A 54,462-nucleotide genomic window follows, 5' to 3' on the forward strand; every position below is an offset into this window, starting at 1 on the left:
GGCACGGACGTCCCGCTGGACGATCCCCTTCTCCTCCGCCCGCCGATCGGCGAGCTGGCGGAGGTTCGACTTCCAGACGCCGCCCTCGATGAAGTCCGCCGGGATGTCGCGCTGGACGCGCTGGAGCCGCGTGTACTTCGGGATGACGTCCATGACCTCGGCGACGAGGTCCGCGGCCTCCTCGTTCGACAGCGGCTCGAACTCGTCGCGTCGCCAGCGGTCGTACACGCGGGTCCCGCCGACGACGAGCGTCGGGTAGATCTTGAGGTAGTCGGGCCGCCACTCCGGACGCTCGAAGAGCTGTCGGAAGTCCTCGAGACACATCTCCCGCGTCATCCCCGGCTGGCCCGGCATCATGTGGAAGCCGACCTTGAACGCGGCGTCGCGCAGCCGGCGGTTGGCGTTGCGGGAGGCCTCGTTGCCGTGGCCGCGGTGCATCTCGCGGTTGATCCGCTCGTAGGTGGTCTGGACGCCGACCTCGACCTTGGTGCCGCCGAGATCGAGCATCCGGTCTATCTGCTCGGGGTCACACCAGTCGGGCTTCGTCTCGAAGGTCGTCCCGATGTTGCGGATCGCGTTCGTCTCGTTCTCCGCGATCACGTCCTCGAGGTACGCGAACTCGGTCTCCTCGGGATCCGGCGCGAACGACTCGCCCTCCGCGGGCTCGGGCTCCGTCTCCAGGTCGTAGTCGTTCATCGCCTGGAGCGCGCGCTTGACGAACCACTCCTGGTAGTCGTGTGAGCGCGCCGTCATCGTCCCGCCCATCAGGATGAGCTCCACCTTGTCGACCGGGTGGCCGATCTTCCGGAGCTGTTCGAGCCGCAGGGTGACCTGCCCGTACGGGTCGTAGTCGTTCTGCTCGCCGCGGGCGGCGGCGGGCTCGTGGCCGGTGTACGACTGCGCCGAGGAGAACTCCGAGGCCGGCCCGCCGGGACAGTAGAGGCACTTCCCGTGGGGGCACAGCTTCGGCGAGGTCATGATCGCCACGGGCGAGACCCCGGATGCGGTCCGGACCGGCTTACGGCGGACCACCTCGATCACGTCGTCGCGGGCCTCCGCGGGGGCGTGATCGAGGATCTCGGTGTTCTTCGGAACCTTCGGCGAGGCGAACGCCGAGCAGGCGTCGAGCTTCGCGGACTCGAGGTTCTCCCGGTCCACGTCGCCGGCGAGGATCCGGTCGACGAGGTGCTCGCAGGCGTCGACGAACGCCTCGGATTCGGCGTCCGGCACTGCCTCCGACTCGGCGTCGGATCCCGTCTCGGGCTCCGCATCGCTCGGCGCGTCGGCACTCATTACCCGCCATTCGATGGGTTTCGGAGTTAAGGGTGTCGGGCCGTGACGGCGTCGTCGACTCCTCTCGGCGGTCTATTGGTCGAGGAACGGCGGCGTGACGACCTCAGCGCGCTTCTCGTCGCCGCGCACGACGACGCTCACCTCGGTTCCGGGCTCGGCGTGCTCCTCGCGGAGGTAGCCGAGTCCGATCGGCTCGCCGAGGGTGGGGCTCATCGTGCCCGAGGTGAGGTGGCCGATCCGGGTCAGGTCGCCGTCGGTGACCGCGTAGCCGCCTCGGGGCACCCCGCGCTCGAGGAGTTTGACGCCGGTGAACGTCTCCGTCGGCCCGCCGTCGTCGCGCTCCGCGGCCAGCGCGTCACGGCCGACGAACTCCGTATCGAGGTCGACGACGAACCCGATCCCCGCCTCGTAGGGAGTGCGCGGCTCCCCGTCGGGATCGAAGTCCTGACCCGACAGCAGAAAGCCCATCTCCGTCCGGAGGGTGTCTCGCGCGCCGAGCCCGCACGGCTGGACGTCGAACGCCGACCAGACCGTCTCGGCGTCGACCGCGGGGCACATCACCTCGAAGCCGTCCTCGCCGGTGTAGCCGGTACGGGCGACCCAGCTCGCGACGCCGCCGACGGTCGCAAGCGTTGCCTGGAACTTCGACAGGCCGGCGACCGCGTCGGGAGGCGCGGCCGCGTCGTCACCGAGCGCCCCCTCCATCGCGTCGACCGCCTCTGGCCCCTGGATCGCGAACATCGCCCACTCCGCGGTCGTGTTCGCGACCGCCGCGTCGAAGTCGTGGTCGTCGCGATAGTCGATCCAGCGCTCCGTCATCTCCCCGTCGTGGCCCGCGTTGGGGACGAAGAGGTACGCGGGCTCGCCGCTCGTCGCGTCCAGGTCGCCGTCGGTCTCCCCGTCGAGTCCCGCCAGTGACGCGGTCGCGCTCCCGGCCTCGACGCCGTCCGGAAGCCGATACACCACGGTGTCGTCGAGCATGATCCCGTCCTCGTCCGTGACCGCGGCGTACTGGGAGTCGCCCGGACCGAGCGCCGCCACGTCGTTCGTGGTCAGCCGGTTCATCAGCGTCGTCGCGTCCGGGCCCGACACCTCTATCTCGCCCATGTGGGAGACGTCGAACGCGCCGACCGCCTCGCGGACGGCCGCGTGTTCCTCGCGGATCGAGTCGAACTCGACGGGCATCTGCCACCCGCCGAAGTCTGTGAACGACGCGCCGCGCGCCTCGTGAACGCCGTGAAGCGGAGGAGTCCGTTCGCTCATGCCAGCACCTCTCCGGCGCGGACCTAATGTCTTGTCATCGAGGGGGTCTCGCCCCCGATCGCCCGTTCCGTGATCGGCGACACCCTCAAGTCCGATCCGGCCCCCCTACGACACGTGATCCGCCGTCCGAGAGAACGCTTCGGTCCCGCCGCCGCAGTCCTCGCCGTCGCCCTCCTCGTCGTGGCGGTCGGCGGCGCGTGGCCCCCGCTCGTCGCCGTCGAGAGCGGGAGCATGGAGCCCGCCGTCGAGCGTGGCGACCTCGTCGTCGTGACCGCGGTCGACCGGTTCCCGTGGGACGACCCCATCGGGAGCGACGCGGCGGACGCGCCGACGCGACTGGACGGTCCCGGCGACGTCGTCGTCTTCACCTCCCCGGTCGATCCGAGCCGACCGATCCTCCACCGGGTCGCGTTCCGGGTGACCGCCGGGGAGGACTGGACCGACCGGGCCGACCCCGACCTGCTCGACGGGGCCGACTGCGCCGACATCGCGGCCTGTCCGGCCCCCTACGACGGGTACGTGACCTACGGCGACGCCAACGGCGAGTACGACCAGAGCGCCGGGATCGCGCCGGTCGTCCACGAGGAACTCGTCCACGCCAAGGCGCTGTTCTCGGTCCCCTACCTCGGGTTCCTCCAGCTGGGCGTCGACGCGGCGGTCGCCCGGTTCGGGCTCGTTCCGGCCGGGGTCGGGATCCTCACCGCCGTCTCGCTCGTGAGCGGGACCGGCGCGCTCCTCGTCGGCCGGATCCAGGACGCCCGGCGGACCCGCAACGGTCGGGGCGGTCGCCGGGGTCCGCCCAGGTAGCGACGCCGGCTCGTTCCGGTCGATCGACGCCGACCCCTTGGCGGTCGCCTCACTCACCGCCACCAGCGCCGCCGTTCCCGTTTCCCTCCCGACCTCCCTCTTCGTCCGAACCGTTCGATCCGTCGGCGCGTTCGACCGTCTCGGACAGGTCGCCGTCGAGGGTCACCGAGTCGCTGGCGGCGTTGCGGAGGGCGTCCGACCGACCGAACTCGCCGGGCGCGATCGCCAGCGTCCGGATGCCGTACCCGTTGGCCGTCTCGAGGACCGGCTTGAAGTCGGTGTCGCGCGAGGCGATTGCGAGCGTCGCCATCCGCTCTTCGGCGGCGAACCGGGCGGCGTCGACCGCGAGCTTCACGTCCACGTCGCCGCTGGTCACGACGACCTCGAACCCGCGCGCCTCCGCCGCCTGGATCAGTCCGGGCGTGGCGTGCTCGTCGAGGTAGAGCCGGGTCGTCACGAGCCGTCCCTCGGCCGCCGCCGCCTCGCGGACGTCGTCGAGGTCGACGTCGAACTCCTCGCGCAACACGTTCGGCCCGTCGACGAACAGCGCGACGCCGGCTCGCTCCGAGCCGCCACGTTCCGCGTCACCCGGACTGCTGGTCTCCATGGTCACCCTCGGTGGCCGTCAGAAAAAGGCGTGCTGATCCGCGATCGTCCCGATCACCGGGAACCGTACCGCCGCTTCAACAGACCGGTTTCGGGTTGACACCCATCGATTCGAGGCTGTCGGTGTACTCCCCGTAGGCCGCCTCGATCGCGCCGCCGGCCGCCTCGCGGGCGCGCTCCCACGCCGCATCGTCGTCGCCGCACTCGCCCGCGAGCAGGTCGATCGCCCGCTCCAGTTGCGCGTCGAGGTCGTCACCCATCGACCGGAACAGCCCCGCAGTCTGCGGGTCCGCGTTGCCGACGAAGAAGCCCGTCACCTGCGTCTTCGACTTCTCGGCCGCGAGCGTCCGCCCGACGAACCCGCCGAGGCGCTCGACCGTGTCGTCGAGCCCGCGGAGGTACGACTGGATCGCGGGCGTCTCGCCCGGCTCGTGGTCGTCGAGGTCGCCGACGACCGTGTCGTAGTGGGCGCGCTCCTCGCGGGCCGTCTCCGCGAACGCCTCGGCGACGTCGCCGGCCTCGCTCTCCGCCCACGCCTCGTACGTCTCGGCCGCGTGGTGCTCGGCGGTCGCCGCGGCGGCGAGGACGGCTTCGGGCTCCATCTCGCCCGCCGTGTCCGCGAACAGCGACTTCGACGAGCCGAGCCGCGAGAGGGCGGTCTCGTTGTCGTCGCGAACGGCCTCGATGAACGCCTCGGGGGTCATGCGCTTCGGTACCGTCTCCGAGTAGTTGTATGCGACGGTCGGCGTCGAAAAACGAGTTCGCTACGCTCAGTCGCCGACTTCGCCCTGCTCCGCGGGTCGCTCCGCTACGAGGCTTCGCTCGCGTTGCTCACTCAGCCTCGCCCTTCTCACGGGTCGTTTCACTCCCCGTTCGATATTCCGAAGTCAACTCCTTCGCTACGCTCAGTCGTCGACTTCGCCCCGCTCCGCTACGAGGCCTCGATCCTTCGTCACTCGGCCTCGCCCTTCTCTATCGGCGCACCGACCAGATTGCCCCACTCGGTCCAGGAGCCGTCGTAGTTGACCGCGTCCTCGTACCCGAGCAGCTCGTGGAGCGCGAACCACGCGACCGACGAGCGCTCGCCGATCCGGCAGTACGCGACCGTCGTCTCGTCGCCGTCGATGCCGTACTCCGCGTACAGCTCCTTCAGCTCCTCTGCGGTCTTGAACGTCCCGTCCTCGTTCGTGACGACCGACCAGGAGACGTTCTGCGCGCCGGGGATGTGACCGCCGCGCTGGGCGGTCTCGTTGAGTCCGGGCGGGGCGAGCACCTCGCCGCTGAACTCCTCGGGCGACCGAACGTCGACGAGCGGAAGCCCGCGGTCGATCGCGTTCTCGACGTCCTCGCGGTACGCGCGGATGGACTCGCGCGGGCCGGACGCCTCGTACTCGACCGCGGCGTACTCGGGGACCTCGTCGGTCGTCGGGTAGTCGTTCTCGAGCCAGTACTCCCGGCCGCCGTCGAGGAGCTTCACGTCGTCGTGGCCGTAGTACTTGAACTGCCAGTAGGTGTACGCCGCGAACCAGTTCGCGTTGTCGCCGTACAGCACCACCGTCGACTCCTCGGAGATCCCGTGGTCGCCGAGCAGCGCCTCGAAGTCGCCCTTCTCGAGGACGTCGCGCGTGGTCTGGTCCTGGAGGTCGGTCTCCCAGTTGAAGCCGATCGCTCCGGGGGCGTGGCTCTCGTCGTACGCCTCGGTGTCGACGTCGACCTCCACCAGCCGGAGGTCGGGGTCGTCGCTCCCGAACTCGTCGAGTCGCTCTTCGACCCAGTCGGCCGAGACCAGCACGTCGTTCGCGTAATCGGAATCGCTCATTACATCCACACGTACGGGTCGCCCCCGTATATCCCCCACCCTCACGGCACGCTCGGCCGCTCCTCGGCGATCGCGGCAACATCTTCCCGTTGGATTCGAGCGAGGAAGGGATCGCCCGGAAGGGAGGGGTTAAACCGACGGCTCCGAACGACGAGACATGAACGACCGGATCGTCGACGTGGAGTGGCTCGCCGAGCGGCTCGACGCCCCGAACGTCGTCGTGGTCGACGTGCGCGACGCCTGGGAGTACGAGGGGATCGGCCACGTTCACGGCGCGGTCAACGTCCCGTTCGACACGTTCCGCGCCGAGGAACACGGCGCGGCCGAGGCCGGCATGCTCCCCGGCGCGGACGCCTTCGCCGCGATCGCCGAGGCCGCCGGGATCGACCCCGACGACGACGTCGTCGCCTACGACGACACCCACGGCGTCTTCGCGGCGCGCTTCCTCGTCACCGCCGAGCTGTACGGTCACGACCCCGCGAGGCTCCACCTGCTCTCCGGCGACTACTCCGTCTGGAACCGCTCGCAGCCGACGACGACCGACGAGTCGGACGTGACTTCATCGACGTATCCGGCCGCGTTCCGAACCGACGGCCCGCTCATCGACCGCGAGACGATGGCGGCCGCCGTCGACGACCCGCACGCGACGATAGTCGACACTCGCGAGGCGTGGGAGTACGAGGAGGGCCACATCCCCGGCGCGGTCCGGCTCGACTGGCGTGAACTCGTCGACACCGACGCCCGGACGGTCCGGCCCGAGGCGGAGCTACGGGAGCTTCTGGCCTCTCGCGGCATCGACCCCGACGACCGGGTCGTCCTCTACTGTAACACCGCGCGCCGCATCAGCCACACCTACACCGTCCTCCGCGCGCTCGACTATCCCGAGATCGCGTTCTACGAGGGGAGCCTGACCGAGTGGGAACGGGAGGGCGGCCGGCTGGAGACGGGCGAGAGCGACGACTGAACGGAGCGAAGGAGTCGGTCTCGTAGCCGAGCGGCGACGAAGGAGCCGCGAAGCAAGGTACGAGTGACTCACTCGACGGAACCGTTCAGAATTGCGGAACCGAGCGACCGATCGCCGCCCCGGTTCCGGACGGACTTGTTCGGGTGGGTTCGTTTAAGACCCCCGAGCGACAGGTACGACTATGAGCGAACAGCAGCCGCGACCCGACGGGGAGGAACGCTCCCGACGGCGTGCGGACGACGCGGATCGATTCGCGGGCGAGAAAGGGGAGAGCCTCCGGAGCCGGGACGTGACCGAGGGTGCCGACCGGGCCCCACATCGGTCGATGTTCCGCGCGATGGGCTTCGACGACGAGGACCTCTCCTCGCCGATCGTCGGCGTGCCCAACCCCGCGGCGGACATCACGCCCTGTAACGTCCACCTCGACGACGTGGCCGACGCCGCCCTCGACGGGATCGACGACGCCGGCGGGATGCCCATCGAGTTCGGCACCGTCACCATCTCCGACGCCATCTCGATGGGGACCGAGGGGATGAAGGCGAGCCTGATCTCGAGGGAGGTGATCGCCGACTCGGTCGAGCTCGTCTCCTTCGGCGAACGGATGGACGCCCTGGTCACCGTCGCGGGCTGTGACAAGAACCTGCCCGGCATGATGATGGCGGCCATCCGGACGGACCTGCCGAGCGTCTTCCTCTACGGCGGCTCGATCATGCCCGGCGAACACGAGGGACGCGACGTGACGATCGTCCAGGTGTTCGAGGGCGTCGGCGCGTACGCCGAGGGCGACATGAGCGGCGAGGAGCTCGACGAACTCGAGCGGCACGCCTGCCCCGGCGCGGGCTCCTGCGGGGGGATGTTCACCGCCAACACGATGGCGTCGATATCGGAGGCGCTCGGTCTCGCGCCGCTCGGCTCCGCCTCCGCGCCCGCGGAGAACGAGGAGCGCTACGAGGTGGCCGCGGAGGCGGGCGCGCTCGTCATGGACTGTATCGAGAACGACCGCCGTCCGTCCGACATCCTCACGCGGGAGTCCTTCGAGAACGCGATCGCCTTACAGACCGCGATCGGCGGCTCGACGAACGGCGTGTTACACCTGCTCGCGCTCGCCGCGGAGGCCGACGTCGACCTCTCGATCGAGGACTTCGACGAGATATCGAAGCGGACGCCGAAGATCGCGGACCTCCAGCCCGGCGGCTCGCGCGTGATGAACGACCTCCACGAGATCGGCGGCGTCCCGGTCGTGATCCGCCGCCTGCTCGAGGCGGATCTGTTCCACGGCGACCAGCTGACCGTCACCGGCAACACGATCGAAGAGGAGATCGCCGAACTCGAGGCGGACGGCGCTCTCCCCGACGACGACGCGATCGACGCGGACTTCCTCTACTCCGTCGACGACCCGAAGGAGGCGGAGGGCGCGATCAAGATCCTGGACGGGAACCTCGCGCCGGACGGCGCGGTCCTCAAGGTGACCGGCGACGACGCGTTCTACCACGAGGGGCCCGCGCGGATCTTCGAGAACGAGGAGGACGCGATGGAGTACGTCCAGTCCGGTGAGATCGAGTCCGGCGACGTGATCGTCATCCGGAACGAGGGGCCGACGGGCGGTCCCGGCATGCGCGAGATGCTCGGCGTGACCGCCGCCGTCGTCGGCGCGGGCCACGAGGAGGACGTGGCGCTGCTCACCGACGGGCGCTTCTCGGGCGGGACGCGCGGTCCGATGATCGGCCACGTCGCCCCGGAAGCGGCCGTCGGCGGCCCGATCGGCTTCCTCGAGGACGGCGATCACGTCACGGTGGACATCCCGAACCGCGATCTCACGGTCGACCTCTCCGAGGAGGAACTCGAGGAGCGCGCGGCGGGCTGGGAGGCCCCGGAGCCCCCCTACGAGGGCGGCGTGCTGGCGAAGTACGGTCGCGACTTCTCTTCGGCGTCGATCGGTGCGGTGACGAACCCTCGGCTCACGCCCGACGAGTAACGGAGCGCGGTCGACGGAGGTCCGCGGCGCGGCCGACCGTCGATCCGTTCCGTGGCGGGGATTCGGTTCTTCTATCCTTCCAGCTCGACACCGCCGTCGGTCTCCGCGGCGTGAACCGACTCGGCGCGCCAGACGTTGCTCCGACGCCCGGCACGGGAGAGCTCCATCTGGACGACGGAGCCGGCCGGGAGGTCGGCGACGCGCTCGCGAGCGGTCCCGTCGGCGTAGTCGACGATGTGGTACGTCTCGTTGCGTGGATGCGCACGTACTGCGGCGTGATCGTGATCGTTCTGTTCGGAAACGACGGTGAACTTGTTTGACTTCGCCATCTTACACCTACATAATTGGAAACCCTACTTCAAGACTTCGTATAGTTACTCGGGTGATGCGGGAGGAGCTAATAGGAATATAAGGTCGGCGAGGCGACGAGCCCCGATGCGAGTCACTCGGCGCGCTACGCGTTACACTCGGCGAGCCACTCTTGGGCCCACTCGTCTATCTCTGCGAAGACGGGCGCGAGCGATTCGCCCTTCTCGGTGAGGCTGTAGTAGGTCGCGACGGGCGCGTCCTCCTCCATTCGACGGTCGACGAACCCGGACTCCTGGAGGTCGTCGAGCACGCGAGAGAGCGTGCGGGCGTTCGCATCGGTCTCGCGTTTGAGCTCGTTGAACCGTCGCTCGCCGTTCTGTAGCTCGTAGAGGACGACGAGCCGCCACTGCGAGCCGATCTGTTCGATCGAGTCGACGATCGGACAGGGGGTATCGACCGCCGCCTCGTCGATCGCTTCCTCGTCCGTCGGCGCCGTGGCGTCGGCCGTCGGGTCCGACTCCGCGAGATCCTGTGATGACATGGGTGTTACCTACTAACCGTTTTGTCCGGGAATCGATATATAGGTTGCGTTCGTACATGTAGTTACACGATGTTAGCTGAATTCACGACGCTACCGCTCCAGCTCGACGCGCCGTTCGCCGGCGAACTGTTCCTGCTCGGTCGCCTCCTGTTCGGCGGCGTGCTCGCGTTCATGGGACTGAATCACTTCATGAACGTGGACGGGATGGCCGGCTACGCCGAGTTCAAGGGGCTCCCCGCACCGCGCTTCTCGACCGTCGCCTCGGGCGCGCTGCTCGTCCTCGGCGGGCTCGGGGTCGCCGTCGGTGCGTTCCCCGTCCTCTCGGCTGGCGCGCTCGCGGTCTTCCTCCTCGTCTCCGCGGTGACGATGCACGACTTCTGGTCGGTCGACGACCCCGAGGAGCGCCAGAACGAGCTGACGGGCTTCCTCAAGAACCTGTACGGTGCCGGGGCGGCGCTCGCGCTGCTCGCCGTCGGCGGCTCCGCGTGGCCGTACGCGATCGGCATCGGCCTCCTCTAGGTCGCCTCGTCGCACCTCGTCCCGCTTCCGATCGCTCGATCGCCCGAACGGTCGATCGTTCGCGAACCGATCTCTCCAGCCAACGCCTTTCACGGTGGACGTTCACGTCCCGCTATGGGTGACGCGCCACCGACCACCGGCTTACACCACGTAACGAACGTCTGTACGGACATGGACGAGACCGTCGCGTTCTACGAGGACGTCCTCGGCTGGCACACGGTCAAGCGGACGCAGAACTACGACGATCCGGGGACGCCCCACTACTACTTCTCGTCGACGCCCGAGGGCGAACCGGGCACGAACGTCACGTACTTCGAGTATCCCGACTCGCGGGGAAACCCCGGTCCCGGCGCGAGCCACCACTTCGCGTTCGGCGTCGACGACGAGGAGACGCTCCGCGAGTGGCGGTCACACCTCCGCGAGCGGGGGGTCAACGTAAGCGAAGTCAAAGACCGCACCTACTTCAAGAGCATCTACTTCAGCGACCCCGACGGACTCGTCTTCGAGCTAGCGACCGGCGGCCCCGGCTTCACCCGCGACGAGGACGAGCCCGGCTCCGAGGAGATCGACCCGTTCGAGCGGGGGTACTCCCGGTAGACGCGAAATGCCTTATATAATATAAGGACTCGTTATCTCTTTTCACGAAGCGTTAATACTCGGATCCGCGCTACAGCCGCTACCATGACCGACGCCGACCGCGACACGATGAAGGACGTCTCACACACCGCCCCGAACGACACCTCCGCGCGGGCCGTCTGGGAGCGAGGTCGAGTTCCGGTCGAAGAGGAAGAAGAGGAGGAGTGATCACTCGCCGTCGCGACCTCGGCGGCCGTCTCCGTCCCCGTCTGCCGTCTTCTCGCTCGGCTCGAACGGTTCCGCCAGCGACGCTTCGGGCGGCTCCCTCCCGAGCATCGCCCGCAGCGAGGACCACGCCTCGCTGCGGTCCGCTCCCTTCGACAGTTGGACGCCGTCGAACGAGGCGGCCGCGTGTCTCCTCTCCGGACCGAGGTGGTCCATGTGCGCGGCGATCCAGGTGAAGCCGCCGCCGAAAAGGGTCAGGACGGCGAACGAGACCCACGACGCCGCCGGCGAGAGCCCGGCCGCGCCGACCGCGACGCCGGCGACGACGTAGACGAACGCGAGGAAGACGAGAAGCACCGTCACCGTCGCGAGCAGGTCGTTGACCGCGGTGACGCGGGCGTTGTAGTCGATCCACTCGGCGTAGCTGCGGAGCAGTCGCTCGTCGAATCCGGGCGGTCGGTCCTCCGTCCCGTCGACGCCCGACTCCTCGGATCCCGTTCGCCCGCGCTCGGCCGCGATCACCGCGTCCACGTCCGCGATGCTCAACCCGCCGCGGAGGTCGGAGGCCGTGTACGTGACCGCGGCCAGCCCGGTCGAGACGAGCAGGAGGATCCCGCCGGCGAGCGTGAAGGGATTGAGGAACCCGCCGAGGTCGACTTCCGTCTGGACCACGATCGACCCGCCGGTGACGACGATCCCGATGAGCACGAGGTTGGCCTTGAGGATCTCGATCGCCTTGGTGTCGATCTCCCTGAGACGTTCGACCTGGTAGGTGAACGCCGTCCGCAACTCCTCGCGGACCGTCGCGGCGACCGCGGGATCGATCTCCGGGCCGGATCCGCGGTCGGGACCCGGCCCGACACCGGACTCCGGTACGGAGCCCGCCGACGACTCGGGCCCCTCTTCTCCCGCCGATCCCTCGCTCATACGGACCTCGTTATCGAAGCGACGTCGTAAGGCTACCGCCGACCCGGTCTCGGTCCGATGCGGATCCGGCACCGGCCCGACGACGCTCCGTCACCGTCCCGCCCGCATCCGCCGCTCGTCCGCCGTCGGCACAGCAGTTTTCCCCCGTCCTCGTGACTCGCTCGCATGAGCGAGCCGCGTGCCGAGCCGGAGCCGTTCCGCTACGACGCCGAGGTCGACCCTGGCGAGAAGCGCGTCGTCCGCGCGCCCTTCGACGGGCTGATCCTCGGGGCCCTGGAGAACCCGGTCGCCGCCCCCGGTCACCCGCTCTGTCACCTTCTTCGGCTGGATCGGGAGACCCGACGCGAGATCGAACGGCAGATCGACCGCGGCGAGTTCGACGGCTACCGCGCACGGCGACGCCTGGGCGGACGGCTAGACCGAAAACGCCCGGTAGCCGACGACCGCGGCGACCGCGAGACACGCGACGCCGAGCCCGCGGACGATCCAGAGCCACCGATCGGGGACGGACGCGTCCGTTCCGTACTCCCCTCCCCGACGGTGATCGGGGCCGACGAACACGGAGAGCCGGACGGCCGCCCGCGGCGCGGCGATCAGGAGGAGTCCGAACAGGGTACCGATGGCGACCGCGAGGAGTTCACGGATTCCCGTCATCTACGACCGGAGTCGCTCGACGCGTTTCTCCATCGGCGGGTGCGTGGAGACGATCCGCTGGAGCAGCCCGCGGTCGGGACTGGAGATACAGAGCGCGCTCACCTGCCGGTCGACCCCGGCGTCGCCGGAGCCTCGGCCTCCGCGCCCGCGGCCGCCGCGTCCCGTCGAGCCGCGCGTCCGCCGTCCCGTCGACCCTCCCGGCCGGTTCCCCTGGTGGATCTTCTCGAGGGCGCGGGCGAGGGGTTCGCCCGAGCCGACCGCGCGTCTCGCGTCGGCGTCGGCGACGTACTCGCGGTACCGCGAGATGGCGAGCACGAAGATCATCACGATGAACTGGACGACGTTCCCGACGACGATCGCGAGGAAGAAGTCGGCCAGATCGTTCTCGCCGGTGAACAGGACCGCCCACTGCGCCGCGATGGCGACGATCGACGCGATCCCCTGTCCGAGCTGCATCGTCACGACGTCGCGGTTGGCGATGTGGGCGAGCTCGTGGGCGAGCACGCCCTCCAGTTCGTCGTCCGCGAGCAGCCGGACCAGCTCCTCGGAGACCACGACCACGCCCGCGCCCTTCCGGCCGACGGCGAACGCGTTCGGAACTCCCATCCGGGCGATCTTCAGGGTCGGCTTCTCGATCCCCATCTCTCGGGAGTGCGTCTCCACCGTCCGGTGGATCCGGGGGTACTGACTCTCGGGCAGGTCCTCCGCGCCGACGCTCCGGAGCGCCGCCCACTTGCCGACCTTGTACTGGACGCCGACGAGGAGGACGCTGCCGGCGACCGCGAGCGGCAGGATCCCCTCCCCGAACAGCACCATCGCGGCCGCGACGGCGACGAGGTAGAACCCCGCGAGGATCGCGCCGACGACGGCCATCCGTAGCGTGAGTCCGACGTGTCTCACGGGTTATGGACGTGGTCGGCCGGACGCGATCGCGCCCCGACGAGGGCGTCCGATTCCACGGTCGGTACACGTCTCGAGCGCTGGATCGAACACGGGCGGGGGGTGAACGGTCGATCGTTATCAGCCTTCCGGCGGCATGCGTCGTCGCCGTCCGGACTCCGTTCTCGCGGTTCGGACTCCGTTCTCGCGGTTCGGACTCCGTTCTCGCGGTTGATACCCGCGGGCGTGGGTTTAACCCGATCCTCCTCGGAGCCAAGCCCATGATAACCGTCGACGCCCTCGAGAAGACGTACGGCGGGTTCGCGGCGGTCGTCGACAGCACTTTCTCGGTCGCGGAGGGCGAGGTGTTCGGGATCGTCGGCCCGAACGGGGCCGGCAAGACGACGACGCTGAAGGTCCTCGCCGGGCTGATCGAGCCCACCTCGGGCGAGGCGCGCGTCGCAGGCTACGACTCCACGGAGCCGGCGATGCGGCACCACCTCGGCTTCCTCCCCGAGGAGTCGCCGCTGTACGAGGAGATGACGGCGACGTCGTACCTCCGCTTCTTCGCCGACCTCTACGAGGTTCCCCGGTCCGTCGCCGACGAGCGGATCGAGCGCGCGCTCGACCGGCTGGACCTCGACCACCGCGACCGGCGGCTCGGCGACGTCTCGAAGGGCATGAAACGGAAGGTCGCCATCGCGCGGTCGCTGGTCAACGATCCCGACGTGTTGGTGTACGACGAGCCCGCGTCCGGACTCGATCCGGTGACGACGAACTCGGTGCTGGAGTTCACCCGCGAGCTGCGAGCGGCGGGCAAGACCGTCGTGTTCTCGGCGCACAACCTGTATCACGTCGAGTCCGTCTGTGACCGCGTCGTCATCATGAACGAGGGGCGGATCGTCGCCCGCGGCACCGTCGACGGGATCCGCGAGCGACACGGAGAGACGACCTACCACGTGTACACCGACGTACCGCCGGAGGCGGCCGTCGGGGAGGCCGGCGACGCCGAGGAGTTCGGAGACGACGGGACGCTCGGGGACACGGAGGAGATCGGCGACCGGTACCGCACGGTCGTGCCGTCGATGGACGCCGTCGAGCGGGTGCGCGAGGCCGTCTCGGCCGCCGGCGGAGCCGTCGTGGACATCCGCACTCGGGAGCCGAGCCTCGAGGACGTCTTCCTCGATCTCGTTGGGCGACCGATGCCGGGGCGACGGGGCGGCGTCGAAGCCGCCGAGAACGGCACAGCCGGCGGATCCGGTGACGGAGACGCCGACGCATCCGAAGGTCGAGACCGCGATCACGCTGGCGACCGAACCCGCGACGGCGACCGAACCCGCGACGGCGACCGAACCCCCGCCGAGCGGGCGGAGGCGGCGACGAGCGAGGGGGCCGAGTGATCCGGCGGGCGGCCCGGCGGGTCCGGCGAGTCACCCGTTGCTCTCGACGCGTCGGTCGCGTCGCCAGGTGGGAGGCCTCGCGGGCGACGGGCGGGGTCGACCGCCGAACCCTGCTGGCCGCGCTCGCGTTCCTCGCCGTCGCCGGGGGCGTCGTCGGTGCGGGGGTCGCCACCGACGCCGTGGGACTCGACGTGGACCGCGACGTCTATCGCGTGGGGATCGACCCGGCGTCTCCGTACGCTGACGCGGTCGAGGCCGAACCCTCCCTGACCGCCGTGCCGGCCGAGGAGGCGACGCTCGGATCGACGGCCGACCTGATCGTTCGGGACGGCCGCTCCGACGGCGGTCCGACCGGCGTGTTCGTTCGCGCGGTCGACACGCCGAAGGGCGAGGCCGCGGCCGCGTCCTTCCGGGAGGCGGTCGACGCCCACAACGAGCGGCTGATGGCCGCGGAGCCGAACGAGACCGCCGCGTTCCCGGTCACGGTCACGCTCCGGTACGCGGCCCGCGGCTCGGCGCTCGCGGACGGGGAGACGGTCGGCGAGGGCGACGGCGGAGACGCACGGGACGGCGGACTCGCCGCCACCGACGGGGACGAAAGCGGGGACGGAAGCGGGCGCGACGGAAGCGAAACCGATGGGGGCGGAACGGCCGGCGGCGACGATTCCGGAACCGGGGACGGCGGTGACGACGATTCTGGAGACGGGACAGCCGGCGGCGACGATTCCGGAGACGGGGACGGCGGTGACGACGATTCCGGAGACGGGGACGGCGGCGACGACATCGACGACGGTGGAGGCGGCGACGACGACGGTGGAGGCGGCGGCTGGTGGCCCTTCGGCAACGGTGACGGATCCGGCGGCCTCGCCGTCCCCTCGATCGGCGGCGGGGCGTTCGGCGCGAACTCGGCCGGGTCGCCCGGATCGATCACGCCGCCGTTCCCGTTCGCGTCGCTCGTGTTGGCGTTCGCGTTCCTCGTTCCCATGAACTTCCTCGCGCAGGCGTACGGCTCGTCGGTCCTCGCGGAGCGGACGAACCGCCGGGGCGAGCCCCTGCTCGTCACGCCCCTGTCGCCGACGGAGATCGTCGCGGGCAAGACGCTGCCGTACGTCGCGGTCGCGGTCGCCGCGACGGCGCTGATCGCGATCGCCGTCGGCGGCGGGGCGGTCTCCGTGCTCGCGGTGTTCCCGATTGCGGCGACGTTCCTCGCCGCCACCTTCGTCGGCGCGGTGTTCGCGCGGTCGTTCAAGGAGCTCACTTTCGTCACGGTCGCGGTGAGCGTCCTCCTCACCTCCTACGCGTTCGTCCCCGCGATCTTCACGAACGTCACGCCCGTCGCGCTGATCTCGCCGCTCACGCTCGTCGTCTTCGACCTCCAGGGCGAGGCGATCTCGATCGGGGAGTTCCTCTTCGCGACGGGGCCGACCGCGATCGCCGCCGTCCTGCTCTTCGGGCTCGGGCTCGGCGTCTACCGCGAGGAGGACCTCTTCACCCAGAAGCCCGTGGCGCGCAAGTTCCTCGACGCGCTCGTGGTCCGGCTCTCGCCCGTCGGCGAGGGGGTTCGTGAGTCGCCGGCGACCGGGATCGCGGCACGGATCCCGAGGCGGGTCCGCGGGCTCGTCGCGGTCGCGTTCCTCACCGCGTGTACGATCCCGTTCGTCTTCGTCGCGGAGCTGCTCGCGGTCGCGGTGTTGTTCGCGCTGCCCGTCACCGTCTCGATCCCCGTCCTGCTCGTCGTCATCGCGTTCGTCGAGGAGCTCGCGAAGAGCGTCCACCTCTACGCCGGGTTCGAACGCGGCGTCTTCGCCCGGACCGACCGGGTCGCGCTCGCGGTCGGACTCGCCTCCGGGCTCGGCTTCTTCCTCGCCGAGAAGGCGACCGCGGTCGTCCAGGCGGTCGGGCTCACGGAGCTGTACGTCGGCCGGGCCGCCTTCGGCTCCGTTGCGGGCGTCGCGGGGCTCTCGCCGCTCGTGCTCGTCGGGCTCTTCCTCGCGCCGCTCGCGCTCCACGGCGTCACGGCGTCGCTGTCGGCGGTCGGCGCGCGGCGGAACCGAACCACATACGTCCTCGCGCTGGCGGCCGCGACGCTGGTCCACGCCGCGTACAACGTCGGGGTGGTGAGCCTCCATGGGTAGCCGACTCACGGTCGCGAGACGGGAGATCGCCGGGCTGCGTGCGGAGAAGACGATCCTCCTCGCGATCGGCATCCAGCTGTTCATCGCCGCCTTCTCCTCGTTTCTCGTCGTCGGGCTCGTCTCGATGTACGACCCCGGCGCGCTCGACGGCGCGGAGGTCGAGGTGGCGGCCGCCGGCGACGCGGTCGCCGACCTCGAACATGCCGCCGCCGAAGTGCCCGGCGCGTCGGTGACGCGCTACGAGGACCCGGCCGCGGCGCGGGCCGCATTCGACCGCAACGCGGCCGACGCGACCGCGATAGCGACGCGCGACGAGGGGGGCGGCGTGTCGGTCGCGGTGACCGCGCCCGACGCCACCGTCGAGACGACGGTGATCGTCGTCCAGCTCCGGGACCTGTTGCGCACCTACGAGCGGATCGAGCGCGTCGAGCGCGCCGACTCGCTGAGCCGGCCCCCGCTTCCCGTGCCCGATTCGACCGGAACCAGCCCGTACTTCACGTTCACGTACACGGTCCTGATCCCCGTGTTGGTGTTCCTCCCCGTGTTCATCTCGGGGTCGCTCGTCGTCGACTCGATCACCGAGGAGCTGGATCGGGGGACGCTCGAGCTGCTCCGGGTCGCGCCCGTGACGATCGGCGAGATCGTCGACGGGAAGGCGCTCGCGGCGGTCGCGATCGCGCCCGGACAGGCCCTGCTCTGGCTGCTGCTCCTCGAACTCAACGGCACCCCCGTCGCCAACGTCCCGACGATCCTCCTCCTCATGACCGCGCTGACGACGCTCGTCGTCGGGGTCGCCGCGGGGATCGCCGCGGCCGCGCCCGACCGCCGGGCCGCGCAGTTCCTCTACTCGGTCGCCGTGCTCGTCCTCTTCGGCGGCGCGACCGCGGTGGCGGGCGGCCCGACGAACGCGGTCGCACGGCTCGCGATCGACAGCGCCGATCCGGCGACGACGCTCACGGTCGTCGTCTACGTCGCGCTCGCGGCCGTGGCGTATCTCGGCGTCCGGCGACTCATCACCGCGAACGGGATCGGGGAGTGACGGAAGCCGTACATTGAACGCGGTGGCGCGATCCCGGTTCGCGCCCGCCGGGCGCGAACCGGGCGCGAGGGAGTCGGCTCGGCGTTCGTAAACGCCGAGCCCACCCGGCAGGGGGGGCGTGGGGGGGGGGGTTGCGTCAAGTGGGGGGGGGTTGTGTTGGGCGGAGTCGTGTGGGGCAGAACTCCGAGAAGATCTCTTCGGTCACCCTGCCGAGCGCATCGGAGCCTGCGTCCGTTATCGCCGTTCTCACAGCGTCTCGATACGTTCCTCGAGGCGATCCACGACGAGACGACACACGTCCCGGTGGTCGACCGGCCACTGGGCGTCCCGCGCGTCGGTGCGAGTCGTGTCCGGTGGCGGATGGAAGTGGCTCCGCGCGTTGTGGACGTTCGGGTGGCGGTCCCACCGACACGCCCAGACCCCGCCTCGTCGGTCCTCCCGGTAGTGAATGGAGAAGTCGTCGTTGCGATACCAGCGGACCTCGAGGCGAGCCGAGCCGTCGCTCGGATAGTAGTCGTCGGAGAGGTCGATCCGGAGATGGCGGTTTCCGTCCTCGAGGATCTCCGCGGATTCGGTCAGTCGACTTCCGGAAAACCGAGAGCGGATCCGTGACAGCACGGATCGGTCTATCGGCGCGGGGCTCGCGCCGTCGTCTGCCGGCACCATCGTTAGCCGTGTGAGGGGGCCGTCGAGCCGGCGACCTTTCTCCGGGCGCGTTCGTGGAGGCGACGCTCCTCGAGTGCGGTGGTCCACTCGCCGAGATCCGCGTACACGTCGTCGATCCGCCCCGCGTCGAACTCGAGGACGTCGACGTCGGCGGGCGAGTCGGCGCCGTATTCGTCGCGAAACGCCTCGATCCGACCCGTCAACTCCGAGACGCCGGACTGTAGCTCGTCGACGGTACGTTCCCGCGCCAGCGTGTTCACCCGCCGCCACTCGAAGTAGTCGTCGTTGCGTTCGTACCGGACCGGCCGACCCTCGTGGCGGACGACGATGCCGAGGTCGGCATAAAAGGAGAGATGTGTCCGCGCCGACTCCGCCGAACAGTCCGCTCGGTCGGCGATCTCGGCGGCCGCCATCGGCTCTCTCGCGTGTAGTACCGCCCCGTACACGCGCTGTTTCGTGTCCTCGCCCTCGAACGGTCTCTCGAACGGAGGCGGACCGTCGCGACGGGGGTCGTCCATCACACTCGTTCCAACGACGCTCTCACAAATATATCTTTCTGCGGACCAAATATGTCGTTTAGATCCGAGGTCGAGGGCGCCCGAACTCGCCGCCTTCAGGTCACCCGCCGAACGCGCCCAGGCTCGACTGGAGGTCGCGGTCTGGCACCGTCTCGGTGAGTTCGTACCCGACCAGCTCGCGGGCGTCCACCGCGTACGTCGACCCGTTGCGCTCGAGCACCAGCACTCGGCCCTTCCAGCCGCGGACCGTCCCCGCCGCCATCGTCTCCGCGACCGGCCGCTCGTCGAGGGCGAGCCCGTACTCGAAGTCGAACCGCTCGATCGGGTCGAACCGGTCGACCAACGCCGCCCACGCCTCGCCGTCGACTGCCCGCCCGAACCCGTCGAGCTTCGTCGGTACCCGGACGCGGTCGACGAGGTCCGGCCCGCTCGCGAGTTCGGCCTCGACCTCGCGGGCGACCCGGCCGTCGGGGAACGTCCGGACGTGCGCCGCCCGGTCGGCCCCCTGCTCGCGGAGGCGCGTCTTGAGCCGCCACAGCCGGGTGACGCCCACCTTGAACGTGTCCGGCGCGAACGCCGCGAGGTACATCGCGTGTTCCTCGTGGCAGTCCATCTCGTCTTTGAGACACGTCCCGGTACACCGCGCGCACACCCAGACGCTCGAGTGGGCGTCACAGTATGGGGCCGCGTCGGCGTTACAGGGGACGTGGCCGCCGTCGTGGACCGTCCCGGCACACCGGCGCTCGCCGAGCCCGAAGGAGAGGTCGGTTCCGGGGGCCGCCTCGACGAACTCCACGTCGCCGGCGGCGGCGACGTAGAGCCCGCCGGCCGCACTGCTCACGGACCCGTCTCCGCTCCCGGATCCGTCGCCACCCTCGCCGACGCCGCCCGTCTCGTACCCGACGACCTGCACGGTCGAGATAGGCGAGTCGGCGACTAATAACGTTCGCCCGATCGGCGCGAACCGCGGTTCCTCACTCCCTACCGTCTCCATGGACCGCGCGCTCGACGGCCGCCACCAGCCGCTCGCGCGTTCGGTGGCTCGCCTCGGCGTCGGTCCGCACCTCGATCAGGTGGGAGCCGTCCGCGTCGCGGGCGCGGCGATACGCCTCCGCGAGCGCGGCGGTCGGATCCGGGGTCTCCGATTCCGGTCGCGCGTCTGCTCCCGGTCGCGCGTCGATCCGGGCGTACTCGAGGCCGTGGAGGTCCGCGACCGGCTCGAACGCGAGCCCGTGCGGCGTCTTGAACTCGGACGTGAAGGGCGGGTCGAACGACTCGATCGGGAGCGCGTGGAAGATCCCGCCGCCGTCGTTGTTGACGAGTACGACCGTGACGTCGACGTCGCAGCGATCGATCGCGAGCAGGCCGTTCGCGTCGTGATACAGCGCGAGGTCGCCGACGACGAGCGTGAGGTCGTCGGTCGTGGCGGAGCCCGCCCCGAGCGCGCTCGAGACGATCCCGTCGATCCCGGAGACGCCGCGGTTGCCCAGTACCGTGAGATTCGTCGTCGACGGCGGGACGAACCGGTCGAGGTCGCGGACCGGCATCGAGTTGGAGACGAAGAGCGTCGCGGGGTCCGGGACCTCCGCGGCGACCGCGCGGAGCACGTCGCCCTCGTGGAACCCGTCGATCCCATCACCGTCGACCTCGCCGCGGTGGAACTCGCGGGCGACCCGGTCGGCCGCCTCCCACCGCTCGCGCCACGCCGGATCCCCGCCGCCGGCGACGAGCCGCGAGAGGCGGGCGCAGAGGCGGTTCGGCTCGGCGACGACGAGGTCCGTCGCGGCGAACTCGGCCTCGCGCCATCGTCCCGTGGGATCGACCGCGTACTGGTCCGCGCCGGTGCCGGCGAGGTACTTCCGGAGCCGCTTCGAGGTCGGCGACGCGCCGAGCCGGATCACGAGTTCGGGGTCCGTCCAGCCGTCGCCGGCTCCGGCTTCGGCTCCGCCGTCTCTCCGGTCCTCCGCACCGCCCCTCCCATCGCCGCCCCCGTCACCGCCGCCCGCGACCGCCCCGGAGAGGTACGCGTCGTAGTTGCCGATCACCGGTGCGACCCGCGTGTGTCCGCCGAACCGGAGCCCGGAGAGCGGGTCGGCGAGGATCGGGTAGCCGGTGGCGTGTGACAGCGCCGTGACCGCCTCCGGGTCGAGCCCCGGCGGGTCGGCAGGGCCGGCGACGATCAGTCCGCGGTCCGCGGAACACGTCTCGGCGAGCCCCCGGAGCGCCGTCTCCTCCGGCTCCGGTGACCCCGGCGTCACGTCGACGTACGGGCCGTCTCGACCCGTCTCCGCGGCCGGATCGAGGTCGTCGGGAACGTCGCCCTCGACCGGCGTCGGCTCGAGCGGCTTCGCGAACGGGACGTTGAGGTGGACCGGACCGGCGTCCGCGCCTTCCGCGGTCGCCACCGCGCGATCGACCGCCGTCCGGAGCGAACGGAGCGCGCGATCCGTCGCCGCCGGCTCGGGGAGGTCCTTGTAGAGGCGGACCGCGTCGCCGTACAGCTTCTCCTGGTCCGCGGTCTGGTTGGCTCCGGAGTCGCGGAGCTCCGGCGGCCGGTCGGCCGTGAGCGCGAGCAGCGGAACGCGGGCGTTGTCGGCCTCCATCACCGCCGGGTGGTAGTTGGCGGCGGCGGTGCCGGAGGTACAGATCAGCGGCGTCACGCGGCCGGTTCGACGCGCGCGCCCCAAGGCGAAGTAGGCGGCCGAGCGCTCGTCGAGCTGTGAGAACAGGTGGAGCTCCTCGTGGCGCGAGGCGGCGACCGTCAGCGGCGTCGATCGGCTGCCGGGCGAGACGACGACGCTATCCACGCCCATGGCGACGAGTTCGTCGATCATCGCCTGCGCCCACAGCGTGTTCCGGTTCGGTGCGGTCATCATCGGACGTAGGCCGTGCCGGGATAAGTAACCCGGCAGGTCGCGGTCGGTCGAAGCGAACGGGCGGTCCGGCGGTCGGAGGCTCTCCCATCGACCGCGTTCTACAACGCTTATACACGCCCACGGCCTCCGATCGGACATGAGCGACGACGACGCCGTCGAGGTCGGATCGCAGAGGGAACCCGACGCGACCGCCGAGGACGCCGGCGACGCGGCCGAGGAAGCCGACGCGGACGCGACGGCCGCCGCCGGAGACGGGAGCGACGCGGCCGAGCCAACCCTCGCCGACCGCGTCGCCGACCACGACGAGGCGCTCGCCGAGGAGGTGGCCGACCTCGAGTCGGAACTCGAGGAGCGCCGCGAGGAGGTCGACGAGCTGACGAGCAAGCTCGCCCGCGTCCGCGCCGACTTCAGCAACTACAAACAGCGGGCCAAACGCAAGCGCGAGGAGATCCGCGAGCGCGCCTCCGAGTCGCTCGTCGAGCGGATCGCGCCGGTCAGAAACGACCTCAAGCGGGCGCTCGACCAGGAGGACGGCAGCGACATCCGTCCGGGCGTGGAGTCGACCCTCGAGAAGTTCGACGAGGTGCTCGAAGACGAGGGGGTCGAACCGATCGAGCCGGAGCCCGGCGAGGAGGTCGACCCGGCGCGCCACCAGGTCATGCTCCGCGTCGACAGCGACCAGCCCGACGGCACCGTCCACGAGGTGTACGAGCCCGGCTACGAGATGGGCGACCGCGTCATCGCGGAGGCGCAGGTGACGGTCAGCGACGGCGACGAGTGATCCCGCGACCGGAGAGCGGTCGCCGGGTCACCGACCACCGTACCGCTCCGCGAGCCCGTCGAGCGCGCCGTTCGACGCGACGCCGTGCGGGACGGCCAGCGGCGAGACCGACACCTCGCCGTCGACCACGGCCCGCCGGTCGGTGCCGACCGGGTCGGGAACGTCCGCCTCGGTCATCCGTCCCCAGATCGGGTCGTCGAAGGTGACCCCGCCGTTCCCGTCGCGTTCGGCGGTCATGCCGTACCAGTCCGACGGGCGGGTCACCCGCATCGGCGCGGGATCGCCGTCGGCGATCGGCGCGTTCACGTTGAGGTAGTCGACCGCCTCGAAGACGCCGGCGTCGAACGCGTTGTCGAGGAGGTACCGCGTGGCGCGGGCGGCGTGGCCGAACTCTCCCGCCTCCAAGTCCCGCTTCCACCAGTCCTCGCCGCCCGGAACGTACATCGACGTCGCCACCGCGGGAACGCCGAAGAACGCGGCCTCCACCGCGGCCGAGACGGTTCCCGAGCGGCCGAGGACGTACGACCCGAGGTTCGCGCCCTCGTTACAGCCGGCGACGACGCAGTCCGCGTCGGGAACGAGTTCGTCCAACCCCGCGACGACGCAGTCGACGGGCGTCCCCTCGACCGCGTAGCCGAGTTCGTGTTCCGAGACCGTCACGCCGTCCGACAGCGTCCGTCCGGTCGACGAGCGGTCGCCGGTCGGAGCCACGGTCACGACGTCGTACTCGTCCGCGAGGGCGTCACGGAGGGCTCGGAGGCCGACGGCGTCGATGCCGTCGTCGTTCGTCAACAGGATCCGGTCGACGCTCACATCGAACGCTGGTGGGGTTCGAAGAAAAGTCCATCGTCGCGCCGGGGAATTCGCGAGCCGGTCCACCCCGATCCGTTCCGCGACGAACGGAAAAACACAGGTAGCGCCGGGACGACGCGTCGGTATGGGATTCGGCGACACCGCGAAGAAGATCCAGACGCTCGCCGACAGGGCGGAGCGCACGTACCAGAAGATCAACGAACTCCGGACGGAGGTCGAGGAGACGCAGACGACGGTGCTCGACACCTCGGAGCGCGTCCAGGCGCTCGAAAACGAGATGGCCGAACAGCGCGCGGTCCTCGACGCCGTCGCGGCGGAGGTCGGCGTCGACCTCGACGCGGTGAGCACCGAGGCGCACATCGTCGAGGCGGAGGCCGGAAGCGACGGCGAGGACGTCGAGGGCGGAAGCGACGGAACGGAGAGGGACGCCGGCAGCGACGCCGACGAGAACTGAGACGGTCGATACCGAACGACCGTCAGGCGTCCGAGGACGCCGGCCCGTCGTCGGCTCGGGAGACGACCTCCGCGGGCACGCCCGCAACCGTCGTCCGCGGCGGGACGTCCTCGGCCACGAGCGAGTTGGCGGCGACGCGCGCGCCCTCCCCGATCGTGACGCCGGGGAGGACGACCGCGCCCGCGCCGATCATCGCGCGGTCGCCGATCACTACGTCGCCGAGGCGGTACTCGTCCTGGAGGAACTCGTGACACAGCAACGTGGCGTCGTAGCCCACGATCGCGTCGTCGCCGACGGTGATCCGTTCGGGCCAGAACACGTCCGGGGTCGACTCGAGTCCCCAGGAGACGCCCGTCCCGACCGTCACGCCGATCCACGAGAGGAGCCGGTTCTTGAGCCGGAGGCTCGGACAGATCCGCGCGAGGACGATCACGAGGTAGTTGCGCACGACGACGAGCGGCGACTTCGCGTCGGGCCAGGACCACAGCGAGTTCCGTACCCCGCCGGTCCGGTGACGCTCCAGTCGGTCGGCCCGCGTTCCGTCCCCTCCGCTCGCGTCCGTCCGGTCGCCGTCGACGTTCGATCGGTCGCTCGCGCCGTCCGCGTTCTCGTCGCTCACGTGGGTCCGTTCGCGGGGCGGCAGTAAAAGGGTCGCTGCCGTGTTCGTCGTGCTCCGCGGTCAGTCGTCCGGGAAATTCGGACGAACGAAGACGTCGCCGCGTGCATGAACGGTGACCTGCTGGCCGACGAAGACGAACGACACGGCCGTCTCCCCTCCAGCCGGTTTCGAGCCGATCGATCGAAATATCGTGTTTAACGCGTCGGTATCGACGACCTCGTACAGCGGTTCGAGCATCGTCGGCTCGCGATCCACGGTGACCGCGACCGTCTCGATGACGGCTTCCGCCGGGGTCGTCACCGACCAGTCGTACTGGGCGTGAACGACGCCCGTCCTCTCGGACCCGTCGCGCTCAAGCCGCTCCGGTTCGTCAGTCATCTCCTCTCCCGTCGAAGTTGGGCGTGGAATTCATGTTGGTGGTCTCATCCTCCTCCTCGCGCGGTCGGGTCACTGGTCCAACTGCCACGTGAAGATCGTTTTCAGCACGACGACGAGACTGTTCATCTCGCCCGACCCCCAGATCGCCGTCTCCGACCGCCGATCGGTCGGGTCCGCGTCGTCGGTACCGACGAGCACGCTCACGAGCGTCCGCGTCTCGTCGACCATCATCAGTCGGCCCGCGGGCGTATCCGACCAGAGCCACAGCGAGTCGAACGTCTCCGCGCCGGGTACGTCGTCCTGTATCTGCGCTCGAACGGCGGACGAGACGCTGCCGAGCCGGATCCGCACGCCCCGATCCGCGGCGGCACGGAGCGCGTCGACGATCGCCTCGTCGAGCAGGTCCTCGACCGTCATGTAGACGACCTCGTCTTCCGCGTCGCTGACGAGCTCTATCACGCGGTCGGTGATCGGCACCCGACCGTCGACCGTCCAGACGCCACGTTGTTCCCGAGTGCGCTGCGTCGGTTCGATCTCGTTCAGCGCGGCCGTCAGGACCGACACCCGGTGGTCCATCTCCTGTGCGAACTTCCGAGTGGCGGTCTCCGTCGAGATCGCCCAGAACGTCTTGGGCGACGAGTGCCGGACGTCGACCAGGCCCCTGTCGTGGAGTTCGTCGATCGCGTCGTAGACTCGGGTCCGAGGGACCTCCGAGACCTCGCTCACGTCCTTGGCCGTGCCCGTCTCGAGACTCGTGAGTGCGACGAACGTCCGGGCGGCGTACGCACTGAGGCCGAGCCGTTCGAGTTGTTCGACGGCTGTCGATCGAGGGTCGTCGGCGGGGTCCGTGCTCATGCGTTGTGGTCTCCGCGCTGCGGAACCCCGGTCACGGAGTGTGACCGGGCCCGGCACGCGTCGGGCCGTGGTTGGGACACGAGCTTCGAGGCACGCACCGGGATCGGACAGACGGCGTTGATCGTCATAATAGTTTTGTGATTAATCGGGTTAATATAGAATATCGGTGTCAATAGCGTCGAAAAGCCGTATTCGAACGTTGTGACTATGAGAGTGACAACAATATCCCGGACGGGACGTTTCGACGGTAAACCGCGTCTCGTCGGGTGTTTCCAGGGATCTGGTATCGGTGTCAGTGACAACGCCTATCTGCCCGGCGATACGATCGTCGAACCGATCCGGTCGCTCCGGGTCGCGAGTTGGGACACATGAGCACTGATGACACAGCAAAAGAGGCGATCGAGGTCCTCCAGCATCTCGGTCTGAAGGAGTACGAGGCGAAGTGTTTCGTCGGACTGTCGCGCGTCAGCTCCGGGACGGCGAAACAGCTGAGCGAGATCACGGACGTTCCCCGGACGCGGATCTACGACGCGATCCGAGTGCTGGAGGCACAGGGGCTCGTCGAGATCCAGCACTCGAGCCCACAGCAGTTCCGGGCCGTCCCGGTCGAGGAGGCGACCGAAACGCTTCGCGACCAGTACGAGGACCGCGTCGAGCGCCTCCAACGGGCCCTCTCGCGCACCGAACCGGTCGAGTCGAACGAGGAGGACCGGGTCCAGGAGGTCTGGTCGATGTCCGGAACGGACGCCATCGCGAACCGGGCGAACCAGCTCATCAGCAACGCGACGGAGGAGGTCGTGTTGGTCCTGGGCGACGACTCACTGCTGACGGACGAACTGGTCGACAGCCTGAACGAGGTCGATCCCGAGACGGAACTGCTCATCGGTGCCGCTACCGAGTCGCTCGAGTCGCGCGTTCACCGGGCCGTCCCGAACGCGACGACGTTCGTTTCCGGGCTGGAGTGGCTGCGCAACGAAGGAAACGTCTCCGAAAACCTGGCCATCGGTCGGCTCCTGCTCGTCGACCGGTCGTCCATCCTCGTCAGCACGATCGTTCCCGACACGCACGAGGAGCAGGCGATCTTCGGCGGCGGGTTCCGAAACGGCCTCGTCGCGATCTCGCGACGATTGCTCGCGCAGGGCCTGCTCCCCCAACACGATCCGCGCCCGGAGTGACTCCTCCCCGCGGTACCGATGCGGATCGCCCTCGCTCGCGATCCGGTCACACCCAGTCGTCGGGCAACCGGTCGCCGTTGGCCTCGAGCAGTTCGAGGAGGGGGCTGATCTCGTCGAACCGAGGGCCCCTCCTCACGGAGCGACGTTCCGGATGGACGGCGACGAACCCCCGTTCTTCGAGCTTCGGGAGGTGTAGGTGACGCATCGATAGCAGCGCGTCCTCCTCGGGGGAGTCGTCCGCGAGCCGATCGAACGCGACCGACCGGTCGTCCTCGGAGCCCGCGTCGAGAAGCGCGAGGAGCAGCCGCCGCCGAGCGACGTGGCCTAGCGCGTCGAGCTGAGAATCGAACGATGGAGAGACGATAGACTCGCTCACGTCCGATGACACGAGGTCGCGGCCCCTGAATCCCTCTGTTTTTGACTACGCGTATTCTTTTGATTAATCGAGTGACGACCGATCGCCCGACGGGTCCGGATCCGATCGCCCGCCGTTCCGCCCGATGAACCGTTCCGCCGAATGAACGGTTCAAACTCCTGATTGTTTCAACGGCGAATCTATAGGTTTAACATCCCGAGCCCCGATATCGGGGTAGGAGCCGTATGGAGCACACGTCGATACACACGGACTGTCAACGGGCGATCTCGAGCGATCACACGACGGTATTCGAGCAGTCGGAGGACGCGTCCGTCTGTGTCGCGGTCGTCGAGGCCGTCTCGACGGTGACCGACACGGATCCGATGCGGCTCGACCCGCTGTACGACGCCGTCGACTCCGACGCTCTCGAACGACTCATCGAGAGCGGCGCGGCCGACACCGAGACCACGTTCGCGTACGAGGGCTGTAGAATCACGGTCTCCGGGAACGGCGGCGTGGTCGTCACCCACCCGATCTAGCGGCCGTTACGGGGCGCGTTCGTCGAGCGGCCTCGCCTGGCCGTCGGCCGCAGCCCGCCGACGTCATCGAAACGACCGAGCCCGCCCGCCGGAAGCCTCCTCCGCGGCGAGGGCGCGGGACCGGAGGAGCGGTTCACTTGCTTCCCTCGCTCGCGAGGTGATGGTTCATGACCGTTCGGATGCCGTCGACGACGGCCTCACCGTCGACGCTACGGATCTCGGCCGCCCGTTTCCGAACGGTCCGATTCCGGATCTCCCACTCTCGGATGAACTCGGACTCGATCCCGTTCGACTCGATCCGGTCGATCAGACACTCGACGGTCCGATCGTCGGGGTCGTCCAATTCCTCCGACGAGACCACGCCGCGGCGAAGCGCGCAGACGACGACGCCCGAGCTGACGTCTCCCTCCGCGAGCTCGCGTTCCCAGGTCGTGATCCAGTTGCCGATCCGAGCCATTTGTTGGATCTCACAGAGGAGGCTCCGGAGCACGCCGAACTCCGCACGGTCGAACGACGGGGAGTACATGAGATCGAGACACGCGTAGGGGAACACCGTCATGTTGTAGGCGTCGTACCGTTCGGCCTCTGTTCGGTTCGCCATCGACACGTTGTGGTTCAGAAGCCGGGAGTACTCCATCGCGTTACACGTCTGGCGGAGGTCGTACTCGAACACGTCCACGAACTCGGCGTACCGTGGGGCGTCCTCGATCGACGTCTCGATCTCGCTCCAGAGATCGGCGAGGAAGTCGAGCACGTCGTGTTCGACGTCCGAGCGTGCCGTTCCGGAGTCGTCGTCGGACCGCGTCGCCCGGTCCGCGCCCGTCCTCGCTCGAAACGGAATTCGCCGTCCGACGTCGAACGTCGCCCGTTCGTCGCTCACCTCCGCGAGGTCGTCGAGCACCGTGACGTACATCGTCAGCAGCGTCTTCAGTTCGTACACGTCGCTCCTCGCGTCGTCGGCGACCGACGAGAGCGTGAACTCGTCGAAGAGGTTATGGATCCATTTCCAGAGGAACGCGTCCCGGCCGCCGAGGACCCGATCGTATCGGCTCGCGAACGTCCGTACGGCCGGTGGCAGGTCGACGTCGTCGATAGTCCGCCTGTACCCGTCTCGACTCCACGTCCCGTCAGACACGCGTGCCGTGACGTCCCCGTTTCCCTCGTGTATCATACCCGTTAACACATCCATAACTGACTTAATTGTTTTGTTCTAATTTTTAATTGATTAATTAACGTGAGATCTCGTGACTTTCACACGATTTCTAGTAATATTACGAGTACATGAGAAACCCGTTAAAACCGAGTATCAGCGCTCAATCATTCGATATCCTGTATAATAATATCTTAATTGATGTGTCTTGGCCGCCATCGTTCGTCTTGTCATGCGGACATATAATATTACAAGAATATAGCGGTATTTATCACCGTCACTGTGTTTTACCCGGTGTGTATCACGACGGATCTGCCGAGGGGGACGGACCTTCGACGACCGGTTTCGAACCCACGGGAACCGATACGTTCCGCCGGATCGCCGGACTCCTCGATCGGGTGTCAACCGGACTGCTCGTCGTGGACGACGCCTCGACCGTGACCGCCTGGAACCGGACCGCCGTCGACCTGCTCGATCTCGACGGGGAACCGGGCGGACGCGAGGTGGGCCGGATCGCCGGATCGACCGGAACCGACGTCGGTGCCGCCGTCGAGAGGGCGTTTCGGACGGGCGAGGCCGTGGCGTTCGAGACGGCTCTCGATCGGGACGAACCGGTCGAGATCCGCGTGGCCCCGATCGGGGACGTCGTCGCGGTGGCGGTGCGAGACGTCGGCGAGCGCGTCGAGATGCGACGCGAACTCCGCCGGTCGGGCCGCATCCTCGAAACGCTCGACGACGGGGTGTACACGCTCGATGAGGCGTTCGTCATCACGTCGGTGAACGACGCGATCACGACGATCACCGGCTACGATCGCGAGGAACTCGTCGGGTCACACGCGTCCATGCTCGCCGGCTCCGAAACGATCGAGATGGCGGACGAGATCATCGAGCGACTGCGCGGTGACGGTTCGGACGTCGGCGTGATCGAGTCCACGATCCGTACGGCGGACGGCGACGTACTCCCGGTCGAGACGCACTTCTCGACGGTCGAGTTCGCGAGCGGCCGGAAACGGCGCGTCGGCGTGATCCGGGACCTGTCCGAACGACGTCGAAGCGAACGGATCCTCCGCGAGCTGAACCGCTCGGCCCGTCGGTTCCTCCGAGCGGACACGGAACGGGTCGTCTACGAGACGATCCTCGACGTCGCCACGACGGTGTGGCCGGACGCGACGGTCGTCGCGTACTCGTTCGACGAGGTGGAGTCCGTTCTCGACCCGGTCGTTGCGTCCGGAGAGCTCCCTGGCCCCCGCGGGCCCGGAAGCACCGTCTGGGAGGAGTTTCTGACCGGGGAGGACGGCGTGACGGTCCCCGGCGACGGCCCCTCGCCCGCGCGACCGAACGGCCGCGACGACGCGCACCCGAGCGGTCGCGTCGTCGAACGATCCGACGACGCGGCCGAGTCCGCGGTTCGAACGTTGTACGCGACGCTCGACGAACACGGACTCCTCTACGTCGAGATCCCGGAGGAGAACGCGAACAACGTCGAGGAGTCGGTGGAGCTGGTGGCGGCCAACGCGGTCGCCGCGCTCGGACGCGTCGTCCGCGAGACGGAGCTGTCACGGCAGAGCGAGGCCCTGACCGAACGGAACCGGACCCTCGAACGGCTCCACGAACTCAACGACCTGATCCGTCGCGTGAACGGAGCCCTCGTCGATGCTGACACCCTCCAGGAGGTGGGCGACGCGGTCTGTGCGCTGTTGGTCGACGCGGACCCGATCCGGTTCGCCTGGCTCGGCGAGACGTATCTCACCGGCGGGGGGCTCGACCTCGTCTCCGACGCGGGCGACGGCGAGAGATATCTCGACGCGTTCGAGTTCGGGAGCGCCGAACCCCCGACCGGTCCGTCCGCGTTCCGGAACGACCCGACGCGTCGCGCACTCGACGCCGGCGAGACGGTGGTCGTCACCGACGTCTCGAGGGGGCTCCATGAGGCCACGTGGCGGGAGCGCGCCCTCGTGTGCGGCTACCGGTCGGTTCTCGCCGTCCCGCTGTCGTACGACGATCTCGACTACGGAGTGCTCACGCTGTACGCCGACCGGACTGGAACCTTCGACGGGGAGTTCGGCGAGCTGCTCGCGGAGCTCGGAAACACGGTCGCCGACGCGGTCAACAGCAATGAAACGAGGCGTTCGCTTCGAAGCGAGTCGTTCGTCGAACTCGAGTTACACGTCGACGCTCCGGACGCGCTCTCCGTCCGTCTCGCCGACGCGCTCGGGGAACCGATCCGGATCGACGGGACGGTGCCACAGGGAGACGATCGCTCGTTGGTGTACGTCAGCTCCGACGTCGACCTCGCGTCGGCGTCCTCGACGGTCCCTGCCGTCGAATCGGCCCGCCGGCTCGACGACGGGGCGACCAGCCGGACGGAACTCTCCGTCGCCGGCCGAACCGTGGCCGATCGGTTGGCGACCCACGGAGCGAACGTCGACTCCCTCGTCGCGGCGTCGAGCGGCATCGACGTCACGGTAACGCTCCCGCGGTCGGTCGGCGTCAGGTCGTTCGTGGAGGCGCTCGACGATCGGTACGGCACGGTCGAACTGCGCTCGCGTCGAGACAAGGACACGGTCGAGGAGCAGTCGGGCGGATCGGCGACCGTCGTCGACCGACTCACCGACAGGCAGTTCGAGGCGGTCCGGACCGCGTACTTGTCGGGGTACTTCGAGTGGCCCCGGACGAGCACGGGCGAGGAGGTCGCCGCCGCGATGGGGATCACACAGCCGACGTTCAACAGACACCTCCGAACGAGCGAACGCAAGGTCTTCTCGGCCGTGTTCGGCGGGACGGACTCGGGGGAGTGACGCCGAACCGATCCTCCCCGTCGGTCGGCGTGCGCCGATCGCGGACCGGGGACGGAGTCCGATTCCGGAGACGACGGTCGGATCGGTTCCGGAGACGGCGGTCGGATCGGTTCCGAACGGGCTTCTGAGCCGGCGTCGCCGCCGAGATCGCGTCCACGGGGACGGCTCGCCGCTCGGGGTGACGCTACGTGTGTAGTACCGGGTCGAACGACATGCTATTCACGTTGAAGAAGCCCCGATATCCCTGCGACCGTTTGGAGAGAACGGACACGATGGGACCGGATATGGCCGACGACATCTGCTGGCGAATCGTTACCGAGATAGCCGACGAACGCGACGTCGATCCGAAAGCGATCGACGACCGGCTTCAGGACATCGTGGACGTCGAGTCCCTGTCGCGACTCGTCGATCGGGCGTGGAGTTCCGACGATCTCGACCTCTCCGTCTCGTTCCGGATGGCAGGGTGTTTCGTAACGATCACCGGGGACGAGACCGTTCGGGCGACGGTTCCGGAGTGACGCGGTCCCGCGCTCACGGGACGACTTCGTCGGTTCTCGATTCGACGGGGAGCTCCGCGAGGATCCGGTCGGCGGCGTCGCCGTCGCCGAACGGGTTCCGCCAGTCGCCGGACCGATCGATCATCTCCACGACGCTTCGGCCGATCCGCTCCGGGTCGCACGAACCCAGTCTGTTCGCTCCGACGTCGACCGTCTCCGGTCGGTCGGTGTCCTCGCGGACCGTCACACAGGGGACGCCGAGAACGCACGCCCGCTCCTGGACGTCGGCGGAGTCCGTGAGGATCACCTCCGCGGCGGTCTCCAGCCGAAGGAGGTCCACGTAGTCCCGCGGGGCGATCCGGCGGATCCGGTCCGGCAGTTCGATCCCGAACGTCTCGAGTCGGTCCCGTGCCCGCGGAGGGACGGGATAGATCACGTCGCGCCCGTGTTCGGCCCCGACCCGCCCGGCGCCCGAGACGAGTCGCTCGAATCGGGCCCGGTCGTCGACGGTCTCCGCTCGGCGTGTGGTCAGCAGGAAGAACTCGCGACGTTCGAGCCCGAGCTCCTCGAGCACCGTACTCTCGTCGCGTGCGACGTCGCGATGGTGGCGAGTGGCGTCGACGATCGTGTTCCCGGTGACCGTGGTCCGAAGCGGTGAGACGCCCTGCCGTAGGAGGTACTTCTCGTCCCGTTCGGTCGGCGGAAAGAGGAGATCCGAGACGTGCTCCGCGACGACCCGGTTCATCTCCTCGGGCGTCGTCCGGTCGAAGCTCCGAGATCCGGCCTCGACGTGCCCCAGCGTCGTGTCCAGTTTCCCGGCGGCGATCGCGCCCGCGAGCCCGCTGTTCGTGCCTCCCTGGACCAACACGGCCTCGGGAGACGTCTCCCGGAACACCTCCTCGAGACCGATCAGCATCTCGCCCGTTTGCCGCCCCTGGGACGTCGAGCCGACCCCGAGCGTGTACCCCGGCTTCGGAAGCCCGAGCCGGTCGAAGAACGCGGCGTCGTGTGTCTCGGGGTGTCGTTGGCCCGTATGGATCACGGCGTGCTCCAGGCCGCGTCGACGACACGCCCTGATCACCGGCGCGAGCCGGATCACCTCGGAGCGAGTGCCCAGAACGACGGCGACGTCGGTCATCGGCGTTCGAGGTCCGGTCGTTCGATCGTTCCGCCGTCCCGGATCGGGTCGGGTACCGAACCGGGCGCATCCCGGCCTCGCTGGCCGGCGTCCGACGGGTCGGTGACCGGCCGCTCGACGTCCCGCACTAACCCCTCGTTGTCGGAAACGTCGAACCACGCGCCGAGCGTCAACAGCAGCCCGCCGAGCACCCCTACCGTGATCGACGTCATTCCTCCCAGGAACACGTCGACGGCGGGCGTAGCCACTGCGTACGCCCCGCCGACCACGCCCGTGAGAAGAGTGAGAACGCCCAGAACGTAACAGACGATGAGCGGGTGAAACCGTCGGACGAAATACGAGCGCACGAGTCGCTCGAGGAAGTTCCGCGCGAGCAGTATCGACAGCGTCGGCACGAACGTCGAGTACTGGATACCGCTCGTCTCGTCCGCGTACTTCGCCGGGTGGGGGACGTCGGCGATCGGCTGCCGATCGACGTTGAGCGCGAGCAGCATGTGATTGAGGAACCCGTACTGGTCGTACAGACGGTCGAACCGGATCGTCCGTAACCCCTCCTTGGATATCGCGGTGAATCCGTTCTGTGGGTCCGAGAGGCTCCAGTATCCGCTCGAGATGCGCGTCAAGAACGTGAGGATCCCGTTCCCGAACAGCCGCCAGCGGGACATCTGTTCGTAGTCCCGCCCGGACCGCAGCCGGTTCCCCTTCGCGTACGTCGCGTCGCCGGCGATCACCGGGTCGATGATCCGGTCGAGGTGGTCCGGATCCATCTGTCCGTCGCCGTCCATCACCGCGACCACGTCGATGTCGTCCGCGAGCGCGTGGGCGTAGCCGGTTTTCACCGCCGCTCCCGCGCCTCTGTTGGTTTCGTGTCGGATCGGCAGTATTCGAGGCGTGACCCCGCCGTCGGTTCCGACTTCCGCCTCGACGACGAACCCGCCGGCCTCCGGTCGGATCGGGCTGGCGTCGTCGGACGTCGAACCGACGGACGAGCCGTTGATCCGACGGGCGTGCTCGCGGATCTCCGCCCACGTGTCGTCGGTCGACGCGTCGTCGACGACGTACACGCGGTCGACGTACGCCGGGATCGTCTCGATCACGTCGCCGACGTGGCCCGCCTCGTTGTACGCCGGAACCACGACGCCGACGGTGTGGCCGTCGTACATCGTTATCCGGAACCTCCGGTTCGTCGCCGAACGGCGGACGTTCGACTCCGAGCCGTGGACGCCCCGTGGCGCACGCGATCATCGACGTCGCGGACGTGGCGATCGGTACGCGCTCGCCACCGTCCGTCCCGCCGGGAGGAGCGGATCCGACACCGATCTCGTCGAGTTCGTGTCCCGTTCATGTTACGACCTTTGTTGTGACCCCAGCCGGTCGGAACGAACGCGACCGAACGGGGAGCGTGTAACGTGGAACACGACCGAAACGGGCTTTGTTATACGGTGCCTCACGCTCGTTTCCCTCCACCTACCGTCGGGGATTCACAGGCTCACGTGGGCGTCCTCCCACTCTCGACGTCTTTTGAGGCTCTCCATCGTTTTCTCGGTGGTGCTGTAGTAGTTGGTTCGACGGTCGCTCCGTCCCTTCTCGACGTACTCCAGTTTCACCAGCGTGTCCAGGTTCGGGTACAGCCGGCCGTGGGTGATCTCGCCCATGTCCCGTTGGAGCTCCTGTTTTATCTCCTGGCCCGACGGGTCCGTTTTGCCGGCGATCACGTACAGCAGGTCACGCTGGAAGCTGGTCAGCTCGAAGAGCAGATCTGTCATTCGTCCTCGATAAGGGGCGATCGGAGTTTTGTTATAGAGAGCTAAATCGTCCGTACGACCGATGCTTCCGTCCCGTCGAGCGGGACGGATCGCCGCGAGCGGGCCGGACGAGACACCCTCGTTCGCGCCGCTATCACGTCCAACCGGGACGGCAAGGGAGCCAATATCGACCGATATGGACGTGATAACAAATTGAATGAAGGATAACCGTTGGACCGATCGAGCGTGCTCGTATGATGACGAGGCTGAACGGTCATCGACGGACGACAGTGGAGCCATGAACGAGACGGAAACACTCACCAAAGACGAGGTATTCGAGGTACTGAGCAGCTCACGACGCCGGCAGATACTGTACCATCTACACCGTCGGGGAGGAGAGGCCGACCTCCGCGACCTCGCGCGCGACACCGCGAGGGCGGAGAACGTCGATTCGGTCACCGACGACGTGGTCAAGCGACTCTACATCTCGCTGTATCAGACGCACGTGCCGAAACTCGAGAAGGTCGGAGTGGTACGATACGACAGCGACGATAAGTCCGTCGTGTTGACCGATCGGGTCGCGGACGTCGCCCGCGTTCTGAACGAGGAGATCGAACCGCACAGGCGGTGGTCGCTGTACTACGCGCTGCTCGCGATCACGGGGCTCGGACTCTCGATCGGCCAGTTGGGCGGGGTCGCTCCGCCCGTGACGACGCTTCCGTTCGTCGTCGTGCTGCTGAGCCTCGCGGTGTTCCAGTACTACGAGACGGAGGTGCGGGAGCACGAATACGACTTCCTGGAACGGATCGTTTCGGACTGAGCTCCCCGCCCTGCTCGCTCACGGTTTCGTGGAGATCCGCCGGACGAGGGCCGGTGGCGTCCGGACCGTGAGGCCCTACGCCGGGGGACCGCCGTCGTCGATCCCGTGTGACCGGGATCACGTGAACTGTTGGATGAGCACGATGAGCACGATCCCGACGACGCTGAGCAGCGTCCATCCCGCCGGCGGGATCGTCGACAGCGCGCCGACCCCCAGCGTCCCGAGCCCCACCGGAACGAGGATCCCCGTGGCGACGACCGGGATCACCCAGGATCGCTCCTCGCTTCCGGTCCGGTCGTCGGTCTCCTCCATGTACGGAACGAGCGACGAGACGGAGTCCTGTAGCTCGACTGTCCCACGGTTCTTGTCGTACTCGACGACGCCGAGGGTGTCCATCTTCGGAAGGTGACACTGGTAGAGCCCGATGTACACCCGTTTCCGCTGGTCGGACGAGAGCTGCCGGACGGTGGTGTCGTTCTCGTCCGCGGCGATGTGCTCCGCGAGCTCGTCGAGCCTCGCGGACCCGTCGTGCCCGCGGAGGTACTCGATGATCTTCCGGCGACGGCTGTTCTTCAGCAGATCGAAGATCTCCCCCTTCGTTAGGACCGAGCCGTTCGACCGCGGTTTCTTCCCTATATGTTCCAAATTCGATACTTCTGTGTCCGACGGAGAATCGGGATCGGCGCCCGACGAGCTCCCGCCGAATGACCCCTTTCCTGCACTCATGGTCTCGTTCACTACGGATATCCTCTTAGATATGATGAACGTACTCACGTTTCGTCTCCGTTAACCACATCCGAACGATCGGTCACGACCCCACAGGAACTGACCGTCAACTCGCCACGGTCTCGGGATCATGACGGTAAGGACGAGCATACCGAGCGAGATCCGGTCGGCACCGCTCAACGACCGGCGAGGATCGCGGTGACGTCCGCTCGTCGCTCGCTCGCTCGGCCGCGGCGGCGGAGAACACGTTATATAATCCAGTACATATTCGATTATTGAACTATGTTCCGTCGAGTTATACGGGTGTGAACGGCGTTATCGTGCATATACTCCCCGAAGGGCCGTGACTGCGTCCGTTGGGGCCCTCCGACCGCCATACGTCTCGAAGGCGGGGCGGTCGACCGTCCGGGCGTGAGCCGTCGCGGTCGACCGCACCGACGGGCGCGGAGCGGGGGTTCGGTATTCGGTCGCTCACCGGAGCGAGCCACGGCGTCTTCGACCGACGTATCGGGAACCACGAGACGGCCGAAGGCGACGCCGATCTCACTCCACGGTGACGCTTTTCGCGAGGTTTCGCGGTTTGTCGATGGGCCGGGACAGCATGTCCGCGGCGAGGTACGACACCAGCTGGAGCTGGACGTTGGCGAGGATCCCGGCGACGTCTCGGTGCGTCTCCGGGATCGAAAGCACGTGGTCGGCGTATTCGGTCGCGCCCGTGTGGCTCCCGTCCGTGACCGCGATCACGGGCGCGTTACGGGCGCGGACCTCCTTGACGTTGTGGACGGTCTTGGTGTCGTCCCGTCCCGTGAAGACGGCGAACACCGGCGTGTTCTCCGTGACGAGGGCCAGCGGACCGTGCTTGAGTTCGGCCGCGGAGAACCCCTCCGCGTGATCGTAGGTGATCTCCTTGAATTTCAGCGCCCCCTCGAGCGCGACGGCGTGACCGACGCCCCGCCCCAGGAAGAAGTACGACTCACAGTCGTGATACGCCGAGGCGACCGTCTGCGCTTCCGACTCGTCGAGGACCTGCTGGACGTCGTCCGGGAGGACCGTCAACGAGTCGAGCAGGTCGCTCGTCGATCGAGGCGTCGCCCCGTTCGTCGCGTGGTTCAGCCGTTCACACAGGAGAAGCAGGGTCGCGACCTGCGAGGAGAACGACTTCGTCGCGGCGACGCCGATCTCGGGACCGGCCCGGATGTACACCGTGTGTTCACACTCCCGAGTGACGGTCGATCCGACGACGTTCGTCAGCGCGAGCGTGCGGGCCCCGGTCCCCTGGATGGCTCGGACCGCCGAGAGAGTGTCCGCGGTCTCGCCGCTCTGAGAGACGGCGACGACCAGGGTCCGACCATCGACCGGCGGCGGGTTCGACCCGTATTCGCCGGAGAGGAACGCCTGTGCGTTGATACCGCGGTCGGCGAGCAGCGACCGTGCGTACATCGCCGCGTGATACGAGGTGCCCATGGCGACGAGGTGAACCGACTCGATCCCCGAGAACGTGCCCTCGGGGAGTTCGTCCAGGTCCACGCGTCGGTTCAACGCGTCGGTCCGGCCGCGGATGGTCTGCCGGAGGGCCGTGGGCTGTTCGTAGATCTCCTTCAACATGTAGTGGTCGTACCCGCCCTTTCCGGCGTCGTCGGGGTCCCAGTCGACGGTCTCGACCGAGCGCTCCACGGTCGTCCCCTCGGCGTCCGTGATCGTGTACCCTTCGGGACGGATCGTCACGACGTCCCCGTTCCGGAGGTAGACGACCTCGTCGGTGTACTCGAGGAACGCCGGCACGTCGCTCGCGAGGTAGTAGCGCTCGGGGGAGCGCCCGAGGACCAGCGGTGAGCCGCTCCGCGTTCCGAACACGGCGTCGGTCCCGGCGAACACCGCGGCGATCGCGTAGCTCCCCGAGAGGCGGTCTATCGCCATCCGGAACGCCTTTTCGGGCGGGTAGCCGGCGGAGAGGAACTCCTCGATGAGGTGGGGAACGACCTCGGTGTCCGTGTCGCTCGTGAACTCGTGCGTCGAGAGCTCCTCCTTGAGTTCGGCGTAGTTGTCGATGATCCCGTTGTGGACCACCGCGACCCGGTCGAGACAGTCGGTATGGGGATGTGCGTTCGCGTCCGTCGGGGGGCCGTGCGTCGACCATCGAGTGTGCCCGATCCCCGTCCGGCCGCGGACCGACGATCCGCGCACCGACCCACAGAGGACGTCGATCTCGCCCTCGCGCTTGATCACGTCGAGGCCGTCGGCGTTCACCGTCGCGACGCCCGCGGAGTCGTAGCCGCGGTACTCGAGGTTCCGGAGCCCCGAGAGGAGTTCGTCGACCGCATCGCCGCTGCCGACGCGTGCGGTGATCCCGCACATCAGCCGATCACCTCCGCACCCTCGTCGACGTCGCGGCCGAGCGTGACTCCGGCGCCGACGCTGCTCCGGGGTCCGATCCGACATCCCGGCGTGATCGTGACGTTCGCGCCGACCGTCGCTCGATCCGCGACGACGCCCCCGAGCCGCCGATCGACGTACTCCGTTCCCTCGAGGACGACCGTCGCCGACCGACCGGGGGAGACGGTCCCGTCGCCGATCGTCGCCCCGCCCCCGACGATGCTGTCACGGAGGAGCGTGTTCGCGCCCACCCTGGCGTCCGGGCCGACGATCGAACCCTCCAGTACCGCGTTCTCGTCGACGATGGTGCTCGAAAGCAGGCAGGTCCCGCCACGGACGACCGCGCCGGCCGAGACCCTACAGTCCGCGCCGATCCGAACGTTCTCCCCGATCACGGCCGAGTCGTGGACCCGTGCGGATCCCGCGACCCGCTCGGCGACGCCGACGAGTCCCGGATACGAGTGGAGCAGGGTCTCGTTCGTCTGGAGCAGATCCCACGGATACGACGAGTCGAACCAGACGCCGTTCGGCGTCTCGGCGACGACCTTCCCGTCGAGTTCCGCTATCGCCCCGGTGAGGGGTCGCTCGCCGTCCTCGAACGGCGTACGTTCCAGGGCGTCGAAGACCGTCCGATCGAACGCGTACACGCCGGCGTTTATCCGCGAGGAGGTGCCGTCGTCCCCCTCGTCGATCCGGTCGACGAGACCGTCGCTGACGCCGACGGTCCCGTACTCCGAGGCGCTCGTCGACGCGGCGACCGCGACGCAGGCGACGGCGTCCGACCGCGCGTATCGCCGAGCGACCTCTCCGACCATCGTTCCGTCGATGACGTTGTCACCGTTCACCACGAGGAACTCGCCGTCCACGTAGTCCTCGGCGGTCTGGAGGGCGTGTCCGCTCCCGAGTTGGGTCTCCTGGGTGACGTACGTGAAGTCGATCCCGTCGTACGCGTTCTCGAGGTGGTTCTGGATCCGTCTCCGCCGGTGGCCGACCACGAGGACGACGTCTTCGACGCCGATCGACGCGAGCGCGTCGAGGGGGTACTCGAGTATCGGGCGACCGGCGACACGGAGCATCGGCTTCGGTTGGTATCGAGTGAGCGGACGGACTCTCCTCCCCTCGCCGGCGGCGAGGACGACGGCCCGATCGACCGAACTCATGGTTGCGTGAGTGACTCGACCGGCTCGCGACCCCAGTCGTCGACCTGTCGATCGGTACGCGTTCCGCGACCTGCTCGTTCCATAACCATCGGCAGGCATGTGACGGCTATTGTAATGGGGAACCTTTCCGAAAACGAACGTACGGGCGGTTCGCCGGGTGCGATCGAACGTCTCGTTAGGAACCGCCTACGCCTCCCTGGGGAACGGCTCCGCCGCGGTACCGCCGACCGGCCGAGGGGTCAGTCGGTCAGCAACGTAACGGAGTCCGCCGTGACGACGACGATGTACCCACAGTACCGGAACGAGACCCGAACGTCGGTCCCGCCCTCGCCGTCGACGTCGGTGACCAGTCCGTCCAGCGCCTCCGGATCGAGGATCTCGCTCAACACCGGGAGCTCGGCGGGAACGACGTCTTCCGCCTCCGCGACGGCCCGAACGACGCTCACCGTTACGGAGACCCCTGACTCCCTTTGAGTCTCGTTAACGACCGTTCCGTCGAGCGGTTCGGTTCCGGAGACATCGTCCGAGGCAAACGAACTCATGTGGTAGTAACGGTCAATACTTGGAGACGCATATAAAAAGGGCGTCGATGTTCGGTCGGCCGAGTCCGGAGCGTATCGAGACCGGCCGTGAGCGACCCCTTCCGCGCGCGGGCTCCGGAACGTCGACGCCGAGACGGGGACCGTTTGATCGGCACTAACCCGTCCGGATCGCGTCGTGAAACGCGGGGACGTCGATGCCGTCCGCACGGATCGATCCGGTGGTGCGCCTCGAAACGGTCCGCCGTCCGCGACCGAAAACGGAGCCCGACGTCCCGTGGACCACCCCGTTCCAGGGTCTTTAAATATATACCCAGGGTCCCTACCGTTCATCCGTACCGCGGGTGAGATCGACCACCCCTGACCCCGGAGGGTCGGTGTCAGTCGTGGTACCGGTCCCCTTCTCAGCGGAGAACGGACGGCCCTTCTCAGCGGAGAACGGATGGCCCTTCTCAGTGGAGAAAGGACGGGCCAGCGGTCGGACTCCCTCGTCGCGGCCGTCGCTCGGGACCGCGACGGCGCGGCTCGCCGCCGCTCTTGAGGACCTCGACCCCGTCGACGAAGACGCGTTCGACGGTCGGGACCGGATCGGGGTCGACGACGAGGAGGTCCGCACGTGCGCCGACCTCGATCCGGCCCCGATCGTACATGCCGGCCGCGTCGGCGGGGTTTCTGGTGACTCGGTTCGTTCGGGTCGAAAGCGGCTCGCCGGTGTCGACGAACGGGGCCGCGAGCAGCGACGGCGGATGGTAGTCGGAACACAGGACGTCGACGATCCCGTCGTCGATCGCCGCCCGCGCCGAGAGGTTGTCCCAGAGGCTCCCGCCCCTGAGGAGGTTCGGTGCCCCCATGACCGTGGTCATCCCTCGGTCGCTCGCGTGCCGTGCGGCTTCGTGCGTGAGCGGATACTCGCAGATCGACGCCCCGTGATCGAGCAACCGGTCGATGTCGGTCGTCGTCTCGTCGTCGTGTGACGCCAGCGGGACGTCGGCGGCGGCCGCCACGTCCGCCACTCGCTCCGCCAGCGAACGGCGATCCGCCGGCGAGAGCGACTTCCGTTCGGAGATCGCCTCCGCGACCCGCTCGGTGGGCCAGTTGCGGTCCTCGACGTAGTGTCGCTCGAACGCGTCGCGGTCGTACTGGCCGTCGCCGGGAACGTGGTGCATCACGGAGATGAGGTCGATATCCACGTCCTCAGAGAGCCTCTCGACCGATCTCACGCTCTCCTCGACCAGCTCACAGCGGGCGTGGACGCGGTTGTCGGAGAGCAGGTACGTCGCGTTCGCGACCTCGCGGGCGAGCTCGGTGGCCTCGGAGATCGTCCGGTCGTCGTCCGGCGAGTTCTCGAACGCGACGGCGTGGAACTTCGTCGTCACGCCGGTCAGGACGTTCACCCGGTCCGCCATCGAGAGGGCCATGGCGGTGTCGACCTGCGCGCCCGAGCGGGGGTGAAGTTGCTGCTCGACGTCGTCACCGTGGAGGTCGACGAGGCCAGGCATGATCAGCCGTCCGCCCGCGTCGATGGTCTCCGACCGGGACAACGCCCCGCGTCCCGCTCCGCTCACGTCCGCGACCCGGCTCCCCGTGATGACCACCCGTCCGTCGTCGATGACCTCCGTCGGCGTGACGACCCGGCCGTGCCGGATCTCGGTGATGCCCGTCATCGCCCCGAGCGCGGACCGTCGGTGCGCGGATCGATGTCCGGAGTGGAGTCGACGGCGTGCCGGGAGGGGTCGTCGGTCGGGAGAGGTGCCATACCGCTCCCTATCTCGGGAGAGTGTCTTTGTTAATCACATCCAACGGCACGCCGTAGTGGCCGGTTTACCGACGACGAGGAGAACGACCCGAACGTGTTCTCGGCGATGGATCCGCCCGCTCGCAGTCGAGTTCGGTCGTGACGACTACCCGTCGCGGGCGTCCAGCGAATCGAGGTACCGTTCGGTCGTCGTGAACTCGAAGTCACCCAGCAACCGTCGGAACTTGCCGAGCGCCGAGCCGAGCCGGTGATAATGGAACCACGCGTACTCGTCGATCCGCGGGATCGACGGGTCCAGCTCCCAGGGGTGAACGTAACAGACCGCCGGGTGTCCGGCCGCGCTCCGCCGACGGAGTGCGTGTGCGATGAACCGGTACGGGAGGGCCCGGAGGTAGAACCCGCCCGCCACGGGAACGTTCACGCCGGCTCCGGGGACGCGATAGGTACTGAGCGGGACCTCCCATAGGCCGTCCTTCAGCGGCACGGTCGGGTCCTCGGATCCGATACGGTACGGCCGTCTCGGCGCGCTCGGGATCCCGTACAACGGCGTCTTCACGGGAAACACGCTGGAGTCGTATCGAAACCCGCGCTCCTCCAGCACGTCGATCGCCCACGAGGTCGACCGGTCGAGCGAAAACTTCGGTGCGCGGAAGCCGTCGACGTCGTCGATGCCGATCCCTCGGAGCGTCTCCACGGAACGGTCGATCTCGAACTCCAGTTCCACCGGAGTCATCTCCGAGAGGTGTCGATGCGAGTATCCGTGCGATCCCACCTCGTGGCCCTCGTCGCGGATCCGCCGGACGAGGTCCGGATGGTTGTTCGCGACCTCCTCGAGTACGAAGAACGTGGCCTCGTTGTCGGTCTCCGAGAGCAGCGACAGGATCGTCTCGACGTTCTCGACGACGCGGTCGGTACACTCGCCCCACCGATCCATCGGGAGGTCGCAGTACCACGGCTCGACGTCGACCTGTAACACGTTCATTGTCGGAGTCGGCCCCCGCCGCGGACATAGTTATGATTCTGATACACGTACGGGAACCGTCCGTGTGACCACGCTGCCGTTCGCTCGCGTCTCACGGCCGGCCGTAGATTCACGCAACGACGGGAACGTCGGTACCGGTGAACGCCCGTGTCCCCACCATCCCTCGGGAGCGACATGGTCCCTCGACGGATGCGATCCGCGTTCGGGAACTGAACGGGATTAGCCGTACAATAACAATGACCTGGCGACGCCGAGTCCGATCAACGTAATGACGGTCACTCGCTCCCATTCGTATTCGAATCTGATCTCTTTATTTTGGCCGATCCCCGCGGTTCTACTGGTCGGTATCGCCGTGTTGTGGCTCCCGTCGGGGTCCGCGCTTCGACTGTTGTTGGCCCTCGTTGCGCTGTCGTTCCTTCCCGGGTACGCCCTCACGCTCGCGGTCTTTCCCGGACGGCAACCGGGGTGGAACGAAACGCCGACGCCGATGGCGTCGGAACGTCGGGAGTCGACCCTCTCCTCGCTCGGTCCGGTCGAACGGATCGCGATGGGGGTCGGGTTCAGCGTCTGTCTGGTGCCGCTGTACGGCTACGTCGTCTCGCTCGGGTTCGGCGGATACGATCCCGGCACGGCGGTCGTTCTCGTGGCGGTCACGACGCTTCTGTCGACGCTCCTCGCCGCCGGCAGGTTCGCGCTCTCCCCGACGGACCTCGACGCCCCGTCGCCGTTCGCTCGACTGGCGGTGGACGTGGCCGATCGGAGCGCGGCACCGACGCGAGACGAGCAGCTACTGAACCTCGCCGTCGTCGTCGCGCTCCTCCTCGCCGCGACGTACCTCTCGATCTCGATAGCGTTGCCGCCGGAGGGTCCCGACTACACCACGGCTACCTTGTTGACCGAGAACGGCGACGGGGAGCTGGTCGCCGACGGATATCCGGATCGACTCGGGGAGGACGAGTCGGCGGAGCTCGTCTTCCGACTGGAGAACCGCGAGTCCCGCGAGGTCGAGTACGAGGTCTTCGTCCAACTCCAACGGGTGGGTCCGGACGGGGGCGTCACCGAGGACACGAGACTCGATCGGTTCGAGCGAACCGTGCCCTCCGGTCGATCGTGGGACAGGAGCCACAGCGTCACGTCGACGATGTCCGGCGAGCGGGTCCGGCTCGCCTACCTCGTCTACGTCGGCGACGCGCCCGCGGAACCGACGGTGGACAACGCCCACCGGAGCCTCACGCTGTGGGTCGGCTCGGGAGACGACCCCGAGGGAACGAACGCCGTGGCCCCGCAGTCGAGCGTTCCGGCTCCCGAGCCGCGGTCCGATCCGGAACCGACGGTTGTGGGCGGCGCGGGGGCGTCGGTCGCCGGACCCGTCGTGGCCTCGCTCCCCTCGAGCGCGATCCGCGGCGGACCGTCGACGTCCGGCGTCGACCGGAGGGCGGACTGATGTCGCCCGGCCTGCCGTCGACGTACGCGCCCCGAAACGTCGCGCCGATCGGACTCCTGATCGGGACCCTCTGTTTCCTGATCGCCGTCTCCGCCGCCAACGGTGCCCCGGCGACGGGCACCGAGGTGTCCATCTACGAGGCCACGCCGCTGCTCTTCTGGATCGGGATCGGCGTCGCGCTGTCGGTGAGCGTCGTCACGCTGGCCTTCGCCGGTTCCTGGATCCAGTGGGCGGGCAGTCTCGCACTGAGCGGCCTGTCCGTGCTCGCGATCGTCGCGCTACCGCTCGTGCGGGGATACTTCTTCTACGGACTCAGCGACTCGATCCGTCACCTGGGGGCGGTACGGAGGCTGGTCACGGACGACCTGGGATTCACCGAGATCGTGTATCCGGGGGCATACGCGTACAGCGGCTTTCTGGCCGCGCTCTCGGGGATCCCCCTGGAACGGGCGATGTTGTTCGTCGTGTTCACGATGATGGTCCTCTTCGTCGTGTTCGGCACCCTCTGCGTTCGGACGATAGTACCGCGTCGACGCGCGGTCGCAGTGGCGGCGGTCTCGATGCTCCTCTTCTTGCCGCTGAACCAGATAAGCCTCCATCCGCACTTCCACACGTTCTCGTTGACGACGTTCTTCACGCCCGTCCTGCTGTTCGTGGTGATCGGACACCTCACCGCCGGGACGGCGGACTCGACGCTCCCCGGCCGGCTGTCGTCGACGGACCTCGCCTTCGGCGTCGGGGCCATCGCGGTCGTCCTCTATCACCCGCTGGCGGCGACCGACCTCATCATCGTCCTGGGATCGATAGTGGCGATCCAGTGGGTCGGACGGCGGGCCTTCCCGGGAACGCTTCTCGCTCGCTCGCCCCCGCTTTACGGACAGTTCCTGTTCCTGGTCGTCGTCTTCGCCGTGTGGAACGGACAACAGGACGCCGCGGTTCGTCACTCCTCGAACATCATCGAGGCGTTGAACGGGTGGATCACCGGGACCGCACGGGCCGGAGAGGACATCACGCAACGGACGGAGTCGGCCGGATCCGTGGGGCTCAGCGTCGCCGAGATATTCGTCAAACTGTTCCTCGTGAAGGTGTTCTACGTTCTCGTGGCCGCGGCGGTCGTGCTTGCGAACCTCCGGTCGAGGTACCTCGAGGAAGAGAGCAGCACCGTCACCACGGCGTTTTCGGTGTCGGGGATCGCGCTCGGCTCCTTCGCGCTCGTCACCTTCATCGGCCCCATCAACGAGTACTTCTTCCGACACATCGGGTTCGGAATGCTGCTCGTCGCGATCCTCGCACCGATCGGATTGACGAAGGCCATAGACGGCGTCGAACGCCTCTCTCCGGGACTGGAGGTCTCCCTGAAGACGGTCGGCCTCGTCGCGCTGGTGATCGGGGTGACGCTCTCGATGCTCGTGATCTTCCCGTCGCCGTACATCGCGCAACCGACCCAACACGTCTCCGAACAGCAGTACGAGGGACACGTGACGGCGATCGAGTACCGTGCGGAGGGCGCGGCGGTGGCGTCCGGCCGCGGCGGTCCTCGACGGTACGCGACCGCGATGGGCGTCTATCTCGATCCGCGCCTCTCGTGGAAGACGCCGCCGGAGGCCCTCCCAGGGGAGTTACGTCGCTACCGGGGTCACGACTTCGCGACGGAGGAGTTCTACTACTACATCCAGACCGAACACGCGGAACGGAAGGAGCTGGTCGCGTTCCGCGGCATTCGGTACGACGCGGCGGACTTCAGGGACGTCGACCGGACGACCGGCGTGAGCCGCATCATGAGCAACGGGGAGGTCGACGTCCACTACGTCGAGTACGCGGACGGGCCGACGTTCGGCCCGGCGCGGCTGGACCCGGCAGCACCGATCCGTCCCGACGGTTCGAGGGTCGCCCGCGGGGGTGTGCCGGCGTGAGTTCGACGCGTACCGAGGCCGGCGTCGAGGTACTCGTCGTCGGCCCGTCGCGCTCCGGCGGCGGCGGCGTGAACCGCTACATCGCCGAACAGCGTCGACACCTCCCGGACCACGTTCGGACGCGCGTCTACAGCGTGGCCGTGCCGCCGGGAGACGGGCTCGCTCGGTTCGCTCTCGCCGTGCTCGTCGCGCTCCGACAGATGCTCCCGTTCCCGTTCCGTCGTCCGCCCGACGTCGTCCACGTTCACACCTCCCACTGGCACTCGTTCTACCAGTCGTCGTGGTACGTGTTCGTCGCGGCGTTCGTGTGGCGCCGTCCGGTCGTCCTCCACGTCCACGGGTCGTCGTTCGACGAGTTCCTCGAAACCGACTCCCGGCTCGTTCGAGCGCTACAGAACGCCGTCTTCGACGCGAGCGACGTCGTCGTGGCGCTTTCGGACGGCTGGGCCGAGCTGATCGAGCGACGGGTGGACTCGCGGAAGGTGACCGTGCTCCACAACGCCGTCGACGTCGCCGAGTACGAGTCGTCGTTCTCGACGTCGCCGATACGGCTGTCGTTCGTGTCGAACCACGTCGAACGCAAGGGGGTCGAGGAGCTGGTGGCGGCGATCGATCGGCTCGCCGAGGAGCGTCCGGTCGACGTCGTCATCGCCGGGAAGGGCCCGGAGTCGAATCTCGCCGCGGACCTCGCCGACGAACGGCCCGGCGTGGAGTACGTCGGATTCGTCTCCGAGGAGCGGAAACGCGAGATCCTCGCCGAGTCGTCGGTATACGTTCTGCCGACGTACGCCGAGGGCGTGCCCATCGCGATCCTGGAGGCGATGACCGCCGGCAACGCGATCGTCTCGACGGCCGTGGGCGGTATCCCGAGCGTCGTCGACGATCGAAACGGCGTGCTCGTCGAGCCCGGGGACGCGGACGCGCTCGCGGACGCGCTCCGAACGCTTCTCGGGGACCCCGACCGCGTGGAGTCGATGGCGAGAGCGAGCAGCCGACGGGCCGAACGGTCGCACTCGTGGGACCGCGTGACCGAGGAGCTGGTCGCCCTGTACTACTCGCTCGCCGGGACGCCGCCTTCGGACGCCGAGTCGCCGCCCTCGGACTCTGAGCCGTCGACGACCCGCTCCGAGGCGTGAGTTCACGGGCGGGACGCGGGGCGATTCACGCGTCCAGGTAGCCGAGCGACCGAAGCCGCGCCTGGACGTCCTCGTCGTCCACGTCGTCGTACGAGCCGTCGTCCGCGTCGGCGGCCACCACCTCCTCGAGGACGAACCGGACGTACTCGTCGACCGATTCGAACGTCGTTCCGGCGGTCCGCCGCTCGACGCGCTCGTGGAGGTGCTCCGGGATCTCGACGGTCCGTACTTCGGTTTCTGTGTTCATCGTGGTTCCTATCGACCCTACCGTGCGTGACCGACTTCAGTACCCCGTCGCTAACGAGCGGCTTCGTGTCGGACCGCCCCGGTGACCGTCGACCGGCGTCGCGTGCGCTGCCGAAACCCGCCGAACCGGGCCCCGAAACCGCAGGCCGAGGTAGGACGCGTATAACAATGGTCGGGCTACGGCACTGACGGGTAGGATGGGAGATCCACGGAACGTCGTGCTCGTCACGGTCGACAGCCTTCGCGCCGACCGATGCGGCCACCTCGGCGGCGACGGCGGTCTCACGCCGACGATCGACGACCTCGCGGAGAGCGGACTGCGTTTCGACAACGCCATCGCGCCGGACGGCTCGACGCGCGGCTCGTCGACGGCGTTCATCACTGGCGACTATCCGTTCGACCGTCCGGGCGTCGATCGCCGGGAGACGATCCGGAGACAGCTCCGCGCCCGCGACACGCTCGCGGAGCGGTTCGGGCGGATGGGGTACGAGACGGCGGCGTTCACGGCGAACCCGTGGACGTCCCGGTCGTTCGGCTTCGACGAGGGGTTCGATCACTTCGAGGACTTCATGGACGACACCACGTCGAACCGGTTCGACGTCGACGGGGACGGGGACGGCGGAGCCGTTCGAGGGACCGCGATCAGGCTTCTCGACTGGTGGCAGGGACAGGAGATGTTCATGTCCTGGGAGTCCTTTTACGACGACATCGAACGCTGGACGCGGTCGGCCGAGGAGCCGTACTTCCTCTGGGTGTTCCTCGTCGACGTCCACATGCCGTACATCCCCCCGAAGGAGTACCTCCGGTTCCGGCCGCTGACGTACGCGGCGAACGCGTGGCTCTTCGGCGGCGCGAACGAGCGAACGAGCCCGCTGTTCCGGGACCGGCTCCTCTCCGCGTACGACAAGACCGTCGAGTACACCGACGACTTCGTCGCGACCCTTCTCGACGACGTGGGCGACGACACCGTCGTCTGCGTCCACGCCGACCACGGCGAACTGTTCGGGGAGGCGGGCCGGTACGGACACGGGTACCTCCACGAGTCGGTGATCAACGTCCCGCTCGTCGTCGGGAACGTTCCCGCGGAACGCGTCGAGCGCCCCGTCTCCCTCGAGGCGATCCCGGAGCTCCTCACCGGTCTCGCGGTCGGGGACCGACCGACGGTCGAGCGGCCGTACGTGACCACTCGGAACGGCGCCGGGATGCGGATCGCGAGGGGACCGAACTGGCGGTATCAACGGACCGCCGAGGCCGAATCGGTCGCCGTCCGTGAGAACGGACGATGGCACCGCCGGGAGGAACACCCGTTGTACGAGATCGGGCGCTCGATAGTCCGACGCCGTGACGCGACCGACGCCGAGCGGGAACGGGTCGCCGCCGCGGTACGGGACGTCGAGATGTGACTCGGTCCATCTCGTGAGGGAAGTGCCGCCGGCGTGCCGCGTTTGTCGCGTTCGCTCGCCTACCGTACCGATCGGTTCACGCGCTTGGCGAGTCCGTGTGTCACCGGCCCGCCCATCGCCGCCGCCATCGTCAGCCACGCGAGTCCGTACGTCGGTCGGTGACGGACCGCCGCGAGCGCGTGACGGACCGCGTCGCGGTACCGTCCGCTCCCCAGGGCGGTCCCCGCCAACGACCGCAACAGGGTGGCACGAAACGCGTCTTCACATCCGTACTCGCGCGCGAGACCCAGGTGCTTGTTCAAAACCAGCGGGTAGGAGGTGTCACGTTTCGTCTCGTAGTCGCCGCTGATCTGTTCGTGTCCCATCCGCCTGACGACGAGCGGCTCCGGCACGGCGGCGAACTCGCAGTGGAGCGAGAGCCGGAAGTACCACTCCCGGTCCTGCCAGCTCGGGAGACGGACGTCGAGGTCGCCGGCCGCGTCGATAACGCTCGCGTCCACCAGCATACACGAGAACGGGTTGAGCGACGCACCGCGGAGCATCGCCTTGGTGACGTCCCCGCTCGTGGTCGGCGTGCGAACCTTCGTCGTCCGCCCGTCGACGACGTAGCGCTGTCCGGTGTAGACGGCGCCGACGTTCGGTCCCGACGAGTTCAGCGCCGCGAGCTGGCGTTCGAGCTTGGTCTCCAGCCAGACGTCGTCGTCGTCGATGAACGCGACGTATCGTCCGCGCGCGGCGTCGATCCCCGTGTTCCGGGCGGCGGCGGCACCGCGATTCTCCCCGTGTCGAACCAGCGTGACGTCGATACCGTCGGTGTCGATGCCGTCCAGGATCGGCGCCACCGGTTCGGGAGAGCAGTCGTCGACGACCACCAGCTCGACCGCCGGGTGCGTCTGTGCCGCGACGCTCTCGACCGCGTCCTCGAAGTACGCCGGCCGGCCGTACGTCGGGAGGACGACGCTGACCGTGTGCTCGTTGGCCATCGACCGGAGTACCGACGAGACGGTACTTCGTTATCGACGGGGTATCCCGTGGAAAAACGGGCGGTACGCCCCGTCGACGGTCGGGGGCCTTGGTCGGCGCCGGACTCCAGTTGGGGCGGCGGAGTCCGGTCCGCCGAGAATCGAGCCGACTCAGTTCCGCCGCATGCCGACCACGCGCCCCGCGAACTGCATCAGGTTCGATCCCGCTCTGACCACGGCGTGTTTCGGCGGGAACCCCACGTAGTTCATCGGGTTCACCGCCGTCTGGAGCGTCCGAAAGTACTGCTGTGACCGCGGTACGCCCTGCTTCTCCCAGAGGTACGGCGTCTGTAGCTCCAGCCTGTACTGCTTGCGCCAGTAGTCGACGACCGAGTCGGCGTACGGGTGAACCACGACGAGGTTGGGGTCGTAGTATATCGGGTAGCGGGTGAGCATTCGGTCGGCGAGCTCCTTCTCCTCGTGTCCCCACGTGATGTTCTCGTCCCACATCCCGACCGCCTCGAACACCTCCCGCCGACAGGCCGCGTTACAGCCCCAGAAGCGAGTGACGTAGCGGGGTTCGGACCCCTGGTCGTAGTGGGCGGTGAACCGTTTGATGACGTCGTCGCGGGGGTGGACGATCCTGCCGGTTACCACGGACTCGCAGTCAAGCAGGTCCGAGACCCGTTCGAGGTAGCCGTCGGTCGGTAGCGAGTCGTCGTCGAGGAAGACGAGCTTCTCCGCGCTCGCCCGACGGATCCCCGCGTTCCGGGCCTTCGTCGCGGAGTCCTCTCTCTGAACGAGCACCTCGTAGTCGTCGAACGCCTGCGCTTCGAGGCGCGCGACGGACTCGATCTCGCCTCTCGGCTCCAGGGTGGGGACGATGACGCTAAGCTCGGGCATCGGTCTCGGTGTGATCGCGTCGGTTGCTGTGTCCCACGATGGGTGGCACACGGACGGAGACGGGCTTAGTTATGAGGTACAAACTCCCCCGGCGGCCGACTATCTCTCCGACGACCGGATCTGCGTCGGCGCGGACGGGAGCGCCCTCGGGTATCCGTTGTGGACGACGTCGTGGTTCTCGAGGCGTCGGCGGACCGCGATCGCGTGGCGGTCGAGGAGGCGTCGGCGGACCGGGTCGGCGGTCAACGCGATCAGCTACTACGAGTGGAACGAGCTGCTCGAGGAGTACTTCCGCGCGTACGACGCGTTCTGTCCCGGCCCGTCCTTCACCGAACGGCTGGCGGACGTGGTCGAGGCCGAAGCGGAGGTCTTCCGGGAGCTGTTCGCGGACGTCGACACCTACCGTGCGGCGGTCCCGCGGAGTTCCGCGTGGCACGCCGACGGGATCGACCGGGAGGTCGTCGACGGCGTCGGGTCGGTCTCCGGCGGGACCGACGGGACGTGACCGACCCTACCGCCGTCTCCAGCGCAGGTAGCCGTAGAGCGTCACGCCCGCGGCGAGGACGGCCGTCGCCCCGAAGCCCGGCACGACCGTCTCGGTCGTGCCGGCCTCCGACGCCACGGTGACCGTGACCCGGTCGAACCGGCTGATGTCTCGCTCCCCGCCCACGTCGTCGGAGAGTTTCGTCTCGGATCTCACGAACGAGAGGGCCGTCCAGTTCCCGCCGCTCCCGACTATCTCGACGGTCAGCGTCGCGAGGCGCGGGTCGTCGACGGTCGAGGAGCGGTACTGGTTGAACGCGACCCGACTGTTCTCCTCGTCGACGTTCACCACGGGATCGTCGAAGTCGTCGGTTCCCGACACCGAGACGACCTCCACCACGGCTGGATCGAAGGCCAGCACGACCTGGTAGCCGGAGACGTTCGTCGCGTTCGTGGCGACCGTCAGGTCGAACCGATCGCCCTCGGTGCCCTCGAGCGAGATTCTGCTCTCGTCGCCCGTGACCGAGATCGACGCGTCGCCGGCGGCGGCGACGCCGGCGCTCGCGACGGTCGCTCCGAGGAGGAGCGCGACCGTGGCGACGACCACCGCCGGCCGTGATCCCGTGCGCCCGGCCCGCCGGGTCATTTCGATCCTCGCTCGTTCGCGATCTCTACCACGTCCGTGACGTCTATCTCCCCGTCACGGTTGGCGTCCGCCGCGTCACGGTCGATCTCGATGTCCCGGTCGGTGAGGTACCGTTGGACGAGTTCGACGTCGTCGTCGTCCACGTCGCCGTCGCCGTCGACGTCTCCGGGGGATCGGGACGGCAGGGACGCCGAGAACCGGTCCTCGAAGTCGAGGTCGAAGGAGAAGCGGCTGTCGTCGCCGACCTCGTACTCGTCCAGGTGGGGCGAGTACGTGTGTACCTGGATACGGTCGGGAGCGTCCTCGCCACCGTCGGGCACGAAGGTGAGGAGTCGGAGTCGGCCGAAGCCGGTCCCCTCCCGTGCCTGATAGTTCGCGAGCAGCTCGTAGACGGGCAGTCCGTCCCGGTTCTCGGACGTCTGGTGGTACTCGCCGTCGTTCTCGTGATAGTGGCCGCAAAGCACCGCGAACACCTGCGCGTTCGGCTCGACGAGATCCCGCCAGACCGCCTCTCCGTGATTCCCGTCGCCGTCCGCCTCCTGGACGTAGCGGGTTCGTCCGGGGTCCGATTCCGCCCCGTCCAGTTCGTCTCCGTTCGGATCCCTCCGAGCGTCGCCGTCCGTGAGGTACGAGTGCGTCGTGAGCAGGGTCGGGCGTTCGGGGTACCGGTTGAGGACGCCCTGTGCCCACTGGAGCGTCACGTCGCGTGGTTCCCACTCCAGCGCGAGGTGGAGGAAGTCGTACCCGCCCGCGGAGAACAGTTGGTACGAGTTCGCCTCCTCGTCGCCCGGACCGGTTCCGCCGAACCAGTCGCGGCCGTCGAACCGCGACGCGCCGAAGTGCGCGGCGTAGTCGTCGAGTCCGGACCGTCGGACTCCCGTCTCGGCGTAGTCGTGGTTGCCCGGAAGCGTGCTGTAGGGGACCACCCCGTCCAGCGCCGACAGCGCGACGTCCATCCACACCCACTGCGTGGGTTCGTCGCCCTCGTCGACGACGTCGCCCTCGTGTGTGACGAAGGCCACGTTCTCCGCGTCCGCGTTCTCGACGATCCAGTCGATCTGATCGATCGCGAATCGATACCACCGGTCGTTGATCGTGAAGTACTGCGTGTCCGGGAGCGCGACGACCGTCCACGCCCCGGACGGCACACCCGACGTCGCGTCCGACGCGCCCGCGAGGAGCGCCGCCGCGGTCGCGCCGCCGATCCGCACGAACGATCGCCGCGAGAGCCCCGTGGCGTCCGGGGGATCCGGGTCGCGATCGGAACCGTCGGGGGCGGTAGCCGCGTCGGGTACGGTAACCGCGTCGGCGCGGTCTCTCCGGGCGGAGTTGGGAAGCATCGAGACGTGATCTTGCGGAGGGGGACGCCTCACGGTCGGAAAGCTAGACTCCGATTTATCGGCGTCTTCCCGAGTTAATCGGCGGATACCCCCGGATCCCGGCGTTCTCCCGTCTCGAACTGGACGCCGGTGAACGAAGCCGTTTAACCCGTCGTGTTAACTTAAGCATGATTCCACCAGACGGTGTGGGCTTGCAACCACGTTTCCGCGGTCGATGGATCGACATGGCTGAAACAGTTTGAAAACGAAGAGGTTCGTCGTTGTACTTCTCTAAAGACACGTTCGACAGAATTTCTCAAACCGTGTTGTTCGACGCGGTAACTGTAGTTTTCGCGGCGGAGA

55 protein-coding genes and 2 pseudogenes (1 of these 57 cut by a window edge) are annotated in these 54,462 nt (G+C 68.2%); 22 read left to right on the forward strand and 35 right to left on the reverse strand.

All coding sequences use genetic code 11. The features are described from left to right. Both NO889_RS11140 and gcvT read right to left on the reverse strand, forming a co-directional pair. On the reverse strand, positions 1–1,293 hold the 5' portion of the coding sequence (locus tag NO889_RS11140) for a tRNA uridine(34) 5-carboxymethylaminomethyl modification radical SAM/GNAT enzyme Elp3 (RefSeq protein WP_256412321.1). The gene continues 453 nt to the left of window position 1, outside the view; only the first 1,293 of its 1,746 coding nucleotides appear in the window; the start codon lies at positions 1,291–1,293; its stop codon lies beyond the left edge, outside the window. A gap of 72 nt (positions 1,294–1,365) precedes the next feature. Then, positions 1,366–2,556 carry a glycine cleavage system aminomethyltransferase GcvT gene (gene gcvT, locus NO889_RS11145; RefSeq protein ID WP_256412322.1) on the reverse strand — a complete coding sequence of 397 codons (1,191 nt, stop codon included), beginning with the start codon at positions 2,554–2,556 and terminating at the stop codon, positions 1,366–1,368. 114 nt (positions 2,557–2,670) lie between these two features. On the opposite strand from gcvT, the gene NO889_RS11150 reads away from it, so the two are divergent. Then, positions 2,671–3,363 (forward strand): S26 family signal peptidase, encoded by a 693-nt coding sequence (locus NO889_RS11150; RefSeq protein WP_379787035.1) that lies wholly within the window; start codon positions 2,671–2,673, stop codon positions 3,361–3,363. A 49-nt stretch (positions 3,364–3,412) separates the two neighbouring features. Here the strand turns inward: NO889_RS11150 and NO889_RS11155 are convergent, their stop codons facing one another. From NO889_RS11155 to NO889_RS11165, 3 genes are all read right to left on the reverse strand, one after another. Beyond that, positions 3,413–3,970, reverse strand: coding sequence for an NYN domain-containing protein (locus tag NO889_RS11155; protein ID WP_256412323.1), 558 nt, complete (start codon positions 3,968–3,970; stop codon positions 3,413–3,415). Positions 3,971–4,046: 76 nt separating this feature from the next. Then, the gene (locus NO889_RS11160; RefSeq protein WP_256412324.1) at positions 4,047–4,673 is read right to left on the reverse strand and encodes a transcription antitermination protein; all 627 of its coding nucleotides are present in this window, start codon (positions 4,671–4,673) and stop codon (positions 4,047–4,049) included. Between the two features lie 248 nt (positions 4,674–4,921). Beyond that, complete coding sequence (locus NO889_RS11165) at positions 4,922–5,788, reverse strand: sulfurtransferase (protein ID WP_256412325.1); 867 nt, start codon at positions 5,786–5,788, stop codon at positions 4,922–4,924. 157 nt (positions 5,789–5,945) lie between these two features. Between NO889_RS11165 and NO889_RS11170 the strand changes: the two genes are divergently transcribed. After that, complete coding sequence (locus NO889_RS11170; RefSeq protein ID WP_256412326.1) at positions 5,946–6,752, forward strand: sulfurtransferase; 807 nt, start codon at positions 5,946–5,948, stop codon at positions 6,750–6,752. A 181-nt stretch (positions 6,753–6,933) separates the two neighbouring features. Further along, positions 6,934–8,727 carry a dihydroxy-acid dehydratase gene (gene ilvD / locus NO889_RS11175; protein WP_256412327.1) on the forward strand — a complete coding sequence of 598 codons (1,794 nt, stop codon included), beginning with the start codon at positions 6,934–6,936 and terminating at the stop codon, positions 8,725–8,727. A gap of 71 nt (positions 8,728–8,798) precedes the next feature. Here ilvD and NO889_RS11180 read toward each other — a convergent pair whose 3' ends face one another. Together NO889_RS11180 and NO889_RS11185 are read right to left on the reverse strand one after the other, a co-directional pair. Then, positions 8,799–9,056 carry a DUF7999 family protein gene (locus NO889_RS11180; RefSeq protein ID WP_256412328.1) on the reverse strand — a complete coding sequence of 86 codons (258 nt, stop codon included), beginning with the start codon at positions 9,054–9,056 and terminating at the stop codon, positions 8,799–8,801. Between the two features lie 125 nt (positions 9,057–9,181). Then, positions 9,182–9,577 (reverse strand): winged helix-turn-helix transcriptional regulator, encoded by a 396-nt coding sequence (locus NO889_RS11185; RefSeq protein WP_256412329.1) that lies wholly within the window; start codon positions 9,575–9,577, stop codon positions 9,182–9,184. A 69-nt stretch (positions 9,578–9,646) separates the two neighbouring features. Here NO889_RS11185 and NO889_RS11190 point away from each other — a divergent pair, with 69 nt between their 5' ends. The 3 genes from NO889_RS11190 (at position 9,647) to NO889_RS11200 (ending at position 10,900) form a co-directional block, all read left to right on the forward strand. Next, positions 9,647–10,096: a DoxX family membrane protein gene (locus NO889_RS11190; protein WP_256412330.1), complete on the forward strand. Its 450-nt coding sequence runs from the start codon at positions 9,647–9,649 to the stop codon at positions 10,094–10,096. Positions 10,097–10,210: 114 nt separating this feature from the next. After that, a complete protein-coding gene (locus tag NO889_RS11195) occupies positions 10,211–10,693 on the forward strand; it encodes a VOC family protein (RefSeq protein WP_256412331.1) in 483 nt (160 codons plus the stop codon). Between the two features lie 84 nt (positions 10,694–10,777). Beyond that, positions 10,778–10,900 (forward strand): DUF7989 family protein, encoded by a 123-nt coding sequence (locus NO889_RS11200; protein ID WP_256412332.1) that lies wholly within the window; start codon positions 10,778–10,780, stop codon positions 10,898–10,900. Here NO889_RS11200 and NO889_RS11205 read toward each other — a convergent pair whose 3' ends face one another. Next, the gene (locus NO889_RS11205) at positions 10,901–11,824 is read right to left on the reverse strand and encodes a hypothetical protein (RefSeq protein ID WP_256412333.1); all 924 of its coding nucleotides are present in this window, start codon (positions 11,822–11,824) and stop codon (positions 10,901–10,903) included. A gap of 225 nt (positions 11,825–12,049) precedes the next feature. Between NO889_RS11205 and NO889_RS11210 the strand changes: the two are divergent. After that, positions 12,050–12,242: pseudogene (locus NO889_RS11210) on the forward strand (succinylglutamate desuccinylase/aspartoacylase family protein); the annotation flags it as partial. Here NO889_RS11210 and NO889_RS11215 read toward each other — a convergent pair. Together NO889_RS11215 and NO889_RS11220 are read right to left on the reverse strand one after the other, a co-directional pair. Beyond that, complete coding sequence (locus NO889_RS11215) at positions 12,239–12,478, reverse strand: DUF6199 family natural product biosynthesis protein (protein WP_256412334.1); 240 nt, start codon at positions 12,476–12,478, stop codon at positions 12,239–12,241. The pseudogene NO889_RS11210 and the gene NO889_RS11215 overlap by 4 nt on opposite strands. Further along, positions 12,479–13,351, reverse strand: a complete 873-nt coding sequence (locus NO889_RS11220) for a M48 family metallopeptidase (RefSeq protein ID WP_256412375.1) — start codon at positions 13,349–13,351, stop codon at positions 12,479–12,481. Positions 13,352–13,638: 287 nt separating this feature from the next. On the opposite strand from NO889_RS11220, the gene NO889_RS11225 reads away from it, so the two are divergent. From NO889_RS11225 to NO889_RS11235, 3 genes are read left to right on the forward strand one after another with little or no spacing between them, the layout of a single operon-like run. Further along, positions 13,639–14,757, forward strand: a complete 1,119-nt coding sequence (locus NO889_RS11225) for an ABC transporter ATP-binding protein (protein ID WP_256412335.1) — start codon at positions 13,639–13,641, stop codon at positions 14,755–14,757. Continuing rightward, positions 14,754–16,892: an ABC transporter permease family protein gene (locus NO889_RS11230; protein ID WP_256412336.1), complete on the forward strand. Its 2,139-nt coding sequence runs from the start codon at positions 14,754–14,756 to the stop codon at positions 16,890–16,892. Before NO889_RS11225 ends, NO889_RS11230 begins: the two co-directional genes overlap by 4 nt. Then, a complete protein-coding gene (locus tag NO889_RS11235; RefSeq protein ID WP_256412337.1) occupies positions 16,885–17,931 on the forward strand; it encodes an ABC transporter permease in 1,047 nt (348 codons plus the stop codon). The genes NO889_RS11230 and NO889_RS11235 overlap by 8 nt, the downstream gene beginning before the upstream one ends. Before the next feature lie 246 nt (positions 17,932–18,177). On the opposite strand, the gene NO889_RS11240 is transcribed toward NO889_RS11235, so the two are convergent. The 4 genes from NO889_RS11240 to menD all read right to left on the reverse strand — a co-directional run bounded on the left by NO889_RS11240 (position 18,178) and on the right by menD (position 21,988). Then, entirely contained in the window at positions 18,178–18,597 is a 420-nt protein-coding gene (locus tag NO889_RS11240) for a toxin-antitoxin system TumE family protein (RefSeq protein ID WP_256412338.1), read from the reverse strand. 2 nt (positions 18,598–18,599) lie between these two features. Beyond that, a complete protein-coding gene (locus NO889_RS11245; protein WP_379787041.1) occupies positions 18,600–19,118 on the reverse strand; it encodes a DUF7342 family protein in 519 nt (172 codons plus the stop codon). A gap of 97 nt (positions 19,119–19,215) precedes the next feature. Further along, positions 19,216–20,028 (reverse strand): DUF2797 domain-containing protein, encoded by an 813-nt coding sequence (locus tag NO889_RS11250; RefSeq protein WP_379787043.1) that lies wholly within the window; start codon positions 20,026–20,028, stop codon positions 19,216–19,218. Positions 20,029–20,089: 61 nt separating this feature from the next. Next, positions 20,090–21,988, reverse strand: a complete 1,899-nt coding sequence (gene menD, locus NO889_RS11255) for a 2-succinyl-5-enolpyruvyl-6-hydroxy-3-cyclohexene-1-carboxylic-acid synthase (protein ID WP_256412340.1) — start codon at positions 21,986–21,988, stop codon at positions 20,090–20,092. A 139-nt stretch (positions 21,989–22,127) separates the two neighbouring features. Between menD and NO889_RS11260 the strand changes: the two genes are divergently transcribed. Beyond that, positions 22,128–22,772, forward strand: coding sequence for a nucleotide exchange factor GrpE (locus NO889_RS11260; RefSeq protein WP_256412341.1), 645 nt, complete (start codon positions 22,128–22,130; stop codon positions 22,770–22,772). Positions 22,773–22,799: 27 nt separating this feature from the next. Here the strand turns inward: NO889_RS11260 and surE are convergent, their stop codons facing one another. After that, positions 22,800–23,585 carry a 5'/3'-nucleotidase SurE gene (gene surE, locus NO889_RS11265; RefSeq protein WP_256412342.1) on the reverse strand — a complete coding sequence of 262 codons (786 nt, stop codon included), beginning with the start codon at positions 23,583–23,585 and terminating at the stop codon, positions 22,800–22,802. A gap of 124 nt (positions 23,586–23,709) precedes the next feature. Here surE and NO889_RS11270 point away from each other — a divergent pair, with 124 nt between their 5' ends. After that, the gene (locus NO889_RS11270; RefSeq protein ID WP_256412343.1) at positions 23,710–24,039 is read left to right on the forward strand and encodes a DUF5798 family protein; all 330 of its coding nucleotides are present in this window, start codon (positions 23,710–23,712) and stop codon (positions 24,037–24,039) included. Positions 24,040–24,061: 22 nt separating this feature from the next. Here the strand turns inward: NO889_RS11270 and NO889_RS11275 are convergent, their stop codons facing one another. The 3 genes from NO889_RS11275 to NO889_RS11285 form a co-directional block, all read right to left on the reverse strand. Beyond that, complete coding sequence (locus tag NO889_RS11275) at positions 24,062–24,562, reverse strand: acyltransferase (protein ID WP_256412377.1); 501 nt, start codon at positions 24,560–24,562, stop codon at positions 24,062–24,064. A gap of 156 nt (positions 24,563–24,718) precedes the next feature. Continuing rightward, a complete protein-coding gene (locus NO889_RS11280) occupies positions 24,719–25,036 on the reverse strand; it encodes a HalOD1 output domain-containing protein (RefSeq protein ID WP_256412344.1) in 318 nt (105 codons plus the stop codon). A 69-nt stretch (positions 25,037–25,105) separates the two neighbouring features. Beyond that, a complete protein-coding gene (locus tag NO889_RS11285) occupies positions 25,106–25,891 on the reverse strand; it encodes a TrmB family transcriptional regulator (protein WP_256412345.1) in 786 nt (261 codons plus the stop codon). Positions 25,892–26,259: 368 nt separating this feature from the next. Between NO889_RS11285 and NO889_RS11290 the strand changes: the two genes are divergently transcribed. Continuing rightward, positions 26,260–27,066 (forward strand): TrmB family transcriptional regulator, encoded by an 807-nt coding sequence (locus NO889_RS11290; RefSeq protein ID WP_256412346.1) that lies wholly within the window; start codon positions 26,260–26,262, stop codon positions 27,064–27,066. Positions 27,067–27,112: 46 nt separating this feature from the next. Here NO889_RS11290 and NO889_RS11295 read toward each other — a convergent pair whose 3' ends face one another. Then, positions 27,113–27,442 carry a hypothetical protein gene (locus NO889_RS11295; RefSeq protein WP_256412347.1) on the reverse strand — a complete coding sequence of 110 codons (330 nt, stop codon included), beginning with the start codon at positions 27,440–27,442 and terminating at the stop codon, positions 27,113–27,115. Positions 27,443–27,666: 224 nt separating this feature from the next. Here NO889_RS11295 and NO889_RS11300 point away from each other — a divergent pair, with 224 nt between their 5' ends. Further along, the gene (locus NO889_RS11300) at positions 27,667–27,960 is read left to right on the forward strand and encodes a HalOD1 output domain-containing protein (RefSeq protein WP_256412348.1); all 294 of its coding nucleotides are present in this window, start codon (positions 27,667–27,669) and stop codon (positions 27,958–27,960) included. A gap of 133 nt (positions 27,961–28,093) precedes the next feature. Here NO889_RS11300 and NO889_RS11305 read toward each other — a convergent pair whose 3' ends face one another. Continuing rightward, complete coding sequence (locus NO889_RS11305) at positions 28,094–29,131, reverse strand: hypothetical protein (protein ID WP_256412349.1); 1,038 nt, start codon at positions 29,129–29,131, stop codon at positions 28,094–28,096. Positions 29,132–29,406: 275 nt separating this feature from the next. Here NO889_RS11305 and NO889_RS11310 point away from each other — a divergent pair, with 275 nt between their 5' ends. Together NO889_RS11310 and NO889_RS11315 are read left to right on the forward strand one after the other, a co-directional pair. Further along, complete coding sequence (locus NO889_RS11310; RefSeq protein WP_256412350.1) at positions 29,407–31,908, forward strand: bacterio-opsin activator domain-containing protein; 2,502 nt, start codon at positions 29,407–29,409, stop codon at positions 31,906–31,908. Between the two features lie 284 nt (positions 31,909–32,192). Further along, a complete protein-coding gene (locus NO889_RS11315; protein WP_256412351.1) occupies positions 32,193–32,426 on the forward strand; it encodes a HalOD1 output domain-containing protein in 234 nt (77 codons plus the stop codon). Positions 32,427–32,439: 13 nt separating this feature from the next. On the opposite strand, the gene wecB is transcribed toward NO889_RS11315, so the two are convergent. The 3 genes from wecB to NO889_RS11330 form a co-directional block, all read right to left on the reverse strand. Next, positions 32,440–33,543, reverse strand: a complete 1,104-nt coding sequence (wecB, locus tag NO889_RS11320; protein WP_256412352.1) for a non-hydrolyzing UDP-N-acetylglucosamine 2-epimerase — start codon at positions 33,541–33,543, stop codon at positions 32,440–32,442. Continuing rightward, positions 33,540–34,706 carry a glycosyltransferase family 2 protein gene (locus NO889_RS11325; protein WP_256412353.1) on the reverse strand — a complete coding sequence of 389 codons (1,167 nt, stop codon included), beginning with the start codon at positions 34,704–34,706 and terminating at the stop codon, positions 33,540–33,542. The genes wecB and NO889_RS11325 overlap by 4 nt, the downstream gene beginning before the upstream one ends. A gap of 318 nt (positions 34,707–35,024) precedes the next feature. Further along, a complete protein-coding gene (locus tag NO889_RS11330) occupies positions 35,025–35,309 on the reverse strand; it encodes a PadR family transcriptional regulator (RefSeq protein ID WP_256412354.1) in 285 nt (94 codons plus the stop codon). 277 nt (positions 35,310–35,586) lie between these two features. On the opposite strand from NO889_RS11330, the gene NO889_RS11335 reads away from it, so the two are divergent. After that, positions 35,587–36,108, forward strand: a complete 522-nt coding sequence (locus NO889_RS11335) for a DUF7344 domain-containing protein (RefSeq protein ID WP_256412355.1) — start codon at positions 35,587–35,589, stop codon at positions 36,106–36,108. 117 nt (positions 36,109–36,225) lie between these two features. Here the strand turns inward: NO889_RS11335 and NO889_RS11340 are convergent, their stop codons facing one another. From NO889_RS11340 to NO889_RS11365, 6 genes are all read right to left on the reverse strand, one after another. Next, a complete protein-coding gene (locus tag NO889_RS11340) occupies positions 36,226–36,753 on the reverse strand; it encodes a DUF7344 domain-containing protein (protein ID WP_256412356.1) in 528 nt (175 codons plus the stop codon). Positions 36,754–37,377: 624 nt separating this feature from the next. Further along, a complete protein-coding gene (gene glmS / locus NO889_RS11345; RefSeq protein ID WP_256412357.1) occupies positions 37,378–39,189 on the reverse strand; it encodes a glutamine--fructose-6-phosphate transaminase (isomerizing) in 1,812 nt (603 codons plus the stop codon). After that, entirely contained in the window at positions 39,189–40,367 is a 1,179-nt protein-coding gene (locus NO889_RS11350) for a sugar phosphate nucleotidyltransferase (RefSeq protein ID WP_256412358.1), read from the reverse strand. Before NO889_RS11350 ends, glmS begins: the two co-directional genes overlap by 1 nt. A 239-nt stretch (positions 40,368–40,606) precedes the next feature. Then, positions 40,607–40,813: a HalOD1 output domain-containing protein gene (locus NO889_RS11355; RefSeq protein WP_256412359.1), complete on the reverse strand. Its 207-nt coding sequence runs from the start codon at positions 40,811–40,813 to the stop codon at positions 40,607–40,609. A 545-nt stretch (positions 40,814–41,358) separates the two neighbouring features. Next, positions 41,359–42,570: an alpha-D-ribose 1-methylphosphonate 5-triphosphate diphosphatase gene (locus tag NO889_RS11360; protein ID WP_256412360.1), complete on the reverse strand. Its 1,212-nt coding sequence runs from the start codon at positions 42,568–42,570 to the stop codon at positions 41,359–41,361. Between the two features lie 237 nt (positions 42,571–42,807). Further along, positions 42,808–43,644: a polysaccharide deacetylase family protein gene (locus tag NO889_RS11365; RefSeq protein WP_256412361.1), complete on the reverse strand. Its 837-nt coding sequence runs from the start codon at positions 43,642–43,644 to the stop codon at positions 42,808–42,810. A 268-nt stretch (positions 43,645–43,912) separates the two neighbouring features. Here NO889_RS11365 and NO889_RS11370 point away from each other — a divergent pair, with 268 nt between their 5' ends. The 3 genes from NO889_RS11370 to NO889_RS11380 are packed head-to-tail and all read left to right on the forward strand — an operon-like array spanning position 43,913 to position 48,137. After that, positions 43,913–45,088, forward strand: coding sequence for a DUF1616 domain-containing protein (locus NO889_RS11370; RefSeq protein WP_256412362.1), 1,176 nt, complete (start codon positions 43,913–43,915; stop codon positions 45,086–45,088). Then, a complete protein-coding gene (locus NO889_RS11375; protein ID WP_256412363.1) occupies positions 45,088–47,001 on the forward strand; it encodes a hypothetical protein in 1,914 nt (637 codons plus the stop codon). The genes NO889_RS11370 and NO889_RS11375 overlap by 1 nt, the downstream gene beginning before the upstream one ends. Beyond that, positions 46,998–48,137: a glycosyltransferase family 4 protein gene (locus tag NO889_RS11380; protein WP_256412364.1), complete on the forward strand. Its 1,140-nt coding sequence runs from the start codon at positions 46,998–47,000 to the stop codon at positions 48,135–48,137. Before NO889_RS11375 ends, NO889_RS11380 begins: the two co-directional genes overlap by 4 nt. A 25-nt stretch (positions 48,138–48,162) precedes the next feature. On the opposite strand, the gene NO889_RS11385 is transcribed toward NO889_RS11380, so the two are convergent. After that, positions 48,163–48,384: a hypothetical protein gene (locus NO889_RS11385; protein ID WP_256412365.1), complete on the reverse strand. Its 222-nt coding sequence runs from the start codon at positions 48,382–48,384 to the stop codon at positions 48,163–48,165. A 196-nt stretch (positions 48,385–48,580) separates the two neighbouring features. Between NO889_RS11385 and NO889_RS11390 the strand changes: the two genes are divergently transcribed. Beyond that, positions 48,581–49,786 (forward strand): sulfatase, encoded by a 1,206-nt coding sequence (locus NO889_RS11390; RefSeq protein WP_256412366.1) that lies wholly within the window; start codon positions 48,581–48,583, stop codon positions 49,784–49,786. A 59-nt stretch (positions 49,787–49,845) separates the two neighbouring features. Here the strand turns inward: NO889_RS11390 and NO889_RS11395 are convergent, their stop codons facing one another. Together NO889_RS11395 and NO889_RS11400 are read right to left on the reverse strand one after the other, a co-directional pair. After that, positions 49,846–50,769 (reverse strand): glycosyltransferase family 2 protein, encoded by a 924-nt coding sequence (locus NO889_RS11395; RefSeq protein WP_256412367.1) that lies wholly within the window; start codon positions 50,767–50,769, stop codon positions 49,846–49,848. A gap of 150 nt (positions 50,770–50,919) precedes the next feature. Beyond that, positions 50,920–51,651, reverse strand: coding sequence for a glycosyltransferase family 2 protein (locus NO889_RS11400; protein ID WP_256412368.1), 732 nt, complete (start codon positions 51,649–51,651; stop codon positions 50,920–50,922). A gap of 28 nt (positions 51,652–51,679) precedes the next feature. On the opposite strand from NO889_RS11400, the gene NO889_RS11405 reads away from it, so the two are divergent. Further along, positions 51,680–52,156 (forward strand): hypothetical protein, encoded by a 477-nt coding sequence (locus tag NO889_RS11405; RefSeq protein ID WP_256412369.1) that lies wholly within the window; start codon positions 51,680–51,682, stop codon positions 52,154–52,156. Positions 52,157–52,162: 6 nt separating this feature from the next. Here NO889_RS11405 and NO889_RS11410 read toward each other — a convergent pair whose 3' ends face one another. From NO889_RS11410 to NO889_RS11420, 3 genes and pseudogenes are all read right to left on the reverse strand, one after another. Further along, entirely contained in the window at positions 52,163–52,780 is a 618-nt protein-coding gene (locus tag NO889_RS11410; RefSeq protein WP_256412370.1) for a cohesin domain-containing protein, read from the reverse strand. Then, entirely contained in the window at positions 52,777–54,120 is a 1,344-nt protein-coding gene (locus tag NO889_RS11415) for a dockerin type I domain-containing protein (RefSeq protein ID WP_256412371.1), read from the reverse strand. Before NO889_RS11415 ends, NO889_RS11410 begins: the two co-directional genes overlap by 4 nt. A gap of 161 nt (positions 54,121–54,281) precedes the next feature. Beyond that, positions 54,282–54,462: pseudogene (locus NO889_RS11420) on the reverse strand (IS6 family transposase); the annotation flags it as partial.

The organism is Halorubrum rubrum, from assembly GCF_024494685.1.
Lineage (GTDB): Archaea > Halobacteriota > Halobacteria > Halobacteriales > Haloferacaceae > Halorubrum > Halorubrum rubrum.

What these genes read in the sequence shown, in the direction of transcription:
- NO889_RS11385 (WP_256412365.1), bottom strand. Translation starts at nt 48,384, where the DNA reads ATGAACACAGAAACCGAAGTACGGACCGTCGAGATCCCGGAGCACCTC.
- NO889_RS11200 (WP_256412332.1), top strand. Translation starts at nt 10,778, where the DNA reads ATGACCGACGCCGACCGCGACACGATGAAGGACGTCTCACACACCGCC.
- NO889_RS11225 (WP_256412335.1), top strand. Translation starts at nt 13,639, where the DNA reads ATGATAACCGTCGACGCCCTCGAGAAGACGTACGGCGGGTTCGCGGCG.
- NO889_RS11280 (WP_256412344.1), bottom strand. Translation starts at nt 25,036, where the DNA reads ATGACTGACGAACCGGAGCGGCTTGAGCGCGACGGGTCCGAGAGGACG.
- menD (WP_256412340.1), bottom strand. Translation starts at nt 21,988, where the DNA reads ATGACCGCACCGAACCGGAACACGCTGTGGGCGCAGGCGATGATCGAC.
- NO889_RS11360 (WP_256412360.1), bottom strand. Translation starts at nt 42,570, where the DNA reads ATGACGGGCATCACCGAGATCCGGCACGGCCGGGTCGTCACGCCGACG.
- NO889_RS11290 (WP_256412346.1), top strand. Translation starts at nt 26,260, where the DNA reads ATGAGCACTGATGACACAGCAAAAGAGGCGATCGAGGTCCTCCAGCAT.
- NO889_RS11370 (WP_256412362.1), top strand. Translation starts at nt 43,913, where the DNA reads ATGACGGTCACTCGCTCCCATTCGTATTCGAATCTGATCTCTTTATTT.
- NO889_RS11410 (WP_256412370.1), bottom strand. Translation starts at nt 52,780, where the DNA reads ATGACCCGGCGGGCCGGGCGCACGGGATCACGGCCGGCGGTGGTCGTC.
- glmS (WP_256412357.1), bottom strand. Translation starts at nt 39,189, where the DNA reads ATGTGCGGGATCACCGCACGCGTCGGCAGCGGCGATGCGGTCGACGAA.
- NO889_RS11220 (WP_256412375.1), bottom strand. Translation starts at nt 13,351, where the DNA reads ATGGCCGTCGTCGGCGCGATCCTCGCGGGGTTCTACCTCGTCGCCGTC.
- NO889_RS11240 (WP_256412338.1), bottom strand. Translation starts at nt 18,597, where the DNA reads ATGGTGCCGGCAGACGACGGCGCGAGCCCCGCGCCGATAGACCGATCC.
- NO889_RS11415 (WP_256412371.1), bottom strand. Translation starts at nt 54,120, where the DNA reads ATGCTTCCCAACTCCGCCCGGAGAGACCGCGCCGACGCGGTTACCGTA.
- NO889_RS11395 (WP_256412367.1), bottom strand. Translation starts at nt 50,769, where the DNA reads ATGGCCAACGAGCACACGGTCAGCGTCGTCCTCCCGACGTACGGCCGG.
- NO889_RS11180 (WP_256412328.1), bottom strand. Translation starts at nt 9,056, where the DNA reads ATGGCGAAGTCAAACAAGTTCACCGTCGTTTCCGAACAGAACGATCAC.
- NO889_RS11170 (WP_256412326.1), top strand. Translation starts at nt 5,946, where the DNA reads ATGAACGACCGGATCGTCGACGTGGAGTGGCTCGCCGAGCGGCTCGAC.
- NO889_RS11400 (WP_256412368.1), bottom strand. Translation starts at nt 51,651, where the DNA reads ATGCCCGAGCTTAGCGTCATCGTCCCCACCCTGGAGCCGAGAGGCGAG.
- NO889_RS11285 (WP_256412345.1), bottom strand. Translation starts at nt 25,891, where the DNA reads ATGAGCACGGACCCCGCCGACGACCCTCGATCGACAGCCGTCGAACAA.
- NO889_RS11335 (WP_256412355.1), top strand. Translation starts at nt 35,587, where the DNA reads ATGAACGAGACGGAAACACTCACCAAAGACGAGGTATTCGAGGTACTG.
- NO889_RS11215 (WP_256412334.1), bottom strand. Translation starts at nt 12,478, where the DNA reads ATGACGGGAATCCGTGAACTCCTCGCGGTCGCCATCGGTACCCTGTTC.
- NO889_RS11300 (WP_256412348.1), top strand. Translation starts at nt 27,667, where the DNA reads ATGGAGCACACGTCGATACACACGGACTGTCAACGGGCGATCTCGAGC.
- NO889_RS11375 (WP_256412363.1), top strand. Translation starts at nt 45,088, where the DNA reads ATGTCGCCCGGCCTGCCGTCGACGTACGCGCCCCGAAACGTCGCGCCG.
- NO889_RS11365 (WP_256412361.1), bottom strand. Translation starts at nt 43,644, where the DNA reads ATGAACGTGTTACAGGTCGACGTCGAGCCGTGGTACTGCGACCTCCCG.
- gcvT (WP_256412322.1), bottom strand. Translation starts at nt 2,556, where the DNA reads ATGAGCGAACGGACTCCTCCGCTTCACGGCGTTCACGAGGCGCGCGGC.
- ilvD (WP_256412327.1), top strand. Translation starts at nt 6,934, where the DNA reads ATGAGCGAACAGCAGCCGCGACCCGACGGGGAGGAACGCTCCCGACGG.
- NO889_RS11330 (WP_256412354.1), bottom strand. Translation starts at nt 35,309, where the DNA reads ATGACAGATCTGCTCTTCGAGCTGACCAGCTTCCAGCGTGACCTGCTG.
- NO889_RS11155 (WP_256412323.1), bottom strand. Translation starts at nt 3,970, where the DNA reads ATGGAGACCAGCAGTCCGGGTGACGCGGAACGTGGCGGCTCGGAGCGA.
- NO889_RS11270 (WP_256412343.1), top strand. Translation starts at nt 23,710, where the DNA reads ATGGGATTCGGCGACACCGCGAAGAAGATCCAGACGCTCGCCGACAGG.
- NO889_RS11205 (WP_256412333.1), bottom strand. Translation starts at nt 11,824, where the DNA reads ATGAGCGAGGGATCGGCGGGAGAAGAGGGGCCCGAGTCGTCGGCGGGC.
- NO889_RS11235 (WP_256412337.1), top strand. Translation starts at nt 16,885, where the DNA reads ATGGGTAGCCGACTCACGGTCGCGAGACGGGAGATCGCCGGGCTGCGT.
- NO889_RS11325 (WP_256412353.1), bottom strand. Translation starts at nt 34,706, where the DNA reads ATGTACGACGGCCACACCGTCGGCGTCGTGGTTCCGGCGTACAACGAG.
- NO889_RS11315 (WP_256412351.1), top strand. Translation starts at nt 32,193, where the DNA reads ATGGCCGACGACATCTGCTGGCGAATCGTTACCGAGATAGCCGACGAA.
- NO889_RS11160 (WP_256412324.1), bottom strand. Translation starts at nt 4,673, where the DNA reads ATGACCCCCGAGGCGTTCATCGAGGCCGTTCGCGACGACAACGAGACC.
- NO889_RS11305 (WP_256412349.1), bottom strand. Translation starts at nt 29,131, where the DNA reads ATGATACACGAGGGAAACGGGGACGTCACGGCACGCGTGTCTGACGGG.
- NO889_RS11195 (WP_256412331.1), top strand. Translation starts at nt 10,211, where the DNA reads ATGGGTGACGCGCCACCGACCACCGGCTTACACCACGTAACGAACGTC.
- NO889_RS11260 (WP_256412341.1), top strand. Translation starts at nt 22,128, where the DNA reads ATGAGCGACGACGACGCCGTCGAGGTCGGATCGCAGAGGGAACCCGAC.
- NO889_RS11190 (WP_256412330.1), top strand. Translation starts at nt 9,647, where the DNA reads ATGTTAGCTGAATTCACGACGCTACCGCTCCAGCTCGACGCGCCGTTC.
- NO889_RS11350 (WP_256412358.1), bottom strand. Translation starts at nt 40,367, where the DNA reads ATGAGTTCGGTCGATCGGGCCGTCGTCCTCGCCGCCGGCGAGGGGAGG.
- wecB (WP_256412352.1), bottom strand. Translation starts at nt 33,543, where the DNA reads ATGACCGACGTCGCCGTCGTTCTGGGCACTCGCTCCGAGGTGATCCGG.
- NO889_RS11185 (WP_256412329.1), bottom strand. Translation starts at nt 9,577, where the DNA reads ATGTCATCACAGGATCTCGCGGAGTCGGACCCGACGGCCGACGCCACG.
- NO889_RS11165 (WP_256412325.1), bottom strand. Translation starts at nt 5,788, where the DNA reads ATGAGCGATTCCGATTACGCGAACGACGTGCTGGTCTCGGCCGACTGG.
- NO889_RS11390 (WP_256412366.1), top strand. Translation starts at nt 48,581, where the DNA reads ATGGGAGATCCACGGAACGTCGTGCTCGTCACGGTCGACAGCCTTCGC.